Below are 56,487 nucleotides of genomic sequence, written 5' to 3'. Positions count from 1 at the left end.
ACCCTACCGCTGCTGCACCTGCTGGAGCACGGCACCGCTGAGCAGCGCCAGCTGGCGCGCGACGCCATCGTGCAGGGCGGCACCGAGCATTTCGACGCGGTCTTTGCCGCCATCCACGCCAGCGGCGCGCTCGAGGTCACCTTCGAAGCCGCACGGCGCGAGGCCGAAGCCGCCGAGCAGGCGGCCCGGCAGTTCCCGCCGTCGGAGCTGAAGGAAACCCTGATCCAGCTCTGCGCGTTCTCGCTGCAGCGGCAGTCCTGAACCGGGACGCGCGGCGTTTGCCTCCGCCCTCTTCCATTCCAAAAAAAACACTGCTAAACTTACGTTCTTTGCTGCTGACGCTAAAACGTCTGCCGGCAGACCAAATCGGGGTGTAGCTTAGCCTGGTAGAGCGCTACGTTCGGGACGTAGAGGCCGGAGGTTCGAATCCTCTCACCCCGACCAGATTTAAAAAGGCCGAACTCAGTGAGTTCGGCCTTTTGCCATTCTGGCTCCGCGGAATTCCGCGCCCCATGCGCCGCGACGCTTGCGGACGGTCCGAAGCCCCAAACCCTGTCATTTATCAGCGCCATTTCTCCCCGCGCAAGTAGGGTTGCGCCCGTGTCGCGCAAACGCCAATACCCGGCCGTCATCGCCTTTACAAAAAGTGACCCCAGCGTCAAACTGCCCCGAGCCGGGGACGTGGGTACGTCCGCCCTTGCCTGCATGCCTTACCGCCTAACTGCATCGCGCACCTGCCATGACACTCGGACTTGCCCTGGCCCAGAGCCGGCGTATCGCGCCCGCACTGCTTGCTCAGCTGGAGCAGGCCGCGCGTGAAAAGCAATCGCAGCTGATCGATGAAATCGTCGCCAGCGGCACCATGAGCGCGCACGACCTGGCGCTGTTCGCTGCGGACAAGTACCAGCTGCCGCTGCTGGACCTGGCCCAGTACAACCTCGCCAAGGTGCCGCCGGCACTGGCCGGCAACCGTGAGTTCCATGCCCACCGGCTGCTGCCGCTGGGCCGGCGCGAGAACCGCCTGGTGCTAGCGATCTCCGATCCGTCCAACCAGGCCGGCCTGGACGCGATCCGCGACAAGTACAAGCTGCCGGTCGAAGCGGTGGTGGTCGAGCACGACAAGCTGATGAAGCATGTGCGTGCCGCCGGCGAGGCGCTGGGCACGCTCAAGAACATCTCGCCGGTGCAGGCCGCGCGCAAGATGATCGAATACGATCCGGTGGCCGCCGCCGGCAACCAGCGCAACCGCACCACGGCCGACAACATCGACGACGCCCCGGTGGTGCGCTTCCTGCAGAAGCTGCTGACCGAAGCCTTCCACCGCGGCGCGTCGGACCTGCACTTCGAGCCGTTCGAAACCTTCTACCGCGTCCGCTTCCGCGTCGATGGCGTGCTGCAGGAGGTCGCGCGCCCGCCGCTGGACATCCGCGACAAGATCGCAACGCGCATCAAGGTGCTGTCGCGGTTGGACATTTCTGAAAAGCGCGTGCCGCAGGACGGCCGCATGAAGCTGCTGATTGCGCTGCCCAAGGACAAGGATGCCAAGGAAACCGTCGAGAAGGCGGTGGACTTCCGCGTGTCGACGCTGCCGACGCTGTTCGGCGAGAAGATCGTGATGCGAATCCTGGAATCGTCGTCCGACAAGCTCGATATCGACCAGCTCGGCTATGAGCCGGAGCAGAAAGCGCTGCTGCTGGACGTGATCAAGCGCCCCTACGGCATGGTGCTGGTGACCGGCCCCACCGGCAGCGGCAAGACCGTGTCGCTGTACACCTTCCTGAACCTGCTGAACCAGGGCGACATCAATATCTCCACGGCCGAGGACCCGGCCGAAATCCAGCTGCCGGGCATCAACCAGGTCAATGTCAACGACAAGGCCGGGCTGACCTTTGCGGCCGCGCTGCGATCGTTCCTGCGCCAGGATCCGGACATCATCATGGTCGGCGAAATCCGGGACCTGGAAACCGCCGACATTTCGATCAAGGCCGCGCAGACCGGCCACCTGGTGTTGTCGACGCTGCACACCAATGACGCCCCGACCACGCTGACCCGCCTGATGAACATGGGCGTGGCAGCTTTCAACATTGCCTCGAGCGTGCTGATGATCACCGCGCAGCGGCTGGCGCGGCGGCTGTGCACCTGCAAGCGCGCGGGCGAGATCCCGCGCGAGGCCCTGCTGGAAGCGGGCTTTCGCGAGCACGACCTGGACGGCAGCTGGCAGCCCTACCACCCGGTCGGCTGCGAGCGCTGCAACGGCACCGGCTACAAGGGCCGCTGCGGCATCTATCAGGTGATGCCGATCACCGAGGCCATGCAGGAGATCATCCTGGCGCACGGCACCGCGTTGCAGATTGCCGAGCAGGCGCGCAAAGACGGCGTGCTATCGTTGCGCGAAGCTGGGCTGCTGAAGGTGAAGCAGGGCGTCACGTCACTCGAAGAAGTGCTGGCGACCACTAATACGTAGGGAAGCACCACACAACGTAAAGACAAGACGCAGAACAAGCGTCATTTGCATCGGGGGTCAATACCATGGCGACGCGCGCACCAGCAGGAGGCGCCCGGACAGGGGCACCGTCACGGGCCAAATCAGGGAAGGGACGCAAAGCCCCGACCCAGTACATCTTCGAGTGGGAAGGCAAGGACCGCAAAGGCAAGACCTTTACCGGCGAACTGCGCGCCGAGAACCCGGCCGAAGTCACCGCCACGCTGCGCAAGCAGGGCCTGACCATCGTCAGGCTGAAGAAGCGCAAGGCCGCGCGCGGGCGCAAGATCACCGAGAAGGACATCGCCTACTTCACCCGCCAGCTGTCGACCATGCTCAAGGCCGGCATCCCGCTGCTGCAGTCGATCGACATCATCGCGCGCGGGCACGTGAATCCCAACTTTACCCAGCTGCTGTCCGACATCCGCTTCGACATCGAGGCTGGCAGCAGCATGGCCGCGGCGTTCCGGCGCCACCCGAAGTACTTCGACACGCTGTACTGCAACCTGATCGACGCCGGCGAACAGGGTGGCATCCTGGATTCGCTGCTGGAGCGCCTGTCGCTCTACATGGAGAAGACCATCGCGCTGAAGAGCCAGATCAAGTCGGCGATGATCTATCCGATCGCGGTGCTGACCGTGGCCTTTGCCGTCACGGTGATCCTGATGCTGTTCGTGATCCCGGCGTTCAAGGGGGTGTTCTCCAGCTTCGGCGCCAACCTGCCGGCGCCGACGCTGCTGGTGATCGCGATCTCGGATTTCTTCGTCCAGTACTGGTACCTGGTGATCGGCGCGCCGGTGGCCGCCATCAGCTTCTACCTGCGCGCGCTAAAGAAATCCGAGAAGGTGCAGCGCGCCACCGACCGCACGCTGCTGAAGCTGCCGATCTTCGGCAACCTGTTCCGCAAGGCCGTGATCGCTCGCTGGACCCGCACCCTGGCGACGATGTTCGCGGCCGGCACGCCGCTGGTGGAGTCGATGGAGTCGGTCGCCGGCGCGGCCGGCAACTGGGTCTACTACGATGCCACCCGCGAGATCGAGCAATCGGTGCGCATCGGCACCAGCCTGACCAACGCGATGCAGGCGACCCATGTGTTTGACAACATGGTGCTGCAGATGACGCAGATCGGCGAAGAATCCGGCGCGCTGGACAACATGCTGCTGAAGGTGGCGGAGTTCTATGAACGTGAGGTGGACGATGCCGTCGCCGCCATCTCCAGCCTGATCGAGCCGCTGATCATCGTGGTGCTGGGCGTGCTGATCGGCGGCATGGTGGTGGCGATGTACCTGCCGATCTTCAAGCTGGGACAGGTGGTGTAAGCCATGCAGCCAGTGTGGTCCGCATCCCCCTATCCGACCGGCACCGCGCCGCTGCTGCACGCGCTGGCGGCGCTGCCGCCCGCCTTCCTGGTGGCGGCAGCGGCGCTGCTCGGGCTGGTGGTCGGCAGTTTCCTCAACGTGGTGATCCACCGCGTGCCGCGCATGATGGAGCGCGACGAGGCCAACTATATTGCCGAGCTGCGCGGTGATCCGCTGCCCTACCCCGGCCGCTACAACCTGATGGTGCCACGCTCGGCCTGCCCGAATTGCGGCCATGCCATCGCCCCGTGGGAAAACGTGCCGGTGCTGAGCTATCTGTTGCTGCGTGGTCGCTGCTCGGCATGCAAGGCGCCGATCAGCGTGCGCTATCCGCTGGTGGAGCTGGCCTGCGGCGGGCTGAGCGCGCTGGTGGCTTGGCGCTTCGGCCCGGGCGCGCAGGCGCTGGCCGCGCTGGTGCTGGTATGGGGACTGCTGGCGTTGACCATGATCGATGCCGATACGCAATTGCTGCCGGACCAGATCACGCTGCCGGTGCTATGGCTTGGCCTGCTGCTCAACCTGGCCGGCCTGTTCGTGGCGCTGCCCGACGCGGTGATCGGCGCCGCCGCCGGCTACCTGGTGCTGTGGCTCGCCTACTGGCTGTTCCGGCTGCTGCGCGGCAAGGAAGGCATGGGATTCGGCGACTTCAAGCTGATGGCGGCGCTGGGTGCCTGGTTCGGCTGGCAGGCGCTGCCGGCGCTGGTGCTGCTGTCGTCGGTGGCCGGCGTGCTGTTCGGGCTGGCCAATATCGCGCTACGCCGCCAGGAGCGCGATACGCCGTTCCCCTTCGGGCCCTTCATTGCGCTGGCGGGCGTGGTGGTGCTGCTGTTCGGCCCCGGCGTGCTGCCATGGTTTGCCTGGTAACGGCCTGCCGCAGTACCCGGCGGCTTCGGCCATGATGGAATAGCGGTTGAAGCCGCCGAAGCTGGTATCGTTGCGGCAACCAACGCCTGACTGAACCCCACATGCTGGAAATCGGACTGACCGGCGGCATCGGCAGCGGCAAGACCCGCGTGGCCGACATGTTCGCCGCGCGCGGCGCCGCGCTCATCGATACCGACCTGCTCGCGCATGAAATCACCGCCCCCGGCGGGCGTGCCATCCCGGCGCTGGTCGAGGCCTTCGGCCCTGGCTGCCTGCGCCCGGACGGCGCCATGGACCGCGATGCGATGCGCGCGCTGGTGTTTGCCGATCCAGCCGCCAAGGCGCGGCTGGAAGCCATCACGCACCCGCTGATCCGCGCGCTGACCACCGAACGCGCGCAGTCGATCCGCGCCGGGGGCGCGCATCCCTACCTGATCTACGTGGTGCCGCTGCTGGTGGAATCGGGCTCGTGGCGCGAGCGCGTGGGCCGCGTGCTGGTGGTCGACTGCAGCGAAGCCACGCAGGTGGCCCGCGTGATGTCGCGCAACGGCTTCAGCCGCGAACAGGTACTGGCGATCATGGCCAGGCAGGCGACACGCAGCGCGCGCCTGGCATGTGCCGATGACGTCATCGACAACGACGGACCGGTCGACGCACTGGTGGCGCAGGTCGACCGGCTCGACCGTTACTACCGTGAACTGTCCGCCGCGGGCACGGTCCATCCATAACGCGCCGGCCCGGCGTGCTGGCGCACGGCATCATGCGCGCGACATTGTCCTCGGACCTTGTCTCGCATAGAATGCGCTGGAACATGCCGGGAAATCGCCGCATACTGCTGGTATCCATTCCCTATAAATCGCCCTGCCGGCATTTCCCGGGCCTCATTCTGCACCGGGCCGCCCCTGAAGCGCCCGACGCCCTGCACGGACACCGCACTTGATTCTGTACGAATACCCTTTCAACGAACGCATCAGGACACTCCTGCGCCTGGAGGACCTGTTCGATCGGCTGGAATACTTCCTCGGCCAGGATCATGCCCAGCAGCACCATGTCGCGCTGACCACGCTGTTCGAGATCATCGACGTCGCCGGACGCGCCGACCTCAAGACCGACCTGATCAAGGAGCTGGAGCGCCAGCGCCAGGCTCTGGCGCCGCTGCGCGCCAATCCGCAGATCGACCAGGACGCGCTCGACGCGGTCATCGGCGAGATCGAGCAGGGCATTGCCCTGCTCAACCAGACCGTGGGCAAGGCCGGCCAGCTGCTGACCGACAACGAGTGGCTGACCAGCATCCGCAGCCGCGCGATCATCCCCGGTGGCACCTGCGAGTTCGACCTGCCCGCCTACTATGCGTGGCAGCACCGCCCCGCCGAAGACCGTCGCGCCGACATCCTGAAATGGGCGCGTCCGCTGGTATCGCTGCGCATGGGCACCACCATCGTGCTGCGCCTGCTGCGCGAAGCGGGCCAGAGCGGCAAGGTGATCGCCACCGGCGGCAGCTACCAGCAGATGCTTTCGGGCCGCAGCTACCAGCTGATGCAGGTCTACCTGGACGATTCGCTGCTGGCCTTCATCCCCGAGATGAGTGCCAACAAGTACATGCTGTGGGTGCGCTTCACGCAGCAGGATGGCGACCTGCGTCCGCGCGCGGTCGATGCCGATATCCCGTTCCTGCTGAAACTCTGCAATTTCTGAAGCCTGCTGAACGCCATGCCTGCTGTCGTCAAATGCCCCACCTGCGGCACCGAGGTGGCCTGGGTGCCCGACAACAAATTCCGCCCGTTCTGTTCCGAGCGCTGCAAGCAGATCGATCTCGGCGCCTGGGCGTCGGAGAAATACGTGATCGGCGGCAAGCCGGGCGAGACCTCCGCCGACCAGCGTGAAGACGAGGACGACTGAAGGCGCGACGCAGGCGCCCTCGCCCTCAGTGCGCCGCCGCCAGCACGCGGCGGTAGAAGCCCACGCACACCAGCACGAACACCGCCAGGCCCAGCCACTGCGCGGTCGCTTCAAACCCGCCCCCGACCAGCGCCAGCGGCGCATCGCTGCCTGACAGGCCGATCACCGCGGCCAGCATCACGCCGATCAGGCTTTCGCCCACGATCAGGCCGGAGGCCAGCAGCGTGCCGCGCCGCTCGGCGTGCTCCAGCGCCAGCTTCACATCGTCGCCACGCGCGGTGGCACGCCGGCGCTCGGCGCGCAGCAGCAGCCACGACAGTACCGCGCCCACCACCAGCGCCGAGCTGATGGTCGGCGGCAGGTAGATGCCGATGCCCACCGCCAGCACCGGCAGCCGCGCCGGACCGCCACGGCGGCGCAGGACCTCGTCGATCGCGATCAGCACCACGCCCAGCCCGATGCCGATCAGGATCATGGTCCAGTTGAGCTGGTGGGTGAAGATGCCGGTAGCGATCGCGGTCATCAGCGTCGCCTGCGGCGCGGCCAGCGCCTGGTTGGGATCCATGCCCGCGCGCGGCAGCGCGCCGGCGAAGCCATAGGCACTGTAGAGCAACTCCAGCACCGGCGGGATCACCGCGGCGCCGACCACGCAGCCGATCAGCAGCGCCACCTGCTGGCGCCAAGGCGTGGCGCCGACCAGCCAGCCGGTCTTCAGGTCCTGCAGATTGTCATTGGCGATGGAAGCCACCGCCACCACCGCCGAGGTGGTGAAGATCGCCAGCGCGATCGCGAACTTGCCGCCTTCGGACGTGTCCAGCAGCCCGTCGGCCTTGCCCGCCAGCAGGATCAGCAGCGACACCAGGATCACCGCGATGATGCCGATGCCGGAAATCGGGCTGGCCGACGATCCCACCAGCCCGGCCATGTAGCCGCACGCCGCCGCCACCAGGAAGCCGAAGATGAACGCGAACACCACCGCGTAGACCACCAGCCGCCAGCGCGCCGCGCCCTCGAGCGGCGCCGGCGCGAGGAACCAGGCGAACACGGTCACCAGTACCGCCAGCAGCGCCAGCATCACCAGCCCGATCCACTTCGCCGGCATGTCCTGCTGGGTGCGCGGCATCTTGTCTTGCCCCGCCGGGCCGCCCTGCAGCGCGCCGAACGAGGCGCGGATGCCTTCCAGCATCGGCCTGGCCAGTGACACCAGCGTCCAGATCGCGGCGATGCCGATGGTGCCGGCGCCGATGAACCGTGCCTGCTGGCTCCATACCAGGGTGCCAAATGCCGACAGTGTGGCGCCGTCCGGACGCGGCGTGACGGCGGTCAGCCACGGCACCGCGATGCCCCAGGTCAGCACCAGCCCCAGCAGCATGGCCAGCCCGCCGACGATGCCGACCAGGTAGCCCGCGCCCACCAGCGCCAGCGAGAAGCCCATCGACAGCCGCACCACCGAGGCCCCCGCCGACAGCCACAAATTGGCGCCCTCGGCCAGCACCCGCAGCCCGCCGGCGGCGAAGCTGAACAGCCCCGCCACCAGGCCCCCGGCCATCAGGTCGGCGAGGCCGGTCGCCTGCGGCTTCTGGCCCGGCGTGGCCTGCGCCGGCGCGGCGCTGCCCACGCGCAGGATTTCCGCCGCGGTCACGCCCTCGGGGTATGGCAGCTCGCTCTTCACCACCATGGCATGGCGCAGCGGGATGCTGAACACCACGCCCAGCATGCCGCCGGCCGCGCAGATCGCCAGCGTCTGCCAGAAGGGAAAGCCTTGCCAGTGGCCCAGCATCACCAGGCCGGGCAGGATGAAGATGATCGACGACAGGGTGCCGGCGGCCGAGGCCTGCGTCTGCACCATGTTGTTTTCGAGGATGTTGGCACCGGGAAAGAGCCGCAGCACGGCCATCGAGATCACGGCCGCCGGGATTGCCGACGAGAAGGTCAGGCCGACCTTCAGGCCCAGGTAAATGTTGGAAGCGGTGAACACGACCGTGATCAGCGCACCGAGGACAATGCCGCGCAGGGTCAGTTCAGGCAGGGACACGTCGTCGGCGATACGTTCGACACGTAGCATGCAGGTTCCTTTCCTGTGGATCCGGGCCGGCCGGCCCGGGCGGCGCGCAAGCGGGCGCCGCGGCCGCTTGTCGGTGACGCCGACGGCAAGGTCAGCCGGGGCGCGCTTCCTCGGTCAGCCACACCACCACGGGAATGGTCGCCGGCAGCAGCGGCCCCACCGTCACCGGCGTGCCCTGCCACGAGAATGCCTGGCCTTCGCGGCCGACGGGTTCGCCCTGCCAGGCCGTCACCTTGCAGAAATGCAGCCGCACATAGGCGTGCGGGTAGTCATGTTCCAGGATGTGCCAGCGCTCGCTTTGCGTGACATCAAGACCCAGTTCTTCATGCAGCTCGCGCGCCAGCGCCGCCTCAACCGATTCGCCCGGCTCGAGCTTGCCGCCGGGGAATTCCCAGTAGCCCTCGTAGGGCTTGCCGGCCGGGCGCTGTGCCAGCAGGAAGCGGCCGTCGGGCTGCACCAGCACGCCGACCGCCACCTCGGTCACCTTGCGCGGCGGGTTGCCGCCCGTGGTTGCAGGGTTCTGCGTCGCCACGCTCATGCCTTGGCCTCGCCGGGAACTTCCGGGAGATACGGCTTGCCATGCTTGCCGCCCCAGTCGCGCGCGAACTGCCAGGCCACGCGGCCCGAGCGCGAGCCGCGCTCCAGCGCCCACACCAGCGCGTCGCCGCGCGCGGCGGCGATGTCTTCGTCGGTGCAGCCGAAGTGGCGGAGCCAGTGGCCGACGATGGCCAGGTACTCGTCCTGCTTGGGCGGATAGAACGACAGCCACAGCCCGAAGCGCTCGGACAGCGAGATCTTTTCTTCCACCACTTCGCCGGGGTGGATCTCGCCGTCGTCGGTGTGGCGGTAGGTCTCGTTGTCCTTCATGTACTCCGGCAGCAGGTGCCGGCGGTTGGACGTGGCGTAGATCAGCACGTTGTCCGACTGCGCCGCCACCGAGCCGTCCAGCGCTGACTTAAGCGATTTGTAGCCCGACTCGCCCTCCTCGAACGACAGGTCGTCGCAGAAGATCACGAAGCGCTCGGGCCGCTGCGAGACCAGTTCGACGATATCGCCGAGGTCGCCCAGGTCGTCCTTGTCGACCTCGACCAGGCGCAGCCCGTCCTTGACGAAGGCATTGAGACAGGCCTTGATCAGCGACGACTTGCCGGTGCCGCGCGCGCCGGTCAGCAGCACGTTGTTGGCGGGCAGGCGGTTCACGAACTGGCGCGTATTGCCGACGATGGCGTCCTTCTGGCGCTCGATGTTCTTCAGGTCGTCCAGGTGGATCGGCGGCAGCTGGCGTACCGGCTGCAGATAGCCGATATTGCCGAACAGGCTCTGGCGCTTGCGCCAGCGGAACGCTACCGCCTCCTGCCAGTCGGCGTCGCCCAGTTGCGGCGGCAGCCATTGTTCAAGTCGGGCGAGGAAATTGTCGAGGCGGGCGGCGAGATCGGACATGGCAGCGTGGCGGTGGCGACTGGCAGGGAAAATCGATGTCCTTCCCGCGAGCGCGGGAAGGACGGGCAGGCTCAGGAACGGTAGTCGGCGTTGATCGACACGTAGTCGTGCGACAGGTCGCAGGTCCAGACCGTCGCTTCGGCTTGGCCGCGGCCAAGCGCGATGCGCACGGTGATCTCGGCCTGCTTCATCACCCGCTGGCCGTCTTCCTCGCGGTAGTCGGGGTTGCGGCCGCCGTCGCGGGCGACCCAGACATCGTCCAGCCACAGGTTGACGCGGTCGACGTCCAGATCATCCACGCCGGCGTAGCCGACCGCGGCCAGGATGCGGCCCAGGTTGGGGTCCGAGGCATAGAACGCGGTCTTGACCAGCGGCGAGTGCGCCACCGCGTAGGCGATCTGGCGGCATTCCGCCACATCCTTGCCGCCTTCGACGCGGATGGTCATCAGCTTGGTCGCGCCTTCGCCGTCGCGCACGATCATCTGCGCCAGCTCCTGCGCCAGCGCGGTCACCGCATCGCGCAGCGCCTCGAACGCCGGGCCTTCGGCGCGGTCGACCACGGCGCCGGACTTGCCCGTCGCGATCAGCACGAACGAGTCATTGGTCGAGGTGTCGCCGTCGATGGTGATGCTGTTGAACGAGTGATCGGCGGCATGCGACACCAGCGCCTGCAGCACCGGCTGGGCCACGGCGGCATCCATGGCGATGAAGCCGAGCATGGTCGCCATGTTCGGGCGAATCATGCCGGCGCCCTTGCTGATGCCCGACAGCGTCACGGTCTTGCCGTCGATCTGCACCGTGCGCGACGCGGCCTTGGGCTGCGTATCGGTGGTCATGATGGCTTCGGCGGCGGCCAGCCAGTTGTCCGGCTTCGCGTTGGCGATGGCGGCGGGCAGGCCAGCCACCAGGCGGTCTACCGGCAGCGGTTCCAGGATTACGCCGGTCGAGAACGGCAGCACCTGTTCGGGGGCGATGCCCAGTTGCGCGGCCAGCGCGTCGCAGGCGGCGCGGGCATTGGCCAGCCCCGGCTCGCCGGTGCCGGCGTTGGCGTTGCCGGTATTGACCACCAGCGCGCGGATGCCCTTGCCAGCAGTCAGATGCTCACGGCAGACCTGCACCGGCGCGGCACAGAAGCGGTTGCTGGTAAAGACGCCGGCCACGGTGCTGCCTTCGGCCACGCGCACCACCAGCACGTCCTTACGGTTGGCCTTGCGGATGCCGGCTTCGGCCCAGCCCAGCTCCACGCCGGCGACGGGTTTCAGGTGCTCTGCCTGCGGCAGCGGAAGATTGACGGGCATGTGGAACTCCTCTGTTGGAAGCGCGCTTCTGTTGTTGCTTGTTTCAGACGAACATGCCCGCGAAGGCGGGCATGTTCGATTACCTCTTGCGTCGCTCCCGTGCTGCGGGGAGCAACGTCATACCGGATGCCCGGCCTCGCTCAGTTCAGCTGAGCTTGCCGTGGCACTGTTTGAACTTCTTGCCCGAGCCGCACGGGCACGGATCGTTGCGGCCGACCTTGGGCATGCCGGCCAGCGCCAGTTCGGCCGCGGCCATGGCGGTACCGGTGCGCGGCGACGGCGCTTCCTCCACCGGCTCGCGTCCTTCGGCGAACTCGTCGTGCTTGTACTGCACGTTCTCCAGGTGCGACAGGCCTTCCTCGATCTCCTCGGACGCCTGCTCCAGTTCTTCCGGCGACTGGATCTGCACGTTGAAGGTCACGCGCGTGACTTCGTTCTTGATCACGTCCAGCAGGCGCGCGAACAGCTCGAACGACTCGCGCTTGTATTCCTGCTTGGGGTCCTTCTGCGCGTAGCCGCGCAGGTGGATGCCCTGGCGCAGGTGGTCCAGCGCGGCCAGGTGCTCGCGCCAGTGGGTGTCGATGCTCTGCAGCATGACCGAGCGCTCGAAGCCGGCAAACGACTCGCGGCCGACCATTGCCACCTTGCTGTCGTAGCGCTCCGTCGCCGCCTTCATGATCAGGTTGAGCACCTCTTCGTCCTCGATGCTCTGCGCGCCCTCGATGGTCTGCGCCAGCGGCACTTCCAGGCCCCAGTCCTCGCGCAGGCGGGTTTCCAGGCCGGCGATGTTCCACTGCTCTTCCATGGTGTCGGCCGGCACGTGGTCGCGGAACAGCTCGACCAGCACGCTTTCGCGCAGGTTGGCCACCATCTCGCCGACGTCATTGGCTTCGAGCACGTCGTTGCGCAGCTTGTAGATTTCCTTGCGCTGGTCGTTGGCGACGTCGTCGTACTGCAGCAGCTGCTTGCGGATATCGAAGTTGCGGCCTTCCACCTTGCGCTGCGCCGATTCGATCGAGCGCGTGACGATGCCGGCCTCGATCGGCTCGCCCTCGGGCATCTTCAGGCGCTCCATGATGGCGCGCACGCGGTCGCCGGCGAAGATGCGCAGCAGCTGGTCGTCCAGCGACAGGTAGAAGCGCGACGAGCCCGGGTCGCCCTGGCGGCCGGCACGGCCGCGCAGCTGGTTGTCGATGCGGCGCGATTCATGGCGCTCGGTGCCGACGATATGCAGGCCGCCGGCGGCCTTGACCTGCTCGTGCAGCGACTGCCATTCGTCTTCGAGCTGCTTGATGCGCGCCGCCTTGTCGGCATCCGACAGGCTGGCGTCCGCCGCGATGAAGCCGGATTGCTTTTCCACATTGCCGCCCAGCACGATATCGGTGCCGCGGCCGGCCATGTTGGTGGCGATGGTGATCATCTTCGGGCGGCCGGCCTGGGCCACGATCTCGGCTTCGCGCGCGTGCTGCTTGGCGTTGAGCACCTGGTGCGGCAGCTTCTCGCGGTCGAGCAGGCCCGAGAGGTATTCCGAAGTCTCGATCGAGGTGGTGCCCACCAGCACCGGCTGGCCACGCTCATGGCAGTCGCGGATGTCGCGCACCACGGCGTCGTAGCGTTCCTTGCCGGTCTTGTAGATCTGGTCCTGCAGGTCCTTGCGCTGGGCCGGGCGGTTGGTGGGAATCACCACCACTTCCAGGCCGTAGATCTCCTGGAACTCATAGGCTTCCGTGTCGGCCGTGCCGGTCATGCCGGCCAGCTTCTCGTACATGCGGAAGTAGTTCTGGAAGGTGACGGTGGCCAGGGTCTGGTTTTCCTGCTGGACGCTGACGCCTTCCTTGGCCTCGACCGCCTGGTGCAGGCCGTCCGACCAGCGCCGTCCGGTCATCAGGCGGCCCGTGAATTCATCGACGATCACCACCTCGTCGTTCTGCACCACATAGTGCTGGTCGCGATGGAACAGGCTGTGCGCGCGCAGCGCCGCATACAGGTGGTGCATCAGGGTGATGTTCTGCGGCGCGTAGAGCGACTCGCCCTCGCCGATCAGCCCTTGCTGGACCAGTATTTCCTCGGCCTTTTCGTGGCCGGCCTCGGTCAGGTAGACCTGGTGGCCCTTTTCGTCCACGTAGTAATCGCCCGGCTTCTCGACGCCGGTGCCGTCGGCCTTTTCCTCGCCGATCTGGCGCTCGAGCAGCTTGGGGATGCCGTTCATGCGCTGGTAGAGGTCGGTCTGGTTCTCGGCCTGGCCGGAGATGATCAGCGGCGTGCGGGCCTCGTCGATCAGGATCGAGTCCACTTCGTCGACGATGGCGTAGTTCAGCGGCCGCTGCACGCGCTGCGACGGGTCGTAGACCATGTTGTCGCGCAGGTAGTCGAAGCCGAACTCGTTATTGGTGCCGTAGGTGATGTCGGCGTTGTAGGCGGCCTGCTTTTCATCGTGCGCCATCTGCGACAGGTTGACACCCACCGACAGGCCCAGGAAGTTGTACAGCTTGCCCATCCACTCGGCGTCGCGCTGGGCCAGGTAGTCGTTGACGGTGACCACGTGCACGCCCTTGCCAGTGATGGCATTCAGGTACACGGCCAGCGTCGCGGTCAGGGTCTTGCCTTCGCCGGTGCGCATTTCGGCGATCTTGTTGTCGTTCAGCACCATGCCGCCGATCAGCTGCACGTCGAAGTGGCGCATCTTCATGACGCGCTTGCTGGCCTCGCGGCAGACGGCAAAAGCCTCGGGCAGCAGCGCCTCGAGCGATTCGCCGCCGGCGTGGCGCTGCCGGAAGGCCTCGGTCATGCCGCGCAGCTCGTCGTCCGAGAGCTGCTCGAACTTCGGCTCCAGCGCATTGATCTGCGCCACCGTGCGGCGATATTGCTTGATCAGCCGCTCATTGCGGCTGCCGAAGACTTTCTTGAGAAGGCCCGTGATCATCGATTGCTTTCACCTGCGCGGAACCGGGCTGGCATCCCCAGGGAAGGCGGGCTGCTCCGGCGGCCGGGCGCGGTAATGGATAGATTGGCGCAAAACGCCGAGTTTATCATGTGCCGGCGTCACGGCCGGCAGGGGTGGACGCTTGCGCTGGACCCGCCGCCCCCTTGCTAGAATGGGTGCATGCGCCGCTTCACCCATCACGCCCTGCAGACGCCCGCGGCCAAGCCGCTCAATGACTGGTTGGCCAAGGCCGGCCCGGTCTCCGGACTGCTGCAGACCGCGCGCCAGCTGTCGGTACTGGAGGCCGAAGTGCTGTCGCTGTTGCCCGCCGGCATGCGCGCTGGCCTTGCGGTGGCCGGGGTCAAGCGCGATGCGGCCGACCCCAACGGCCAGGTGCTGCTGTTGCTGGCCGCCCACGGCGCGGCCGCGGCACGGGTGCGCCAGATCGTGCCCACCTTGCTCGGGCGCCTGCAGCAGCGCGGCTCCCCGGTCACCTCGATCCGGGTGCGGGTGCAGCCGGAGGTGCAGCGCCATTCGGATTGGGAAGTCGAGCCGGTGGCACGGCCCCGCACCGGCGGCCGCATGACCGCCACAGGACTCGCCAACCTGGATCAGTTGGCGCGCAGCCTGCCCGATTCGCCGCTGCGCGATGCGCTCAATACGCTGCTGTCCCACCACCGCTGACATGACGGCCGGTGCCAAAACCAAAAAGCCGACCCTTGCAGGTCGGCTTTCTTGCCAGGCGCCGTGGCTCAGGCGAATGCCGGCTGGGCCTGCGGCAGGAACGCCGTCGGCGCTTCCTCGACGCGGTCGAAGGTGACCAGCTCGTAGGCCTCCTGGTCCGCCAGCAGCGCGCGCAGCAGCTGGTTGTTCAGGCCGTGTCCAGACTTGTTCGCCACATAGGCGCCAATCAGCGGATGGCCGACCACGTACAGGTCGCCGATCGCATCGAGGATCTTGTGGCGCACGAACTCGTCGCCGTAGCGCAGTTCTTCGTTGTTGAGCATGCGGTGCTCGTCCAGCACGATCGCGTTGTCCAGGCTGCCGCCGCGCGCCAGGCCCATCTCGCGCAAGGCTTCGACCTCATGCGCAAAGCCAAAGGTGCGGGCGCGCGCAATCTCGCGCACGTAGCTGGTGTCGGCAAAATCGATCGAGAAGGTCTGGCCGGTCTTGTCGACCGCCGGATGGCGGAAGTCGATGGTGAACGACAGCTTGAAGCCGAAGAACGGCTCCAGCCGCGCCAGCTTGTCGCCTTCGCGCACTTCCACCGGCTTCTTGACGCGGATGAAGGTCTTCGGTGCGTTCTGCTCTTCAATGCCGGCCGACTGCAGCAGGAACACGAAGGACGCGGCGCTGCCGTCCATGATCGGGATTTCCTCGGCGTCGACGTCGACATAGAGGTTGTCGATGCCCAGGCCAGCGCACGCGGACATCAGGTGCTCGACGGTGGAAACGCGCGCGCCATCCTTCTGCAGCACCGACGCCAGGCGCGTGTCGCCGATGGCCGACGCGGCCACGGGAATCTCGACGGCCTCGGGCAGGTCGACGCGGGTAAAGACAATACCGGTGCCGGCGGCCGCGGGACGCAGGGTCAGCGTGACCTTGCGGCCGGAGTGCAGGCCGATGCCAACCGTCTTCACCAAGGATTTGATCGTGCGCTGTTTGAGCATGACAGCCTCAACTATTATTAAAATCTATCGTGTTATCTTTTTGATTAAGGGATTTTACCACCACCCCAGGGGCGTTGCAGCCGGGTTTTGTTTCCGGCTGTTAACACACCCTTAACAAGTTGCGTATTATCCACGTTTACCCGAACCACTGTGTCAGCTACGCAACGCCGCCAGCACGGCCTCCGCGCTGCTGACGCGGAATTCGCCCGGGGCCTCCACGTCAAGCCGGGTCACGACGCCGTCGTCGATCACCATCGCGAAGCGCTTGGCACGCACGCCCATGCCGCGCGCGGTGAGGTCCTGATCCAGGCCCAGCGCGCGGGTCCACTCAGCGCTGCCGTCAGCCATCATCCGCACCGTGCCGGCCACCTGCTGCTCGCGCCCCCAGGCGCCCATCACAAAGGCGTCATTGACCGAGACGCACCAGACCTCGTCCACGCCGGCTTCGCGCAGTGCCGCGGCGTGCTGCACAAAACCGGGCACGTGCTTGGCCGAGCAGGTCGGTGTGAAGGCGCCGGGCAGGCCGAACACCACGATCTTGCGTCCGCGGACCAGGTCCGCCACCTTGAACGCATTGGGGCCCAGCGCGCAGCCGTTGCTTTCGGTTTCGAAAAATTCCTGCAACGTGGCGTCCGGGACGCGGGAACCGACAGTAATCATGGCTCTTGGTTTTCCTGGGGTGTCTGAAGGATAGGACGGATGCGCAGGCGCATGGGAATCGCGCCGGTGAGGGCAACCTAACGATCATAGGCGCACTGTCCGCGTTGCCAAAGCCGGATCACATCCGGTGACATTCGCATGGATTCCGATACACCTTGCGTGCGATGGCGGAGGGGCGAACCCATGTGAAAGCTTGCTTGCGGACGCACCTACAAAGACGTCCGCGCGGCGCACCTTTTGGGTGCGCCGCGCGGACGTCGATACATCCCGACCGGGGAAGGCGGGAAACCAGTCCGGGGAGGCGGCCAGCGGCACGCCCGACCCGGCGACGGGATGCGGGTGAAGCTCAGTCCGGCGCAGGCGCGGCGCCGCCAGCCGCCCGGCGGCTCACGTCAGTCCATGCAAGGCACGCGCGGATGGGGAGCGCGCGTGCATCGCTTACCAGGCGACGCGTTCCGTCAGGCGGCCGGTGGAGGCACCGATGCCGCGCCAGGCAGGCTTCAGTCTGCCTGCTTGCGCAGGAAGGCCGGGATATCGTACGTATCCACACCCTTTTCCTGCAGCGCCGCCACGTGGGCCGATGCCGACTCACGCGAGCTGCGCCACACTGCCGGCGTATCCAGGTTGCTGTAGTCCGGCGAGCTGTGCGTGGCCGCGGCCGCGCTCATGTTGGCCATCATCTGCACCGGCATGTTGTCGGTGCCGGTCTTCAGCAGCGTCATCGGCTGTTGCTTCTTGGCCGAGCGGCCCAGGCCAGTGGCCACCACGGTCACGCGCAGCGCGTCGCTCATCGAATCGTCGTACACCGTACCGAAGATCACGGTGGCATCTTCCGCGGCGTAGCTGCGGATGGTGTTCATGACTTCCTTGGTTTCCGACAGCTTCAGCGAACGGCTGGCGGTGATGTTGACCAGCACGCCGCGCGCGCCGGACAGGTCCACGCCTTCCAGCAGCGGGCTGGCCACGGCCTGCTCGGCCGCCAGGCGGGCGCGGTCCACGCCCGACACGGTGGCCGTCCCCATCATGGCCTTGCCCTGCTCGCCCATCACGGTCTTCACGTCTTCGAAGTCGACGTTCACCAGGCCGTCAACGTTGATGATCTCGGCAATGCCGGCCACCGCGTTGTGCAGCACGTCGTCGGCGCACTGGAAGCACTTGTCCATCTCCGCGTCGTCGCCCATGACTTCGAACAGCTTCTCGTTGAGCACCACGATCAGCGAGTCGACGCTCGATTCCAGCTCGCTGGAACCGTGCTCGGCCACCTTGGCGCGGCGTGCGCCTTCGAAGTCGAACGGCTTGCTGACCACGCCCACGGTCAGGATGCCCATCTCCTTGGCGACCTGCGCAACGATCGGCGCGGCGCCGGTGCCGGTGCCGCCGCCCATGCCGGCAGTGATGAAGACCATGTGCGCGCCACGCAGGGCGTCGGCAATCTGCTCGCGGGCCTGATCGGCGCAACCGCGGCCGACTTCCGGCTTGGCGCCGGCACCCAGGCCCGTATTGCCGAGTTGCAGCACGCGCGAAGCGGTCGAACGCTTGAGCGCCTGGGCGTCGGTATTCATGCAGATGAATTCGACGCCTTGTACGCCGCGGCTGATCATGTGCTGCACGGCATTGCCGCCCGCGCCGCCCACGCCAACCACCTTGATGATGGTGCCGTCCATCACTTCCGTTTCGATCATGTCAAAGTCCATCACTGCCTCCGAGAAAAATCAGTCCCCAGACGATGCGGCCTCCCCGCCGCAACCCCTGGTTTCTGAACAAGAAACCAAAAAAAGAAAACCTGAAAACTCTCACCTGACACGCAGGCCTGTCCGGTAGACCGTCCTGCCTGCGCACCGTTGCATCGTCAGCGCGTCAATTTCCGCATCGATCAGAAATTGCCGACAAACCATTCCTTCATGCGGGTCCACACCTGCTTGACCGATCCGCTCTGCACCGCCACCTTGCGCCCGCGCATGCGTTGCACGCGGCCTTCCAGCAGCAGGCCCATCACGGTCGCGTAGCGCGGGCTCTTCACCACCTCGTGCAAGTTGCCGCGGTACTCGGGCACGCCCACGCGCACGGGCTTGAGGAAGATGTCCTCGCCCAGCTCGACCATGCCCGGCATCATCGCGGTCCCACCGGTGATGACCACGCCGGACGACAACAGTTCTTCGTAACCCGACTCGCGCACCACCTGGTGCACCAGCGAGTACAGCTCTTCGATGCGCGGCTCGATCACCGCGGCCAGGGCCTGGCGGCTGAGCGTACGCGTGCCGCGGTCGCCCACGCCAGGCACTTCGATCATGTCTTCCGGATCGGCGATGGCCTGCTTGGCGATGCCGTACTGGATCTTGATGTCCTCGGCGTCGGGCGTCGGCGTGCGCAGCGCCATCGCGATATCGTTGGTGATCTGGTCGCCGGCGATGGGGATCACGGCCGTATGGCGGATCGCGCCTTCGCTGAAGATGGCGATGTCGGTGGTGCCGCCGCCAATGTCGACCAGCACCACGCCCAGTTCCTTCTCGTCCTCGGTCAGCACCGCCAGGCTCGACGCCAGCGGCTGCAGGATCAGGTCATGCACTTCCAGGCCGCAGCGGCGCACGCACTTGACGATGTTCTGCGCGGCGCTGACCGCACCGGTGACGATATGCACCTTCACTTCCAGCCGGATGCCGCTCATGCCGATGGGCTCGCGCACGTCTTCCTGGCCGTCGATGATGAATTCCTGCGTCAGGATGTGCAGGATCTGCTGGTCGGTCGGGATATTGACCGCCTTGGCGGTCTCGATCACGCGCGCCACGTCGGTCTGCGTGACCTCCTTGTCCTTGATCGCCACCATGCCGCTGGAGTTGAAGCTGCGGATATGGCTGCCGGCAATGCCGGTGAAGACCTCCGAAATCTTGCAGTCGGCCATCAGTTCGGCCTCTTCCAGCGCCTTCTGGATCGACTGCACGGTGGCCTCGATGTTGACCACGACCCCTTTCTTCAGACCCTTGGACTCAGACTGGCCCATCCCGATCACCTCGTAGCTGCCGTCGGGGCGCAGTTCCGCCACCACGGCCGCCACCTTCGAGGTGCCGATATCGAGACCGACCAACAGGTCCTTGTATTCCTTGCTCATCGGGTTTTCTCCGCGTTCTTGCTCTTCAGTCGCGTCGGATTGTTGTTGGAAGTACCTGAAACCGTTGCTGTCGCCGCCGCCCTGGGCGCGTTCGCGGCTTTCGCCTTCGCCGCTTTCTCGGCCTTCTCGGCCCGCACCGCCGCCGCGATCTGCGCCTCGGTCAGGAAGCGCGCGTTGGCGGCGCGGATGGCAAAGCCGTTGGGATAGCGCAGGTCCGCGTACTCGATCTGGCTGCCCCATTGCTGGGTGACCTGCGGCCAGGCCGCGACGAAGCGGCGCACGCGCTGGTCCATCGCCGTGCGGTCCTCGTCGTTCTGCTCGCGGCCCAGCTCGAGCTCCATGCCGTTGGACAAGCGCGCGCGCCAGGCGTAGCGCCCGGACAGCGCCACCGCCAGCGGCTCGGCCTTGAGCGGCTTGAACCACTGGCGCATCACCTCGAGCTTCTCGATCACGTCGCCTTCGCTGTCGGGCGGCCCGTCCAGTGCCAGCAGCTGCGCGTCTTCTTCCGCCTCGGCGGTGTTGGCGACAAAGATCTCGCCATAGGTATTGATCAGGCGGCCGCTGTCGGGCGAGCCCCAGGTGCCGAGCGCCTCGTGTTCCTCGACCTCGACCGCCAGGCCGTTGGGCCATTCGCGGCGCACGCTGGCGCGCCGCACCCACGGCACCGACTCGAAGGCCTGGCGCGCCGCGTTGAGGTCCAGCGTGAAGAAGTTGCCGGTCAGCTTGCCCAGCGCGCTGGCGCGCACGCTGGGCGCGTTCACGTGGCGCAGGCCGCCGCCGTCGATCGGCCCGATCTCGACGTGGGTGATGGCGAACACCGGCCGCTGCGCCAGCCACAGCAGGCCCGCCGCGAGCGCCATCAGCGCCACCACCGCATACAGCGTGGAGGCGATCAGGTTGAGCAGGCGTGCGTTATGCCACATGGTCCGGTGCGGTCCTGTCGGGTTGGGTTATTCGGGTTTCCAATGCTCGTTGGGATGAAGGTCCAGCGCGGCGGCGGCGACCACCTGCAGCACGAAGTCCTCGTAGCTGATGCCGACCGCGCGCGCCGCCATCGGCACCAGCGAATGGCCGGTCATGCCGGGCGAGGTATTCATCTCGAGCAGGAAAGGCGTGCCGTCGGCGCGCAGCATCACGTCGGCGCGCGCCCAGCCGCGGCAGCCCAGCACGCGGTAGGCCTGCACCGCCAGCGCCTGGACCTGCCGTTCGACTTCGGCATCCAGGCCCGACGGGCACAAGTACTGGGTATCGTCAGTAAAGTACTTATTTTGATAGTCGTAGTTAGCCTCGGGCGCGACGATGCGGATCACCGGCAGCGCTTCGGCGGTGTCGCCCTCCCCCACTACCGGGCAGGTCAGCTCGGCGCCGTCGATGAAAGTCTCGGCGATGACGTCGTTGTCCAGCGCCGCAGCCTTGTCGAAAGCTGCGCGCATCTGGTCCGCCGCGATGACCTTGGTCAGGCCGATCGACGAGCCTTCGCGCGCCGGCTTGACGATCAGCGGCAGGCCCAGCTCGGCCGCCACGGCGTCAAAGTCGGTGTCCGCATGCAGCATGGCGAAGCGCGGCGTGGCCAGCGCGTGCGTCATCCACAGGCGCTTGGTGGCCTGCTTGTCCATGGCCAGCGCCGATGCCAGTACGCCGCTGCCGGTGTACGGCACGCCCAGTTGCTCGAGCAGGCCCTGGATGGTGCCGTCCTCGCCGTAGCGGCCATGCAGCGCAATGAAGACGCGGTCGAAGCCGGCCGCGGCCAGCTCGGCCACGCCCTGCAGGCCGGGGTCGAAGCCGTGCGCGTCCACGCCGCGCGACTGCAGCGCGGCCAGCACGCCGTGGCCGGACATCAGCGAGATCTCGCGCTCGGCCGAGCGCCCGCCCAGCAGCACGCCAACCTTGCCCAGCGACCTGGGATCGATATTGGGATGGGCGACGAAGCTCATGCCTGGCTCCCTTGCAGCGGTTGCTGGTGCGACACCAGTTGCCCCGGCACGCCGCCGATCGAGCCCGCGCCCATGGTCACGACCACATCGCCGGGCCGTACGGCATTCAGGATGGCCTGCGGCATCTCTTCCATCTGCTCCACGAATACAGGTTCGACCTTGCCGGCCACGCGCAGCGCGCGCGTCAGCGCCCGGCCATCGGCGGCGACGATCGGCGCCTCGCCGGCGGCATAGACTTCGGCCAGCAGCAGGGCATCGACCGTGCCCAGCACCTTGACGAAGTCCTCAAAGCAATCGCGCGTGCGGGTAAAGCGGTGCGGCTGGAACGCCAGCACCAGCCGGCGGCCCGGGAACGCACCGCGTGCGGCGGCCAGCGTAGCGGCCATCTCCACCGGATGGTGGCCGTAGTCGTCCACCAGCGTGAAGGTGCCGGCGCCATCGGGCGTAGCCACTTCGCCGTAGCGCTGGAAGCGGCGGCCGACCCCGTGGAATTCGCGCAGCGCCTTGACGATGGCGGCGTCGGGCACTTCCAGCTCGGTAGCGATGGCGATCGCCGCCAGCGCGTTCTGCACGTTATGCAGGCCGGGCAGGTTCAGCACGATCTCCAGCGGCGGCTCGGCATGGTGGTTGAGCTGGCGCAGCACCGTGAAATGCATCTGGCCGTCGACCGCACGCGCATCCACGGCACGGATCTGCGCATCTTCGGCAAAGCCGTAGCGCACCACCGGCTTGGACACGAACGGCAGGATCTCGCGCACGTTGGGGTCATCGACGCACAGCACCGCGATGCCGTAGAACGGCAGCCGCTGGGTGAATTCGATGAACGCCTGCTTGAGCCGCGCAAAGTCGTGCCCGTAGGTGTCCATGTGGTCGGCATCGATATTGGTGATGACCTCGATGACCGGGAACAGGTTCAGGAACGAGGCGTCCGACTCGTCGGCCTCGGCCACGATGAAATCGCCGGTGCCCAGGCGCGCATTGGCGCCGGCCGAGTTCAGCCGGCCGCCGATGACGAAGGTGGGGTCGAGCCCGCCTTCGGCCAGCACCGATGCCACCAGGCTGGTGGTGGTGGTCTTGCCGTGCGTGCCGGCGATGGCCACGCCCTGCTTCAGCCGCATCAGCTCGGCCAGCATCACCGCGCGCGGCACCACCGGGATGCGCTGGCTGCGCGCGGCCAGCACTTCGGGGTTGTCGCCGCTGACCGCGGTCGACACCACCACCGCGTTGGCGCCGCGCACGTTGGCGGCGTCATGGCCGTGCATGACGGTGGCGCCCAGCGACGCCAGGCGCCGCGTGGCGGCGTTGTTGCCCACGTCCGAGCCCGAGACCTTGTATCCCAGGTTCAGCAGGACCTCGGCGATGCCGCTCATGCCGGCGCCGCCGATGCCCACGAAGTGGAGGTTCTTGACGATATGCTTCATGCGATTGCTGCTTGTATAGGCTTCAGTCCCTGGCCAGCTGACGGCAGATCTCGGCGACGCGCCGGGTTGCCTCAGGTTTGGCCAGTCCGCGCGCCAGGCGCGCCATGTCTTTCAGCTGCGGCCGGGTCAGGCTGGCAAGCGTGCGCGCCAGGCCCTCGGCCGTCAGGTCTTTTTGCTGCACGAGCAGGGCCGCGCCCTGGCTCGACAAAAACTGTGCGTTGGTGGTCTGGTGGTCGTCCACCGCGTGCGGGAACGGCACGAACAGCGCCGCCACCCCCGCCGCGGCCACTTCCGACACCGTCATCGCGCCGGCCCGGCAGATCACCAGGTCCGCGTCGGCATAGGCCTGGGCCATGTCGTCGATGAACGGCAACGTCTGCGCCGGCACCTGTGCCGCCGCGTAGTTGGCGCGCAGCGTATCGATCTGCTTCGCGCCCGCCTGGTGCGTCACCACCGGGCGCTCGGCCGCCGGCAATAGCGCGATGGCCTTGGGCACCACCTCATTGAGCGCGGCGGCGCCCAGGCTGCCGCCCACCACCAGGATGCGCAGCGGGCCGTCGCGCTGGTCGTAGCGCGCCTCCGGGGCGTCCAGTTGCGCCAGTTCCTCACGTACCGGGTTGCCGGTCCATTCGCTGCCGGGCAGCGCACCGGGAAACGCGCACAGCACGCGGTCAGCCACCTTGGCCAGCACCTTGTTGGCCAGGCCGGCGATCGAATTCTGCTCGTGCAGCACCAGCGGCCGCCCCAGCAGCGAGGCCATCATGCCGGCCGGGAAAGTGATATAGCCGCCCATGCCCAGCACCACGCTCGGGCGCACCCGGCGCAGCGCGGCGAGGCTCTGCCAGAATGCGCGCAGCAGGTTCAGCGGCAGCAGGAACTTGGTCACCAGCCCCTTGCCGCGCAGCCCGCCGAACTGGATGAACTCCATCGGGATATCGTGCTTCGGCACCAGCGTGGCTTCCATGCCGGTGCGGTTGCCCAGCCACACCACATTCCAGCCCTGCGCGCGCAGCGCCTGCGCGACCGCCAGCCCGGGGAATACATGTCCCCCGGTGCCACCGGCCATCACGAGCAGCGTGCGCGGCTGCGTCATACCTTCCCTCCGCGCATCAACACACGGTTTTCATAGTCAATGCGCAGCAGGATCGCCAGCGCCACGCAGTTCATCAGGATGCCCGAGCCGCCATAGCTGACCAGCGGCAGCGTCAGCCCCTTGGTCGGCAGCAGGCCCAGGTTCACGCCCATGTTGATAAAGGTCTGCCAGCCGATCCAGACGCCGATGCCCTTGGCCACCAGACCGGCAAAGGTGCGGTCCAGCTGCAGCGCGGTGCGGCCGATGTTGAAGGCTCGCCGCACCAGCCAGTAGAACAGTACGATCACCACCAGCACGCCGATAAAGCCGAATTCCTCGCCGATCACGGCGAGGATAAAGTCGGTATGCGCTTCGGGCAGGTAGTGCAGTTTTTCGATGCTGCCGCCCAGCCCCACGCCGGCCCATTCGCCGCGACCGAAGGCGATCAGCGAGTGCGTGAGCTGGTAGGCCTTGCCCAGCGCGTTGCTCTCTTCCCATGGGTTCAGATAGGCAAAGATGCGCTCGCGCCGCCACGGCGACGCCGTGATCAGCAGCGCGAACGCGCCGATCGCCACCCCGACCAGCCCGGCAAACAATTTGCCGTTGATGCCGCCCAGGAACAGGATGCCCATGGCCACCGCGGCGATCACCAGGAACGCGCCCATGTCAGGCTCCAGCAGCAGCAGCATGCCCACCACCACCACCGCCACGCCCATTGGCAGGAAGCCCTTGGACACGGTCTGCATCCACTCCTGCTTGCGCACGGTGTAGTTGGCGGCATACAGCACCACCGCCAGCTTCATCAGTTCGGACGGCTGGAAGTTCATCACGCCCAGCGGAATCCAGCGCCGCGCGCCGTTCACGCCCTTGCCGACGAACGGCACCAGCACGATCACCAGCAGGATCAGCGCGAAGATAAAGAGCTTGGGCGCGTACCGGTCCCATACCTTGACCGGCACCTGGAACGCGGCCAGGCCGACCGACAGCCCGATTCCCAGCGCGAACGCATGGCGCAGCAGGAAGTGGCTTTCGCGATAGTTGGCGTAGCGCGGCGAGTCCGGCAGCGCAATCGAGGCCGAGTAGACCATCACCAGGCCGAGCGCAAGCAGCACGATCGAGACCCACAGCATGGGCTGGTCGTACTCCATCATGCGCGAGCGGGTCGGCTTGACGCCCGACACCGCGTCGCGCAGGCCGCCCCAGGCATTGCCGATGGTGGCGCCGATAAAACCGCTGCGCTTGACCTGTGCGTCGTTCATGGCAGGATCCCCCGGGACAGGGCCAGTTCTTCCACCGCGCCGCGGAACACCTCGGCGCGGTGCACGTAGTTGCGGAACATGTCGAGGCTGGCGCACGCCGGCGACAGCAGCACCGCATCGCCCGCTTGCGCCAGCCCGGCGGCCTGCGTCACCGCCTGTTCCAGCGTGGCGGCGTCGACCAGGCTGGCGCCGCTGCCCTGCAGCGCCTCGCGCAGCTCAGCCGCGGCGCGGCCGATCAGCACCACCGCGCGCGCGTACTGCGCCACCGGCGCGGCCAGCGGCGAGAAATCCTGGCCCTTGCCCTCGCCCCCGGCGATCAGCACCACGCGCTTGTCCAAACCCGACAGCGCGGCCATGGTGGCGCCGACGTTGGTGCCCTTGCTGTCGTCGAAGTACTCGACGTCGTCGATGGTGGCGACCCACTCGACGCGGTGCGGCTCGCCGCGGTACTCGCGCAGGCCGTGCAGCAGCGCGTTCATCGGCAGGTCGATGGCGCGGCACAGCGCCAACGCGGCCATCGCGTTGGTGGCGTTGTGCATGCCGCGGATATGCAGCGCGTCGGCCGGCATCAGCCGCTTGTGGCGTACCGGCACCGCTTCCGGGGCGGCCTCGGCGGCCTTGCGGCGGCGCGGCTTGCCCTCCCCTTCCGCGTCGGGATCCGGCTCGGCCAGCACCAGCCAGGGCATGCCGCCCTCGCGCAGGATGCCAAAGCTGCCCGGCACTTCGGGCAGATCGATGCCGAAGGTCACGGGGCGCGAGCCGGGGCGTGCCATGTCCAGCGTCAGGCGGTCGTTGCGGTTCAGCACCTGCACGCAATCGTTGCCGGCCGGGCCGAAGATGCGCGCCTTGGACGCGGCATAGGCTTCCATCGAGCCGTGCCAGTCGAGGTGGTCCTGCGTCACGTTGAGCACGGTGGCGGCATGCGGCGCCAGCGTATGAGTGGTTTCCAGCTGGAAGCTCGACAGCTCGAGCACCCACACCTCAGGCAGCGACGCCGTGGCGATGCAGGCCGACAGCTTGTCCAGCGCCGACGGGCTGATATTGCCCGCCACTGCCACGCTCTTGCCGGCGCGCTCGACCAGGCGGCCGGTCAGCGCGGTGGTGGTGGTCTTGCCGTTGGTGCCCGTGATCGCCAGCAGCTTCGGCGCATAACCGGACTGGGCTTCGAGGTGACGCAGCGCGCGCACGAACAGCTCGATCTCGCCCCACACCGGGATTCCGCGCGCCTGCGCCGCGGCCAGTAGCGCAGCGGTGGCGGGTTCCAGCGGCGACAGGCCGGGGCTGATCGCCACCAGGCCGATGCCGTCGAGCAGGCTCTCGGCGAACGGGCCGCCGACGAATTCGGCCGAAGTCAGTTCGGCCTGCAGGAAGACAAGGTTGGCGGGCGCCTCGCGCGTGTCGGCCACGCGCAGCGCGCAGCCGTTCAGGCCACACCAGCGCGCCATGGCCAGCCCCGACTCACCGAGGCCCAGTACCAGCACATGAGGTTTTTGCAGCTCGCCGAACACTTCGATTTCCTGCCCTTGGTTCCTGTATCTCTATAAAGCGCGCCGCGGGTCTCACCCCCGGCGCAACCATCAACGCAGCTTCAGCGTCGACAACCCGATCAGCACCAGCAGCATGGTGACGATCCAGAAGCGCACCGTGACCTGCGTTTCCTTCCAGCCGCCCAGTTCAAAATGGTGATGCAGCGGCGCCATCCGGAACAGCCGCCGGCCTTCGCCATAGCGGCGCTTGGTGATCTTGAACCACGTGACCTGCGCCATCACCGACAGCGTTTCGACCACGAAGATGCCGCCCATCACGAACAGCACGATCTCCTGGCGCACGATCACCGCCACCGTGCCCAGCGCGCCGCCCAGCGCCAGCGCGCCGACATCGCCCATGAACACCTGCGCCGGGTGCGCGTTGAACCAGAGGAAGGCCAGCCCCGCCCCACCCAGCGCCGAGCAGAAGATCAGCAGCTCGCCCGCGCCCGGGATATGCGGGAACAGCAGGTATTTGCTGTAGACCGCGTTGCCCATCACATACGCGAACACGCCCAGCCCGCCGCCCACCAGCACCACCGGCATGATCACCAGGCCGTCCAGGCCGTCGGTCAGGTTGACGGCGTTGCTCGAGCCCACGATCACCAGGTAGGTCAGCACGATGAAGCCGGCCACGCCGAGCGGGTAGCTGATCTCCTTGAAGAAGGGCACGATCAGGTTGGACTTGTACGGCATGTCCAGCGACAGCCCGCCCTCGACCCAGTTCAGGAACAGTTCCCAGACCCGCACGTTGCTGCTCTCGGACACCGAGAACGCCAGGTAGACCGCGGCCACCAGGCCGATCAGCGTCTGCCAGAAGAACTTCTCGCGGCTCGACATGCCGCGCGGGTCGCGATACACCACCTTGCGGTAGTCGTCGACCCAGCCGATCGCGCCATAGCCGAACGTGACCAGCATCACCACCCAGATAAAGCGGTTGCCCCAGTCGCACCACAGCAGCGTCGACACCGCGATCGACACCAGCACCAGCACGCCGCCCATGGTGGGCGTGCCGGACTTGACCAGGTGCGTCTGCGGGCCGATGGTGCGCACCGCCTGGCCGACCTTCAGCTCGGTCAGCTTGCGGATCACCCACGGACCGAACGCCAGGCCGATCACCAGCGCGGTGACGTTGGCCATCACCGCGCGGAAAGTCAGGTAGTTGACGACCCGGAGGAAGCTGTAGTCGTTTTGCAGCCACTGGGCCAGAGCCAATAACATCGTGTTGTCTTATTTAGTGTGCGGAAGTGTCTGCGACCAGCGCCGCGACCATCCGTTCCATGCGCATGAAGCGCGATCCCTTCACCAGCACGGCGCCCGCTTGCGCCACCATGCCCCCGCTGTCTTCCTCCAGTGCCTTCACCAGGGCTTCGGCGCTGCCGAAATGCCGGGCGCCCGCACCGAACGCCTGCACCGCATGCACCGCCAGCGGGCCCGTGGCCCACAGCGTGTCGATGCCGCGCGCCCTGGCGTAGGTGCCGATCTCGTCGTGGAACGCCGGCCCCTGGTCGCCCACTTCGCCCATGTCGCCCAGCACCAGCACGCGCGGCGCGGCAAAGCCGGCCAGCACGTCGATGGCGGCGCGCATCGAATCGGGGTTGGCGTTATAGGTGTCGTCGATCACTATCGTGCCGGCCGGCGTGTACTTGACCTGCAGCCGGCCCTTCACCGCCTTGAAGCCGGCCAGGCCCGACTGGATCGCCGGCACATGCACGCCCGCGGCGAGCGCGCAGGCAATGGCCGCCAGCGCGTTGCGCACGTTGTGCTGGCCGAGCAGCGCCAGCCGCACCTCGAAGGCATGGCCCGGCGCGCGCACCTGCATCACCTGCACGCCATCGACCAGGTCCACGTTGGCATGCACCTCGGCCTGCTGTGAGGTGCCGAACGACAGCGCACGGCGCGTGCCCGCGGCCGCGCGCCACACCGGGGCGTAGGCGCCGCCGCTTTCCGCGTCGAGCGGGAACACTGCCACGCCGTCGGCCGGCAGCGCCGCGATCGCGGCGGCGTGCTCGTGCGCCACGGCTTCCACGCTGACCATGAACTCCTGGTGCTCGCGCTGCGCGTTGGTGATTACCGCCACGGTAGGCTGGGCGATGCCGGCCAGGTAGACCGTTTCGCCCGGATGGTTCATGCCGAGCTCCAGCACCGCCAGCTGGTGCGTCGCGCGCAGGCGCAGCACCGTCAGCGGCAGGCCGATATCGTTGTTCAGGTTGCCGCCGGTGGCCAGGCGCTGGTCTTCGCCCACCGCCGCGGCAAAGATCGCCGCGATCATTTCCTTGACCGTGGTCTTGCCATTGCTGCCGGTCACCGCCACCGCCGGCAGCGTGAACTGGCGGCGCCAGCCGGCGCCCAGCTCGCCCAGCGCGATACGCGTGTCCGGCGCGACGATGGCCGGCACCGCGGCATCGACCGCGCGGCTCACCAGCACCGCGGCGGCGCCGCGCGCCACCACGTCGGCGATGAAGTCGTGCGCGTCGAAACGCTCGCCTTGCAGGGCCACGAACAGGTCGCCGGGCTCGACGCTGCGGCTGTCGGTATGCACGCGCGCGAACGGCACGGCGCCGTCGCCGGAAATGCGCGCGCCGGCGATCCAGCCGGCGGCTTGCTGCAAGGTGGTCATGGGGGGCTGGCTCATGCCGATACTCCGCGCGTGGCCAGTGCCAGGCGTACGTGTTCGCGATCCGAGAACGGTCGCTTGCGGCCCTGGATCTCCTGGGTGGCCTCATGGCCCTTGCCCGCCACCAGCACCACGTCGGCCGGCGCCGCGTGCCGGATGGCATAGAGGATGGCGGCGGCGCGGTCTTCGATCTGGCGGCCGCGCGCGCGCTCGGCCATGCCGTCGGCAATCGCGTCCAGGATGTCCTGTGGGTCTTCGCTGCGCGGGTTGTCGCTGGTCAGCACGACCTCGTCGGCCAGGCGCTCGGCCACCGCGCCCATCAGCGGGCGCTTGATCGGGTCGCGGTCACCGCCGCAGCCGAACACGCACCACAGGCGGCCATTGCGTGCCTGCGCCACCGGGCGCAGCGCGGCCAGCGTCTGCGCCAGCGCGTCGGGCGTGTGCGCGTAGTCGACCACGGCCAAGGGCGCCTGCGCGGCGTCGTGGCCGCTGCCCGCGCCGAACAGTTCCATGCGCCCTTCCACCGGCGCCAGCCCGCGCAGCGCGGCAATCGCCGCGTCCCACGCCACGCCGTTGGCCAGCGCTGCGCCCAGCACGGCCAGCAGGTTGCTGACATTGAAGGCGCCGATCATCGGCGTGGCCATGTCGGCGCTACCGAAGCTGCCGTCGATATGGAAGGCCGTGCCGGTTGCCGTGGCGCGCACGTCGGTGGCACGCAGCCATTCGCCGCGCGGGCGGCGCACCGTGGCGGCGGCGGGGCCGTCGATGCCGTATTCGATCACGTGCGGCGCGGCGATGGCGGCGGCGTCGGCCGCCAGCAGGCGCTGGCCCATGGCGTCGTCGCGGTTGATCACCGCGGTGCGCAGGCCGTCCCAGCGGAACAAGCGCGCCTTGGCGGCCTCGTACTCGGCCATCGAGCCGTGGTAGTCGAGGTGGTCCTGGGTCAGGTTGGTCAGCACCGCCACCGAGAAATGGGTGCCGGCCACGCGCTCCTGCTCGAGGCCGTGCGAGGATACTTCCATCGCCACGGCGCGCGCGCCAGCGTCGTGCAGCGTGGCCAGGCTGGCCTGCAGCTGCACCGCGTCGGGCGTGGTGAAGCCGGTTGCCCGCAACGCGTCCGGGAAGCCGGTGCCGAGCGTGCCGATGGCCGCGCAGGGCGTGCCGGCGGCCTGCAGCACCCGCGCCAGCCACTGGCTGCACGAGGTCTTGCCGTTGGTGCCGGTGATGCCGGTCACGGCCAGGCCGCGCGCCGGGTTGCCGTGCCAGCCGGCGGCGATCGGGCCCGCCAGCTGGTGCAGGCGGCTTACGGCCAGGTGCGGCACGACGTCGCCGTAGGGCCAGTCGTAGCCATCGGCCTCATAGACCACGGCACCGGCGCCGGCAGCGATCGCCTGCGCGATATAAGGCCGGCCGTCGGTGGCCAGGCGCGCGTTGCCGAGCACGTAGGCGAAGAACACATCGCCGCGCGCCAGGCGCCGGGTATCGCCGCTGAGCTGCGCGGAAGGGGCCACGTTGGTACGCAGCCAGGCCAGCGCGTTGCTGGCCTGGGCGGTGACCTCGAGGGGGAGCAGGGGCTTGGCCGTCATCGGGTCGATCTCATTGGGTCGAGCTCCACGGTTCGCTTTCCTGCACCTTGTCGCTGACCACCAGCTGGCGGATCGGCGAATCGGGCTGGACGTTCAGGGCGCGCAGCGTGCCGCCGGTGATGGCCGCGAAGGCCGGGCCGGCCACCAGGCCGCCGTAGTGGCTGCCGGCAGTGGGCTCGTCCACGCTCACGGCGACGATGATGCGCGGGTTGGACATCGGCGCCAGGCCGATGAACGAGGCGCGGTACTTGCTGCGGTTATAGCCGCGCCCTTCATGCTTGTAGGCGGTGCCGGTCTTGCCGCCGACGCGGTAGCCCATCACCTGCGCCTCGGGCGCGGTGCCGCCGGGCGCGGTCACGGTTTCCATCATCGCGCGCACGTCGCGCGCCACCTGCGGCGACAGGATGCGCTCGCCGGTGGCGGGGCCGTTGGTGCGGAACATCGTGACCGGGATCAGCTCGCCGTCATGCGCGAAAATGGTGTAGGCATGCGCCATCTGGAATAGCGACACCGACAGGCCGTAGCCATACGACATGGTCGCCTGTTCGATCGGGCGCCAGCTCTTGTACGGGCGCACGCGCCCCGCCACCGCGCCCGGGAAGCCGATCTTGGGCGCCTGTCCCAGGCCGATGCTGGTGTACATGTCCCACAATTCCTGCGGCTTCATCAGCATCGCGATCTTGGTCGTGCCGATGTTGGACGACTTCTGGATCACGCCGCTCACCGTCAGGGCCCCGTAATTGTGGGTATCGCTGATGGTGGCGCCTTCGAAGTTGTACTTGCCGGTGGTGGTGATCACCGTCGACGGCGTCACCCGCTTGAGCTGCAGCGCGAGGCCGACGGTGATCGGCTTCATCATCGAACCCGGCTCGAAGGTGTCGGTCAGCACACGGTTGCGCAGCTGTTCGCCCGACAGCCGGGTACGGTCGTTGGGGTTGTAGGTGGGCCAGTTGGCCAGCGCCAGCACCTCGCCGGTCTGGGCGTCGAGCACCACCGCGCTGGCGGCCTTGGCCTTGTGCTTGTCGACCACGGCCTTGAGTTCGTTATAGGCCAGGTACTGGATCTTGGCGTCGATCGACAGCTGGATGTCCTCGCCGTCGCGTGGGGTCTTGAGCACGCCGACGTCCTCGACCACGCGGCCGAGCCGATCCTTGATCACCTGGCGCGCGCCGGCGCGGCCGGCCAGGCCGTTCTCGCGCGCCAGCTCGACGCCTTCCTGGCCACGGTCCTCCACGTTGGTGAAGCCGACGATATGCGCCATCGCCTCCCCTTCCGGGTAGAAGCGCTTGTATTCGCGGGTCTGGTGGATGCCTTCGATCTTCAGCGCGGCGATCTTGTCGGCGACGTCGGGCAGCACCTGGCGCTTCAGGTAGACAAAGCCCTTGTCCTCGGACAGCTTCTTGCCCAGGTCTTTCTCGGACATGCCGAGCAGCCTGGCCAGCTGGCGGATCTTGGCGGCCTCGACCTGGTTGGGCACGTCCTCGGGCACCGCCCAGATCGCCTTGACGGGCAGGCTGGTGGCCAGCACCAGGCCGTTGCGGTCGAGGATCTTGCCGCGCGTGGCCGGCAGTTCCAGCGTGCGCTGGAAGCGCTTCTTGCCCTCGGCCTCGTAGAACTGGTTGCCGGGCCCCTGGATCCAGGCCGCGCGTACCGCCAGCGCAACAAACGCGGCGAACATCAGGAACACCACCAGCTTGGAGCGCCACATCGGCAGGCGCAGGCCCAGCACCGGGCTGGCCGCGAACTGGCCGCTGCGCGGGCGCGAGGCGGTGCCGTTGCGGTCACGGCGGGGCGGGTTGGGGCGGGCCATGCTCATCAGCGCGCCTCCGCTGCGCTGGCCGGCGCGGACGGTGCCGGCGGCAGCACGATGCCGGACAGGTACTGGGTCTTGCCGGGATTGACCGGCGCCATCTTCAGCTGCGCGCGCGCCGCATCGGCGATGCGCGCGCTCTTGCCCAGCGCGCTCTGCTGGTATTGCAGGCGCGACCAGTCGATATCGAGTTGCTTTTCTTCCGCCTGCGCGCGCTCAAGCGCGACGAACAGCGTGCGCGCCTGGTGCTGCGCGCTCACCAGCGACAGCGCGCACAGGATCAGCGCGGCGAGCAGGAAGAAGGTCAGGCGGTTCATGCGCGCGCCCCTGCGCCGGCGGCCGGCGCGAGCTTCTCGGCCACGCGCATTACCGCCGAGCGCGCGCGCGGGTTGGCGGCCACCTCTGCGGCGCCCGGCTTGTAGCGGCCGAGCAGGCGCAGCGTCGGCTGCGGCAGGTCGGCCGCGCGCAGCGGCGCGCGGCGCAGCGCCGGGTCGGCATCCTGCTGGGGACGGGCGTGCGCCGCCATGAACCGCTTGACGATGCGGTCCTCCAGCGAGTGGAAGCTGATCACCACCAGGCGCCCTCCGACCTGCAGCAATTCATAAGCTGCCTTCAGCCCTCTTTCGAGGTCCTCAAGCTCTTGATTGATGTGAATCCGTAGAGCCTGAAAGGTGCGGGTCGCAGGGTCCTGACCCTTCTCGCGTGTTTTGACGGCTTTCGCCACGAGCGCGGCAAGGTCGGCAGTAGTGGCGATGGGTCCGCCATCGCCGGATTCGCTCCGGCGAGCAACAATCGCCTTTGCAATCTGTACAGCAAACCGTTCTTCCCCATAGTCTCGTATCACCCTGGCAATGTCCTGCTCTTCCGCCTGCGCCAGCCACTGGGCGGCAGTGATGCCGCGCGTGGTGTCCATGCGCATGTCCAGCGGGCCCTCGAAACGAAAGGAAAACCCCCTCGCCGCCTCATCGATCTGGGGCGAGCTGATCCCCAGGTCGAGCAGCACGCCGGCGACGTGGCCGCGCCCCGACAGGCGCTCGGCCATGGCCGCAAAGCTGACGTGCTCAATGGAGAAGCGGGCATCCTTGATGGTGCCCGCTTCTGCGATTGCTGCTGGGTCCTTGTCAAACGCAACCAGGGCCCCGTCTGGCCCCAGCCGGGCCAGCACCGCCCGGCTGTGCCCTCCCCTGCCGAAGGTGCCGTCGACATAGACCCCGTCGGGCCGCCAGACCAGAGCGTCGACGGCCTCGTCCAGCAGCACGGTGCGATGGTGCAGGGCGGGGGTTGCCGGGGTTCCGGTAGGACTCATGACCTCTTCAGAAAGAGAAATTCTTCAATGCTTCGGGCATGCCCTGCGCCATCGCCTGCTGTTCCTTGGCGGCGTAGGTTGCGGCATCCCACACTTCGAAATGGCTGCCCATGCCGAGCAGCATGACTTCCTTGTCGAGCATGGCGGCACTGCGCAGCTCCGGTGCGATCAGCACGCGGCCCGCGCCGTCCATTTCCACGTCGGCGGCGTTGCCCAGGAAGATGCGCTTCCACCAGTGCGCATCCATCGGCAGCGCTGCAATGCGCGTGCGGAAGGTTTCCCACTCGGGCCGGGGGAACAGCAGCAGGCAGCCATCCGGGTGCTTGGTCAGCGTCACCCGGCCTTCGGCCTGCTGTTGCAGCGCTTCGCGGTGCCGGGACGGAATGGACATCCGCCCCTTGGCATCCAGCGACAGCGCCGATGCTCCCTGAAACAAGCTCGCTCCCGGTCCACGCCGGCCTTGCGAATGATTCGCCGGTCGGCATGCGCGTGAATCCTTCCGTTCCGGCGATGGCAAGAATCATCCCATGGCCGGGGCCCAATTTCACACAAAAATACACTTCCTCACACTATTTCCCACTTTAGAGGAAGCGATATGGCCGGTCAAGGCTGCAGACAGGGCAGCAAACGAGATTTTTTTAATCAGAACAATGACTTAGCGCGCACACTTCACGCACCGGGAAAGTGAATCCTTAATGAAATGAAGATCTTAGGGAGGAAAGCAGAGAAACCACCTGAGAACCACTTGCGGAGGAACTGCCGACCGCGCGGGAAAGACCTGTCCCGGCGCGCGCCCAGAGGATACAACAATTGCCCGCCAGCCCCGCTGAATGCAGGGGCCGGCGGGAGTCCGCGCGCGCCGGCGGCGCGGCGTCAGATCCGGTAAGCGGCGGTGGTCATCACGCGGGAGGCGCCGCGCATGAGCGCGCGCACCGGGGCGGGCAACGGCATGCCGCCGGCCTCCCGCGCGGCATCGCCGTGGCGGATCTCGTCGTCGCGCATCTGCTCGAGGATGGCGCGCGAGCGGCCGTCGGCCTCGGGCAGGCGGTCCAGGTGTCCGCCCAGGTGGTGCTCGACCTGGCGCTCGGTCTCGGCAACGAAGCCAAGGCTGACGCGATCGCCGGCACGGCCCGCGACCCAGCCGATCGCGAAGGCGCCGGCGTACCAAAGGGGATTGAGCAGGCTGGGACGCGAACCCAGTTCGCGCAGGCGCTCGGCGCACCAGGCCAGGTGGTCTTCCTCTTCGCGCGCGGCGGCGTCCATCTGCGCGCGCACGGCGCCGTTGCGCGCGGTCAGCTTCTGCGCTTGGTACAGGGCCTGCGCGCAGACTTCGCCGACATGGTTGATGCGCATCAGGCCGGCCACATGGCGGCGCTCGTCGGCGCTCATCTGTTCAGTGTCCGGCGCCAGCCGGTCAGCCGGGTTAGCGCGCGCCGAACGCGTGGCGCCGGCAATGGCGCGCAGGGCCACGTCGAATTCTTTGATCAGGGTGTCCATGTCGCAGAGGCGGTTGGTCTCGGTGCCCGGCAGCCCCTGCCATGGGGGGCTGCGCGGCCGCGGTGGGGCGCGCCGGGGCGCCATCGGGATTACCCGTATTGTAGCTTGCCTCTAATCGCCGCCAGCCCGCATCCCGCCTTGCCTTGTTACGCCTGGCTACTCAGAAACCCTGAGTTGTTAAAACAAGACAAGGGGTTGGGCCCCAATGGTGAACGAAAAGTTGTTTGTTACAGTACTTCGCAACTTCCAAGGAAGTTTGACGCGCGGGGGATGGAGACCATCAGGAGGTTCTTCCGCGCCGTCACCAATAATTCTTACAGTGGAGATCAACGAGCATGAAGAAATCGCTTCTGGCGCTGGCAGCGCTTGGCGCATTTGCTGGGGCGGCGCAGGCCCAATCGAGCGTGACCCTGTACGGTGTGGTGGATGCCAACATCGAATACGTGAGCAACATGTCCAGCGTCACGCCGTCGGCCGCCAACGGCCTGGCAACCGGCCCGGCGGAAAACGTCTTCCGGCTGACCTCCGGCGGCCTGTCCGGTTCGCGTTGGGGTCTGCGCGGCGTGGAAGACCTGGGCAGCGGCATGAAGGCGCTGTTCGTGCTCGAAAGCGGTTTCGGTCTCGATGATGGCCGCTCGCAGCAAGGCGGCCGACTGTTCGGTCGTCAGGCTTACGTCGGCCTGGAAAGTGACCGCGTTGGCCGCTTCACCTTTGGTCGCCAGTACACCACGCTGTTCGACATGATGGCCAACTTCTCGCCGACCGGCTACGCCACCCAGTATGAGCCGGTGGTGGCGCAGCTGGGCCTGAACTTCCGCTCGGACAATACCGCCAAGTACACCGGCAAGTTCGGTCCGGTGACGGCAATCGCCCACTGGTCGTTCGGCAACGGCGTTGCCGGCGGCGGCGAGGTCCCGGGCCAGTTCCGCCGCGACACCGGCTACGGTGCGGGCTTGGCCTGGGCAGCAGGTCCGTTCGGCATTTCGGCGGCCTACGACCAGTACAACCCGACCCTGAACGCCGCCGGTGGCACCGGCGACTTCAAGAAGGCTGCCGTTGCCGCAAGCTACGCCTTCGGCCCGGCCAAGCTGATGGCCGGCTATCGCTGGGGCATGAACAAGGCCGCCAACGACAACAACATCCTGAAAGACAACTACTACTGGGTCGGCGCCAACTACCAGGTCACCCCGGCGCTGGGCCTGACGCTCGCCTACTTCTACGACGACGTCAAGAACCTGAACCTGGCCGCCAACGGCGCCACCAACAATATCAAGAACCCCTGGCAGATCTCGTTCGTCGCGGACTACAACCTGTCCAAGCGCACCGACGTCTACCTGACCACCGCCTACGCGAAGAACGCCGGCGTCAACTTCGACACCTCGGCCATCAGCTTCGCCAACGGCTACTTCCTGGGCACCGGCAAGGACAACATGGTCGGCGTTGCGCTGGGTATCCGCCACAAGTTCTGATCGCCTCCCCAGGCCGATCCTGCAAGGCACCTTCGGGTGCCTTTTTCTTTGGCGGCATCCGTCCTGCACGCCATAGGGCATCACCTCATCGGCGCGGCGGCGGGTGCCCACTAGAATGCATTGACCATCGCACCGTGGTGCAATCCAGCGGGCCACACCAGGAGACCAACATGCAACCCACTCGCCGGCGCGTCGTTGCGCTGCTGCTGTCCGCCAGCCTTGGCGCGCTTGCCGGCCAGCCGGCGCTGGCCGCCGACCCGTATCCGGCCAAGCCGATCCGGCTGGTGGTGCCCTTTGCCGCGGGCGGCACCACCGACATCCTGGCGCGTGCCGTGGCCGCCGAACTGGCCAAGCTGCCCGGCTGGAACGTGGTGGTCGACAACAAGCCCGGCGCCGGCGGCAATATCGGCGCCGACATCGTCGCCAAGGCCGCGCCCGACGGCTACACGCTGCTGATGGGCACGGTCGGCACCCACGGCATCAACCAGTCGCTGTATGGCAAGCTGCCGTTCGACCCGATCAAGGACTTCGCGCCGATCACCGAGGTGGCGGCGGTGCCCAACGTGCTGGTGCTCAATCCGGCGTTTGCCCAGCAGAACAAGATCGACAGCGTCAAGGACCTGATCGCCTATGCGCGCGCCAACCCCGGCAAGATCAACATGGCCTCGAGCGGCAACGGCACCTCGATCCACCTGGCCGGCGAGCTGTTCAAGACGCAGACCCGGACCTTCATGGTGCACTTTCCGTACAAGGGCAGCGGTCCCGCGCTGACCGACCTGGCGGGCGGCACCGTACAGGTGATGTTCGATAACCTGCCGTCGTCGATGGCGTTGATCAAGAGCGGCAAGCTCAAGGCGCTGGCAGTGACCAGCGCCAAGCCGTCGCCGGCGCTGCCGGGCGTGCCAACCATCGCCCAGGCCGCGGGCCTGCCGCAGTACGAGGCCAGCTCCTGGTTCGGCATGCTGGCGCCGGCCGGCACGCCGCCCGACATCATCCATCGCATCCAGCAGGAAGTGGCCAAGGCCCTGGGCGCCCCGGCGGTGCGTGAACGGCTGCAGGCACAGGGGGCCGAGCCGGTCGGCAACACGCCGGAACAGTTCGCCGCGTTCATCCGCGCCGAAACCACCAAATGGGCCAGGGTGGTAAAGGATTCCGGCGCCAAGGTGGATTGACGCCGCTTTGATCGCCGGCAGGGCCGCGGCGCCCATCGCGCATATACTTGAGGCATCAAATGTCAGCCGCCCGCAGCGCGGGTGGCCCCTGGCGGCTCTTGCCGCACACCGCGCACCGCTGCACTGAAGATGCCCAACCTGTCCCCCGCCGCCGGCGCCGAGAGCGCCCCCGTCGACTTGGAAACGCGAGCCGATCACACCGAGCACGAGACCCTGCGCCTGTGGCTGCGGCTGCTGACCTGCACCAACCTGATCGAGGCCGATATCCGCTCGCGGCTGCGCCAGGACTTTGCTTGCACCCTGCCCCGCTTCGACCTGATGGCCCAGCTCGACCGCCATCCCGAAGGACTCAAGATGGGCGAGCTGTCGCGCCGCATGATGGTGACCGGCGGCAACGTCACGGGCATTACCGACCAGCTGCAGCAGGAAGGGCTGGTCTCGCGCGAGGCATTACCCACCGATCGGCGCGCCTATCTGATCCGCCTGACGCCGGCCGGGCGCGCCGCGTTCTCGCGCATGGCGCGCGCGCATGAGGACTGGATCGGGCAACTGTTCTCGGGCCTGGCCGAGACTGACCGGCGCGCCCTGTTCCGACTGCTTGGCCGGCTCAAAGCCGGCCTGATCTCGCCATGAAACCGCTTGCCATCCTTACGCTGAGTGGCGTGCTGCTGCTGGCCGCCTGCAGCAGCACGCCGCAGCCACCGCAGGTTACCCCGGTGAATGCCACCATCAAGCTCGGCCGCGTCACCGAAAAGGTGTTCCTGACCCGCCTCGACGTAGCCCAGGTGCCGCCCTACTACGGCGGCGGCACCAGCGTCGGCGTGGGTGCCGCGAGCGGCGGCCATGGCGGCGGCGGCGTAGGCGTGGGCTTTGCCTTCGACCTGAGCCGGCTGTTCAGCAAGCCGGCGCCGGTGCAGCAGGTAGACCTGTTCCAGTACAAGGTGCGCACCCAGGACGGCGCGATGGTGTCGGCCAACGCGCCGGCGGTGCCGGGGCTGGAACCAGGTGCCTGCGTGCGGGTGATCTACCCCGACGGCGGCCAGGAAGCGCGGCTGGCGCCATCGAACGAATGCTGACTGGACGGCCCGAATGCACAACGGCCTCCGCGGAGGCCGTTGTCGTATCCCGTGGCGGGACCGGGCGTTCAGGCTGCCTGGCGGCTGTCGCGCAGTTCGCGGCGCAGTATCTTGCCGACGTTGGTCTTCGGCAGTTCGGTGCGGAACTCGACATACTTGGGCCGCTTGTAGCCGGTCAGGCGCTCCTTGCAGAATTCGATCACGTCGGCCTCGGTCAGCGCCGGATCCTTCTTCACCACGAACAGCTTGACCACCTCGCCCGAGTGCGTGTCCGGCACGCCGACCGCCGCCACTTCCAGCACGCCCGGACACTCCGCAACCACGCCTTCGACTTCGTTTGGATAAACGTTGAAGCCCGACACCAGGATCATGTCCTTCTTGCGGTCGACGATCTTGGTATAGCCACGCTCGTCCATCACGCCGATATCGCCGGTCTTGAAGAAGCCGTCCGGGGTCATGACCTTGGCGGTCTCGTCCGGGCGGTTCCAGTAGCCCGCCATCACCTGCGGGCCGCGGATGCAGATCTCGCCCGGCTGGCCCAGCGGCACGTCATTGCCGTCATCGTCGCGGATCACCACTTCGGTCGACGGCAGCGGCATGCCGATGGTCCCGGAGAACGCGTCGGTATCGGTGGGGTTGCAGGTGGCCGAGGGCGAGGTCTCGGACAGGCCATAGCCCTCGATGATCGGGCAACCGGTCTTGGCCAGCCATTGCTTGGCCACCGCCTCCTGCACTGCCATGCCGCCGCCGTTGGCCACGCGCAGGCCAGAGAAATCGACCTTGCTGATCTCCGGATTGTTCAGCAGCGCGTTGTACAGCGTGTTGACCGCCGGGAACATGTTGAACTTGTACTTCTGCAGTTCCTTGATGAAGCCCGGGATGTCGCGCGGATTCGGGATCAGCACGCTGGTGCCGCCGCTGCGCATGCCCAGCAGGCAGCAGACCGTCAGCGCGAAGATGTGGTACAGCGGCAGCGCGGTGATCGTGATCGGCTGGTCGATATGGCCCCCCTTGTTCAGCGCCGGCTGCATCCATGCCTCGGACTGCAGCACGTTTGCCACCACGTTACGATGCAGCAGCACCGCGCCCTTGGACACGCCGGTGGTGCCGCCCGTGTACTGCAGGAAGGCGATGTCGTCGGGGCCGGTGGTGACCGGCTGCAGCGTGAGCTTGCGGCCTTCGGCCAGCACGTTGTTGAAGCGCACGCAGTGCGGCAGCTCCCACGCCGGCACCATCTTCTTGACGTTGCGCACGACGAAATTGACGATGGCGCCCTTCAGCCCGCCCAGCATGTCGCCCATGCTGGCCACGACCACGTGCTTGACCGGGGACCTGGCCAGCACCTGCTGCAGCGTGGAGGCAAAGTTCTCCAGGATCACGATGGCTTCGGCGCCGCTGTCCTTGAGCTGGTGCTCGAGCTCGCGCGGGGTGTAGAGCGGGTTGACGTTGACCACCACGAAGCCCGCGCGCAGCACCGCCGCCAGCACCACCGGGTATTGCAGCACGTTCGGCATCATGATGGCCACGCGGGCGCCGGGACGCAGCCCGCGCGACTGCAGCCATGCCGCGAAATGGGTCGAGAGCCGGTCCAGTTCGCCGTAGGTAATGGCCTTGTCCATGCAGATGAAGGCCTTGCGGTCGGCATAGCTATGGAAAGACGCCTCGAGCAGCGCGGCGAGCGAGCGGAACTGGCTGGCATCGATCTCGGCAGGGACGCCGGCCGGGTAGTGTTTCAGCCAGATTCTTTCCATAGCACGGTCTCCTGATTTTCTGAATGGTCGTTCGATTTTGCCGAGATGCTAAACGTGCGCCCCGGTTAAAACAACAACTTAGACGAAGTCCTCAGGGTCGTTCGCCCCTTCTTGCGCTCCTGGCGAGCATTATGCGCCACCGATCGGACATAAGCAGCGGGATAACCACTAGTTACCCCGGACTACGCTTACCCGCCGGTGGGCAGCACCAGCTTCATCATGCTGGCCGCAAGTTCCTGCGCCAGGGTTTCAGGGTCGGTGCGCCCGGGTTCGTGCCAGGTGTACAGAAACCCGACCACGCTGCCGATCGCATGCGCGGTCACGCGTGCGTCGCCAAAGGCGAACACGCCATCGCGCTGGCCTTCGTCCAGCAGGGCATAGAGGTCGCGGTAAAAGTCCCGCGCCATGCTGTCGAGCCAGGCCACCGTGTCCGGGCGCAGGTACTGCCGATCGCGAAAGCTCAGCGTGGCCGGCACGTGGCAAGCGATGCAGCGCCGGGCCATCTCGAGCAGGCAGGCTTGCAGGCGGGTCTTGACGGGCTGCGCTGGATCCGCGGTTTCGCGGATCACGGGCAGGCAGGTCTGCGCCGACTCCCGGCACAGGATGTCGAAGATCTCGTACTTGTCGGTAAAGTAGTAGTAGACCGCTGGCTTGGTCACGCCCAGCGCGCGGCACAGGTCGTTCATGGTCATGCCGGGGTAGCCCTTGCTGTAGAAGAGCTGCGCGGCGGTATCGAGGATCTGCCGGCGGCGCGCCTCCTGGCGCTCGGCGATATGCGGGCGGGCCGGGTGGGTCTCCGTCGGCGCGCTCGACGGCGGAGCCAGCGGTTCGGATCTGGGAGCAGTCGACATGACGGCATTCTCGCATGGGCGCATCGGCGCGACACCGTGGTTGCCCGCTGCAAGCCCGCCTGGGCCTAGTTGGTCGCTGCCTTGCCGCCCGCGGTGAGCGTGTCGGTGCGGGTGGCCGGCGGCGCCAGCCGGCGCAATGCCGCCTCGCGCTCGGCGGCAGGCAGCGCGCCGAGGCGGCGCGCCTCGGCGTAAAAGCGCTGCCAGTCGCCGTCGCAGCGCGCCAGCAGCGCGGTGAAGGCCGGCACCCATTGCTGGTACGTCGCCACCGCGGCCAGGTGGGCGTTGCTGAGCGGCTGGTCGAACCAGCGGTCATAGCCGCTGTAGCCGCCCCACTCGGTACGCAGCCGCGCATAGCCGGCGCGCAGGTCGGCAAAGATCTTCGCCTTGCCCTCGCGCTTGGCCGCGTCGTCGAGCGGCGTCTGGTACAGCGCCACCAACCGGTCGCGCGTGCCCAGCAGCAGCGCGCGGAACTGCTGGCGCCGGGCATCGTACTGGCGATAGCTGGTACGCGCATCCTCTGATGCGTCCTGGTCCAGCCAGCGCTCCACGCCGGCCGCTTCCACCGCGGTGGCAAAGGATTCGTTGAAGGCGGTGTCGTTGCGCACGTACACCACCTGATGCGCCAGCTCATGGAAGATCAGCCGCGCCAGCTCGCCCTCGGGCAGGTAGACGAAGGTATTGAGCAGCGGGTCATCGAAATAGCCCAGTGTCGAATAGGCGGGGACGCCTGCCACATAGGCCTCGAGCCCGTCGCGGCGCAAGCCTTGCGCATACTGCTCCGCGTCGGACTGGGCGTAGTAACCGCGGTAGCTGATGCAGCCGACGATGGGAAAGCACCACTTGCGCAGCTCTATCGACAGTTCCGGCGTGGCGAACACGCTCCACACCACATAGGGCCGGTGCAGGTTGGCGTAGCGCCGGTAGCTGCCGTTGTCGGGCAGCTTCAGCTCGAGCGAGGCAAAGTCGCGCATGCGGCCCGCCAGCGCCAGCCGCTGCGCCAGGCGCGCATCGTTGGCGTCGCGCGCGCTGGCGATCGCGTCGGTCAGCGGCTGGGCCTGGGACATGACGCCGAGATGCCCGCCGATCGACTGCGCGTAGTAGCCCACCGCCTCGCATCCTGCCGTCAGCAGGAGCACGCCCGACAGCGCCGCCGCCGCCAGCAGCGCGGCCCAGCCGCGGCGGACTCGCTGCGCCGTCATGCTGTCTCGACTGCCCCTTGCGCGCAGGCTGCGACCTGCACCAGGCAGTCGTAGAACACCGGCGCGCGGCCCAGGTCGGTCAGGCGCTGGCTGGTCAGCTCGTTGGCGTTCTTGCCATCGGGCGCGAGCTTCTTCCACCAGATCGACAGTCCCACCACCAGGCCGCGCCGGGCGCGATCGGTGACGCGCGCACGTGCCACCATGCTGCCGCGGTCATTGAAGGCGCGCACCAGCGCGCCATGCACGATGCCGCGCTCGGCGGCGTCGGCCGGATGGATATCCAGGTGCGGCTCGCCCTCGGTGGCGCGCAGGCTATCGACGTTGACGAACGAGCTATTGAGGAAATTGCGCGCCGGCGGCGAGATCATCGCCAGCGGATAGCGCGCCGCCAGTTCGGGCGCGCTCTGCGGAGCTTCATACGGTGGCACGTAGTCGGGCAGCGGGTCGAAGCCGTCGCGTGCCATCGGCTCCGAATAGAACTGGCATTTGCCCGATGCGGTCGGGAAGCCGCCTTCGGCGAACGGCGCCGCCGGCAGCGCCAGCTTCTGCCACCCTTGCACTTTCAGCGACGCCCAGCTGATGCCGGCCGCGCGCGCGTCGTCTGGAATGATGGCCTGCGCGGCGATGGCTTCGTCGCTGTCGGCAAAGCAGGCGTCGGTAAAGCCCATGCGCTGCGCCAGGCGGCGGAAGATCTCGGTATTGGGCAAGGCCTCGCCCAGCGGCGCGATGGCGGCGTTGTTGGCCAGGAAATAGGTGTGGCCGTAGGCCTTGTGCACGTCGGTGTGCTCGAGCTGCGTGGTCGCCGGCAGGATGATGTCGGCATAGTCGGCGGTATCGGTGCGGAAATGCTCCAGCACCACCGTGAACAGGTCCTCGCGCGCGAAGCCCGCGGCGACCTTGCCGGATTCCGGCGCCACCGCCACCGGATTGCTGTTGTAGACCACCACCGCCTCGATGCGCGGCGCGCCAGGAGCCGGCTCGGCCAGCAAGGCATCGCCGATGGTGCTCATGTTGACGACGCGCGGCAGCTGCTGCGGCCACCCAGGCAGCAGGTCCGGGCGCTGCAGCGCGGCCTCGTTGACCGGGAAGAAACCCGAGGTCGACAACTGCAGCCCGCCCGCGGGATGGCGCCAGGCACCGACCAGCGACGGCAGGCATGCCACCGCGCGCACCGCCTGGCCGCCGCCGTGCACGCGCTGCATGCCGTAGTTCAGCCGGATCGCCACCGGCTGGCGCTCGCGCACCGCCAGCTGGCCGTAGAGTCCCGCCAGCCATTCGATGTCTTCGACCGGGATGCCGCAGATCGCCGCCGCGCGCGCCGGCGGATAGGCCTGCGCGCGCTCGCGCAGGGCCTCGAAGCCGACGGTATGGCGTTCGATGTAGTCGTGGTCGAGCAGGCCGTCGCGGATCAGCACGTGCATCAGCGCCAGCGCCAGCGCGCCGTCGGTGCCGGGCATCGGCGCGAGATGGCGGTGGCACTTTTCGGCGCTCAGCGAGCGGTACGGGTCGATCGCCACCAGCGTGGCGCCGCGCCGCTTGGCCTCCTGCGCGCGGGTCCAGAAGTGCAGGTTGGAGGCAATCGGGTTGCCGCCCCAGATGATCACGAGCTTGGCATCGACCACGTGCTCCATGTCCATGCCCACGCTGGCGCCGTAGGTGTAGCGCAGCGCGGTGGCGCCGGCGCTGGCGCAGATGGTGCGGTCCAGCCGCGACGCGCCCAGCTTGTTGAAGAAGCGCGCCGCCATGCTCTCGCCCTGCACCAGCCCCATGGTGCCGGCATAGCTGTACGGCACGATCGCCTGCGGATCGCGCGCGGCGATGGCCTGCAGGCGCGTGGCGATGGTGTCGAGCGCCTCGTCCCAGGAAATCGGGGCGAACTTGCCTTCACCCTTCTTGCCGATACGCTTCATCGGCGTGAGCAGGCGGTCCGGGTGATAAGTGCGCTCGGTGTAGCGCGATACCTTGGTGCACAGCACGCCCTGCGTGCCGGGATGGTCAGGGTCGCCCGCCACCTTGACCGCGCGTCCGTCCTCGACGGTGACGAGCAGGGCACAAGTGTCGGGACAGTCATGCGGACAGGCGGCGCGGACGGTGCGGGAAGCCATGGGGTCTCCGGGCGGGGATGTGTTGTTTTTCGTTCGGTCGTACGGAACTGGAGATGCCGGCGCAGGCGGCGGTAGCGGCGCCCGCGCCGCGCCGGCTGGCGGCGCATGCCCCGGGCGTACGGGGTGATGGCGGGGGTATCTCGACCCGATTGTATTCGATTATGATGTGCCGGCACGCTCGCGGCACAGACCGGGACGCGCACCATGCCGCACGCATCCGAGCAGCGCCGGCGACAGACCGGCCAACGCGGCGAACGGGTAACCGAACCATCATTCGCGGGGGTTTATGTCTTTCAAATCCGGGGTCAATGGCCGGCTTGCCGGCCTGCTGGTGGCGTTCGCCATCGGTTCGGGCGGCGCATCTGGCGCGGCCTTCGCAGCCAACACCACGGCCAGCGCCGCCACCTCCGAGCACGGCGTCACCGCCGACACCATCCTGCTGGGCCAGTCCGCCGCGCTGACGGGCCCGACCGCGGTGCTGGGCAAGCAGATGAACTCGGGTGCGCGGCTGTATTTCGACCATATCAACCAGCAGGGCGGCATCCACGGGCGCAAGATCCGGCTGGAGGCGCTGGACGACTACTACGAGCCCGAGCCCGCCGCCAAAAACACAAAAAAACTGATCGAAGAAGACCGCGTCTTCGCGTTATTCGGCTATGTCGGCACGCCCACCAGCCAGGCCGCGCTGCCGCTGGCGATCCAGGCCCAGGTGCCGTTTTTCGGCCCGTACACCGGCGCGCAGTCGCTGCGCGAGCCGCGCAGCCGCTACGTGTTCCATGTGCGCGCCGGGTACAACGAGGAAACCGCGGCCATCCTGCGCCAGATCCAGACCACCGGCCTCAAGCGCGTGGCAGTGGTCTACAACGAGGATGCCTACGGCAAGGCCGGGCTGGACGGACTTGAACGCGCGCTCAAGGCAGCGCCCGGCAGCGGCGTGCAGATCGTTGCGCGCGAGCCCGTGGTCCGCAACACCACAGAGATCGGCGACGCCATGCAGGGCTCGATGAAGGCGAAGCCCGACGCCGTGGTCATGATCAGCGCCTACCGCACCGCCGGCGCCTTCGTGAAGGAAGCGCTGCGCCGCGGCTACAACGGCCAGTTCTACAACGTGTCGTTCGTCGGCACCCAGGCATTGGCCAACGTGGTCGGCGCGCAAGGCAGCGGCGTGATCATCTCGCAAGTGATGCCGCACCCGGGCAACGCCACGCTGCCGATCGTGCGCGAATACCTGCGGCTGCTGCAGGCGGCGGGCAAGCCCAGCGAATTCGACTACGCCAGTATCGAAGGCTTCATCGCCGCAAAGACCTTCACCGAAGGCCTGCGTCGCGCCGGCAAGGACCTGACGCGCGAGAAGCTGGTGACCGCACTGGAATCGATGCGCAACTACGACCTGGGCGGGTTTATCGTCAACTTCACGCCGGAGAACCACGTGGGTTCGAAGTTCGTGGAGATGACGATCATCAATTCGAAGGGCCAGGTGATCCGCTGACGCGCTCAGCGTGAGGCGCTCTATTCCATGTCGTTCAGGTGACACGCCGAGAACCGCAGCGGCGCAATCTCCTTCAGCAGCGGCTGCTCTTCCCGGCAACGCGGCATCGCATGCGGGCAGCGCGGATGGAAATGGCAGCCGCTCGGGGGGTTCAGCGGCGACGGGATCTCGCCGCGGATCGCCACGTAGGTCTTGCGCGCCACCTCCAGCTTCGGCGCCTCCGCCAGCAGCGCTTGCGTATAGGGATGGTTGGGCGCGGCGAACACGTCCTCGGTCGGAGCAGACTCCACTACCCGCCCCAGGTACATGATCACCACGCGATCGCTGATGTGCTTGACCACGCCGAGGTCGTGGCTGATGAACAGGTAAGTCAGGTTCAGCTCTTCGCGCAGGCGCATGAACAGGTTCAGCACCTGGGCCTGGATCGATACATCGAGCGCCGCGACTGACTCGTCGCAAACCAGGAACTCGGGTTTCACCGCCAGCGCACGCGCAATGCCGATGCGCGCGCGCTGGCCGCCGGAGAACTGGTGCGGGAAGCGGCGCAGCACGGTCGGGTCCATGCCCACGCGCACCAGCATGTCTTCCACATAGCCCTTCTGCGCGCCACGCCCGACCATGCCGTGCACCACCGGCGCCTCGCCGACGATATCGAGCACGCGCAGCCGCGGGTTCAGCGAGGCATACGGGTCCTGGAAGATCATCTGGATCGCCAACTGCTTCTTGCGCCGCTGGTCGGGCTGGAGGTGGTCCAGGTTGATGCCGCGCCACAGCCGCTCGCCCTCGGTCAGCGAGTGCAGGCCGACGGCCATGCGCCCGAGCGTGGACTTGCCGCAGCCGGACTCGCCCACCAGGCCCACCACCTCGCCGGCGCGGATGCTCAGGTCAACGCGGTCGACCGCGTGCACCACCTCTTCATGCGCATGGGCGCCAAACAGGTTGGCGATGCGCGCGGCCGCGTCGAGCGACTTGACGAAGCGCTTGGACACGCCGCGCAACTCCAGGATCGGCGCGCCAGGCGTGGCGCCTTCTTCAGCGACAGGATTCGTCATCGGCCGGGATTGCAGTGCAGTGGCGCTCATGCCGCCTCCTGGTTGGCCAGCACCGGATGGAAGCAGCGCAGGCGACGCCCGTCGGCGGCGGTTTCGAGCGGCGGCTCGGTCTTGCAGGCCGCGGTGGCGTACGGGCAGCGCTCGCGGAACGCGCAGCCGCCCGGCAGGTTCAGCAGCGATGGCGTCATGCCCGGGATCTGCCGTAGCGGCGTGCCGCGCGGATTGCGCGACGGCGCCGAACGGATCAGGCCGTGGGTATAGGGATGCTCGGGACGTTCCAGCACCTGGCGCACATCGCCGGCTTCGACGATCTTGCCGGCATACATCACGCACACGGTATCGGCCAGCCCCGCCACCACCGACAGGTCATGCGTGATCCAGATCAGCGCCGTGCCCGACTCGCGGCACAGCGTCTGCATCTCGTACAGGATCTGGCCCTGGATGGTGACGTCGAGCGCCGTGGTCGGTTCGTCGGCGATGATCAGGTCGGGCTTGTTCAGCAACGCGATGGCAATCGCCACGCGCTGGCGCATGCCGCCCGAGAACTGGTGCGGGTACGCCAGCAGGCGCTCGTCCGGCGACGGGATCCCGACCCGCGCCAGCGCATTGCGCGCGCGCTCGCGCGCCACCGCCTTGCCGACGTTCTCGTGCGCCAGCACCGCCTCGATCATCTGCGTATCGATGCGTAGCACCGGGTTGAGCGTCATCATCGGATCCTGGAAGATCATCGCGATGCGGTTGCCGCGCACGTCGCGCTGCTGCGCCGGCGTGAGCGCGCGCAGGTCGCGCGTGACACCGTCGCGGCTGGTCAGCGCGATGCGCCCGTCGACGATCTTCCCCGGCGGGTCGATCAGGCCCATGATCGAATAGCCGGTCATGGACTTGCCCGAGCCGGACTCGCCCACCAGCCCCATGATCTCGCCGCGGCCCACGGTGAAGGACACGTCGTCGACGGCCCGGGCGATGCCGCCGCGCGTGTAGAAATGCGTTTTCAGGTGTTCGACCACCAATGTCGGTTGTGCCATGTCGCGCTCCCGGTTATTGCGTCTGCAGGCGCGGGTTCAGCACATCGCGCAGCTGGTCGGCCACCAGGTTCATCGCCACGATGGTGACCACCAGCGCGATGCCCGGGAAAAAACTGATCCAGTACTTGCCCGACAGCATGTACTGCTGGCCGTTCGAGATCAGCGAACCGAGCGACGGCTCGGTGACCGGCACGCCCAGCCCGAGGAACGACAACGTCGCTTCCAGCGTGATCGCCGAAGCCACCTGCAGCGCTGCGATCACGATCAGCGGCGGCAGGCAGTTGGGCAGCAGGTGCCGGAACATGATGCGCGCGGGCGGCAGGCCCAGGCAGGTGGCGGCCTCGATATATTCCTTGCGGCGTTCGACCAGCGCGGCGCTGCGCGTGGTGCGCGCATAGTAGGCCCACTGCACCGCCACCAGCGCGATCACGATATTGCCCAGCCCCGGGCGCAGGAAGGCCAGCAGGATCAGCGCCAGCAGGATCGGCGGGAACGACAGCTGCAGGTCGGCCACGCGCATGATGAGCGCCTCGGTGCGCCCGCCCAGGAAGCCGGCCAGCAGGCCGAGCGTCGCGCCCAGCAGCAGCGCGATGATGGTGCTGACCACGCCCACGCCGATGCTGATGCGCAGCCCGTACATCACCGCCGACAGGATGTCGCGGCCCTGCTCGTCCGAGCCCAGCAGGAAGGTCATGCCGTTGCCGGCCTGCTCGCCCGGCGCCAGGCGCGCATCGAGCACGTCCAGCGTGGCCAGGTCATACGGGTTCTGCGGCGCCAGCCACGGCGCAAAGATGGCGATCAGGATGATGGTCACCAGCGTCGCCAGCCCGGCCACGGCGATCTTGCTGGCGAAGAACTCCGCGGCAAAGCGCCGCCACGGGGATTGCTCACGCGCCGCGGCGGGCGGCGGCGTCTTGTCTTCGGGTTCGACAGTCACGGCGGTCATGGCTCAGCCCTTGTTGTCGGCAATGCGCACGCGCGGATCGAGCATGCTGTAGAGGATGTCCACCACCAGGTTGATCAGGATAAACAATGTCACGATCACCATCAGGTAGGCGACGATCACCGGCCGGTCCAGCAACTGGATCGAATCGATGATGAGCTTGCCCATCCCGGGCCAGGCAAAGATCGATTCCGTCACGATCGCGAAGGCGATGATCGAGCCGAACTGCAGCGCAATCACGGTCACGATGGGGATCAGGATGTTCTTCAGCACATGCACGCCGACGATGCGGGTGTTGGACAACCCCTTGGCGCGCGCGAACTTGACGTAGTCCTGCAGCATCGCCTCCTGCGTGCCGGCGCGCGTGAGCCGGATCACCATGGCGATGTTCAGCAGCGACAGCGTCACCGCCGGCAGGACCAGATGGCGGATGCCGTCGACGGTCAGGAAGCTGAGCGGGATGCCCAGCACGCGCACGGTCTCGCCGCGGCCGTTCGAGGGCAACCAGCCCAGCTGCACGGCAAACACCATGATCAGCATCAGGCCGACCCAAAAAGTGGGCAGCGAGAAGCCCAGGATCGACACCGTCATGATCGACTTGCCGGCAATGCCCTTGGGCCGCAGCCCGGCCCACAGGCCCAGCGGGATGCCCAGCACGATCGCCAGCAGGATCGCGCAGATGGCCAGTTCCATGGTCGCGGGCATGCGCTCGAAGATCAGCTTGAGCGCCGGCGTGCCATGGGCGAACGACGTGCCCAGGTTACCCTGCAGCGCGTTTTGCAGGAACACCCAGTATTGCTCCCAAAGCGGCTTGTCCAGGCCCAGCGCCGCGATGGTGCGCTTGATGTCCTCCTGGTCGGCCTGCGGGTTGATCAGGATGTCGACGGGGTTGCCGATGGCAAAGACGCCGAGGAAAACCAGCAGCGACATGACGAAGAGCACGACCACGCTCTGCATCAGGCGCCGGATAATAAAGACCAGCATATTCAACCACTATCCTTTCGCGCGCGAATGCGCACGCCGCCCGGGAGCGCGATACGCTTCCAGGCGGCGCGGCAGCCATGCGCGGCACCGCGAACTCGGCAGCAGGCAGCCTGCTTACTGGGGCTTGAAGTTATGCGCGTACGTGCGCTCGTCGGTGCGCGGCACGTAGACGATGCCCTTCTGCGTGGCCCAGGTGGTCACCTGCTGGTGGATCGGGATGATACCGCCATCGTTGATCGCGATCGCGGTGGCCTCCTGCAGCAGCTTGGAGCGTTCGGTGTCATCCACGGTCGACAGTGCCTTCTCCAGCACCACGTCCATCTTCGGGTTGCAGTACTCGCCCCAGTTGGTGGTGCCGAAGCCCTTCTTGCTGTCTTCGCACGCCAGCAGCGCGCGCAGCGGCGAACTGACCTCTCCGGTCTGCGCGCCCCAGCCGAGCAGCCCGAACGACCACTCATGCTTGATGCCCTTGGACGAATACGTGGCCATCGGCATGCCTTCGACCTTGGTGGCGATGCCGATGCGGGTCAGGTTCTGCGCGATGGTCTGCGCGATCTTCTCGTCGTTGACGTAGCGGTTGTTGGGCGTATGCAGCGTCACCCCGAAGCCGTTCGGAAAGCCCGCCTCGGCCAGCAGTTTCTTGGCGCCCTCGGGGTCGTACTTGACCGTCTTCAGGTTGGGGTTGTAGCCGAACAGCGTGGGCGGCACCAGGTTGTTGGTCGGCTCGGACAGGCCTTCCATCAGGCGGTCCTTGATGCCCTGCCGGTTGATCGCCATGCTGATGGCATTGCGCACCCGCGCGTCCTTCAGCGGGTTCTTGTCCATCGGCGCGCCTTCCTTGGTGGTGACGTACGGCGACTTGTCCCGCTTGGCATCGAAGTACAGGTAGATCACACGGTGCGAGATCTTGGAGAAGAACGACAGCTTGGGGTCCTTGCGCACCTTGGGCAGGTCAGGCGTGGGCACGTTCTCGATCGCCTGCACATCGCCCGACAGCAGCGCCGCCAGGCGCGTTGCCGGGTTCGGGATAAAGCGCAGCGTGACCTTGTCCCAGGCCGGCTTGTTGCCCCAGTAATCGTTGTTGCGCACCAGCTCGACCCGGTCGTCGCGCGCATAGCTGACGAACTTGAACGGGCCGGTACCGACCATGCCCTTGCCCTGCGCGAAGTCATCGGAGCTCAAGCCCTGCGTGGCCTTCTTCTGCACGATGAAGATCGAGGTCAGGTCATTCAGCATCAGCGGATACGGCTGGCTGGTGGTCAGCTGGATGGTGTACTTGTCGACGATCTTCTTGTTGACGATCGCCTTGGTGTAGACGTCGAACTTGCCCGGGCTGTTCTGGATGGTGGCCGGGCGGTCCAGCGACCAGATCACGTCATCTGCCGTCAGCTCGGTACCGTCGTGGAACTTCACGCCCTTGCGGACCTTGAATTCCCACGTGAGGTTGTTGACCAGCTTCCACGACTCGGCCAGGCCCGGGATGATGCGGCTGTCCGGGTCCATCTTGGTCAGCGAGTCGAAGACATGTTCGGAAACGTTGATGTTGGAGAACAGGTTGTAGAAGTGCGGATCCATCGAGGTAGGCGGCGAACTCATGGCCAGTTTGAGGTCCGCGGCCTGGGCGGTGCCGGCCAGCGCGAGGCCAAGGGCCCCCGCCACCGACACCACGCCAATTGCCTTCTTGAAAGTGCGAAGGGACATCGCGCAATTCTCCCTGTAGGAAGTGAAGCAGACGTTTTGGGATCGGCAATGCGCGCGCGCAGCGGGTCACGAGCGGCGCTGCTTTTTGGTGCGATGGGGCATCATAAAGCCACGGTATTGCCGGCCGGGCACTTCAAGCATGAACTGTTCCAGCAGTGCACATGCCACGGCAATGCGGGGAAACCCACCCGCGCTGGCATATTGCATTGCGCCAACCGGGCAATCGCGCAGGAAATCGCCGCCTTTTGGCGCTTTCGCAGGAGGCATCGTATGATCGGGGTATCCCATCGCTAACGCCTTCGATCCCAAGGCCGCCCGGCATCATGAAGCTCATCCCCGAAATCCTGCAGGCACAAGCCGAAATCCGCGCGATCCGGCGCGATATCCACGCCCACCCTGAACTCTGCTTCGAAGAACAGCGCACCGCCGACGTGGTGGCGCGCAACCTGGAATCGTGGGGCATTGAAGTCCATCGCGGCCTGGGCACCACTGGCCTGGTCGGCGTGATCCGCAACGGCAGCAGCCCGCGCACCATCGGCCTGCGCGCCGACATGGACGCGCTGCCGCTGCAGGAAGCCAACACCTTCGACCACCGCTCGCAGCACACCGGCAAGATGCACGCGTGCGGCCACGACGGCCACACCGCCATGCTGCTCGGCGCGGCGCGCTACCTGGCGCAGCACAAGCCATTCGACGGCACCGTGCACCTGATCTTCCAGCCGGCCGAGGAAGGCGGCGGCGGCGCGCGCGAGATGATCAAGGACCGCCTGTTCGAGCGCTTTCCGTGCGACGCGGTGTTCGGCGTGCACAACTGGCCGGGCATGCCGGTGGGCGCCTTCGGCACGCGCGCGGGCCCGCTGATGGCCTCGAGCAACGAGTTCCGCATCGTCGTGCGCGGCAAGGGCGCCCACGCCGCGATGCCCAACAACGGCAACGACCCGGTGTTCACCGCGGCGCAGATCGTATCGGCGCTGCAGGGCATCATCACGCGCAACAAGCGCCCGATCGATACCGCCGTGATCTCGGTGACGCAATTCCATGCCGGCGATGCCACCAACATCGTGCCGGACCAGGCGTGGATCGGCGGCACGGTGCGCACGTTCACGGTGCCGGTGCTTGACCTGATCGAGCGGCGCATGGAAGAAGTGGCGCGCGCGGTGGCCGCGGCATTCGACTGCACCATCGAATACGAATTCCACCGCAACTATCCGCCCACCATCAACAGCGAAGCCGAGACCGGCTTTGCCGCCACGGTCGCCGCCGAACTGGTCGGCGCCGACAACGTCGACAGCAATGTCGAGCCCACCATGGGCGCCGAGGATTTTTCGTTCATGCTGCAGCACAAGCCAGGCTGCTACCTCTTCCTCGGCAACGGCGACGGGGGCCATCGCGACGCGGGCCACGGCATCGGGCCGTGCATGCTGCACAACCCGAGCTACGATTTCAACGATGAACTGCTGCCGGTGGGCTCGACTTTCTTCGTGCGGCTGGTGGAGAAGTGGCTGGCACCTGCCTGACGGCATACACCAGAGCGTGCCCAAGCACGCCTGCCTCTGACAGGGCACAACGATTACGACAGGGGAGCTTCGGCGATGGGGCGTTCGGCGCTGGATCGCGAGACTGCGCGCAGCTTCGCGCGCGTGGCGCTGGAGAATATCCAGCGCCGTTATCCGTACAAGCTTGACCACATGATGGCGGCCGCCGGCGACCTGGCCGGCCCCGCCGCCTGGCATCCGGTCTTTTGCGGCAGCTATGACTGGCACTCCAGCGTCCATATGCACTGGCTGCTGGCGCGGCTGCTGGCGCTGTATCCGGATCTGGCGGAAGCGCCACGCATGCGCGCCCTGCTGGATGCCCAGTTGCGCCCGGATGCCATGGCCGCCGAACTGGCCTACTTCCAACGGCCCGATTCACGCACCTTCGAGCGCCCCTACGGCTGGGGCTGGATGCTGAAGCTGCAGGCCGAGTTGCTGGCGCTGGCGCGGCATGACCCGCACGCCTCCGCCTGGGCTGAAGCGTGCGCGCCGCTGGCCTCGCACCTGTCGCAGCAACTGGCGGGCTTCCTCGATGCGGCGGCATTCCCGGTGCGCACCGGAACCCATTACAACAGCGCCTTCGCGCTGGTCATGGCGCTGGCCTATGCGCGCGCGCATCAGGACCTGGCGCTGCGGCGCGCCATCGTGCGGCGTGCCCATCGCTGGTTCGGCCACGACCAGAAGTATCCGGCGCGCTACGAGCCGGGGGGCGACGAGTTCCTGTCCGGCGGACTGACCGAAGCCGTGCTGATGCACGCCGTCATGGAAGGCTGCGCGTTTTCGGAATGGTGGGAATTGTTCGTGCCGGGCCAGGCCGAGCTGGCCAATTGGCTGACACCGGTGGTGGTAACCAACCGCAGCGACCCCAAGACCTCGCACCTGGATGGACTGAACCTGTCGCGCGCCTGGTGCTGGCGCATGCTGGAGCCTGCCCTGCCCGACCCGCTGCAGCCCCTGGCGATCCGCGCATGGTCGGACCATATCGAGGCGTCGCTGCCGCAGGCGGCGGAAGGCGAGTATGTGTCAACGCACTGGCTGGCCTCGTTCGCGGTACTGGCGCTGGCCGAGCCCATCGGCGGCTGAGGCGCCGCCGCTGCGCTTCAATCCAGAGCGATGTCGCCGTACCAGGCTTCGGCCTTGCTCCGGGTATTGTCGGTATCCGTCATGATGCCGACGGCGATGACGCGGCCGGGGTCGGCGCCAAACGCCTTGCGGTAGTCGGCCCGCAAGTCGCGCTCGTGGCAACGCCATTCATTGGCATGCTTCGTGCCGCTATCCACCACGATCATGCGCACGCGGTCGGTGTGCGGATTCTTCACCACGGCCCCTTCCGCGCGCTGCCCGCCCCAGATATACATCAGCGTCGCGTAAGGCATTTCGCGTCCGGTGGTCAGCCGCGCCATCTCGTACATCAACTGGTCCTTGAGCGGGAGCGCGCCCTTGTCGCCATCGAAGGCCACGAACAGGCGCAGCGGCGAATCCTCGCGCGGGCCATCGCTGTTGTCGGCGTTGCGGATGATGCCGCTGGTCTTCCACGTCCAGCGCACCATGCCGGGATCGCGCTCGCGCAGCGGCACATAGAGTCCCGACGCGGAGCTGTCGGCCTTGGCATGCACCACGACGCGCTGGTCGACCTCGGCCATCGAATAGCTGGTCGGGATCTTGTTGCGGTTGATGGTCCAGGGCTGCCAGCCGACCGGCAACTGGCCGCGGCGCGGGGAAATCGAGAACAGTGGCAGCGTCGCGAGCGTCGGCGGGGAGGCATCGGCGGGCTCGCCATCGTCCTCCGCTTCGGCCTGCCCGGCGGGAATGCTGGCGGCGGCTAACGAGTCTGACCCGGTCACCGCGGCACCGGCCTGTGCGGTCGCATGCGCGGCCATGCGCGCTGTGAAGGCCTGGCAATCGATCGCGGAGGTGGTGGCAAGGGGAGCGGCGGCGGCATCCCCTGGCGGTATGGAAAGTTCAGGGAGCGTGGCAGCGCAACCTGCCAGCAACAGCGCGCCAGCGGCGCCAGTCAAAACCAGCCGAGACTTCTTGGCCGTCATGTAACCCCTCGAAACCCGAAAACGCGGACCCGCTCTGTCGGCTATGGCCCGATCTATTGCTCACTGCTTGCTGCAAACACCTGTTGCAACCGCCTTCGTGCCCCCGGTGGGCACTTGAGGGTCGACCATAGCAGAAGGCGAACGGTGTCGGAATGCGCGACGTCCCGCGTTGAGCGCGAAAACAACGGTTGGGGGTGTCCGAAACGGGCGCAGCACGAACGCCCGCGCCAAAGCAAAAACCCCTCGCAGCGAATGCTGTCGAGGGGTTTTGCACAATAAGAGCCTGGCGATGACCTA

At 67.2% G+C, this 56,487-nt stretch carries 49 protein-coding genes and 1 tRNA gene (1 of these 50 only partly in view); 16 read left to right on the top strand and 34 right to left on the bottom strand.

Annotated features, from left to right (window positions below; genetic code table 11):
• The 8 genes from ispB to E5S69_RS27735 form a co-directional block, all read left to right on the top strand.
• Positions 1-261, top strand: partial view of an octaprenyl diphosphate synthase gene (gene ispB / locus E5S69_RS27770; protein ID WP_171517670.1) — the 3' end only. It extends 669 nt beyond the left edge of the window; 261 of the gene's 930 nt are visible here — the last part of the coding sequence; its start codon lies beyond the left edge, outside the window; it ends in the stop codon at positions 259-261.
• 106 nt (positions 262-367) lie between these two features.
• A tRNA-Pro gene (locus tag E5S69_RS27765) sits at positions 368-444 on the top strand.
• 295 nt (positions 445-739) lie between these two features.
• Complete coding sequence (gene pilB / locus E5S69_RS27760; protein WP_171517669.1) at positions 740-2,464, top strand: type IV-A pilus assembly ATPase PilB; 1,725 nt, start codon at positions 740-742, stop codon at positions 2,462-2,464.
• A gap of 65 nt (positions 2,465-2,529) precedes the next feature.
• A complete protein-coding gene (locus E5S69_RS27755) occupies positions 2,530-3,801 on the top strand; it encodes a type II secretion system F family protein (protein ID WP_171517668.1) in 1,272 nt (423 codons plus the stop codon).
• Positions 3,802-3,804: 3 nt separating this feature from the next.
• Positions 3,805-4,704 (top strand): prepilin peptidase, encoded by a 900-nt coding sequence (locus E5S69_RS27750; RefSeq protein WP_171517667.1) that lies wholly within the window; start codon positions 3,805-3,807, stop codon positions 4,702-4,704.
• Between the two features lie 101 nt (positions 4,705-4,805).
• Positions 4,806-5,432, top strand: coding sequence for a dephospho-CoA kinase (gene coaE / locus E5S69_RS27745; RefSeq protein ID WP_171517666.1), 627 nt, complete (start codon positions 4,806-4,808; stop codon positions 5,430-5,432).
• Positions 5,433-5,640: 208 nt separating this feature from the next.
• Positions 5,641-6,399: a cell division protein ZapD gene (gene zapD / locus E5S69_RS27740; RefSeq protein ID WP_171517665.1), complete on the top strand. Its 759-nt coding sequence runs from the start codon at positions 5,641-5,643 to the stop codon at positions 6,397-6,399.
• 15 nt (positions 6,400-6,414) lie between these two features.
• Positions 6,415-6,603, top strand: a complete 189-nt coding sequence (locus E5S69_RS27735; RefSeq protein ID WP_171517664.1) for a DNA gyrase inhibitor YacG — start codon at positions 6,415-6,417, stop codon at positions 6,601-6,603.
• Positions 6,604-6,628: 25 nt separating this feature from the next.
• Here E5S69_RS27735 and E5S69_RS27730 read toward each other — a convergent pair whose 3' ends face one another.
• From E5S69_RS27730 to secA, 5 genes are all read right to left on the bottom strand, one after another.
• Positions 6,629-8,668, bottom strand: coding sequence for an OPT family oligopeptide transporter (locus E5S69_RS27730; RefSeq protein ID WP_171517663.1), 2,040 nt, complete (start codon positions 8,666-8,668; stop codon positions 6,629-6,631).
• A gap of 91 nt (positions 8,669-8,759) precedes the next feature.
• Positions 8,760-9,206 carry an NUDIX domain-containing protein gene (locus E5S69_RS27725; protein WP_171517662.1) on the bottom strand — a complete coding sequence of 149 codons (447 nt, stop codon included), beginning with the start codon at positions 9,204-9,206 and terminating at the stop codon, positions 8,760-8,762.
• Positions 9,203-10,108, bottom strand: a complete 906-nt coding sequence (locus tag E5S69_RS27720; RefSeq protein ID WP_171517661.1) for an ATP-binding protein — start codon at positions 10,106-10,108, stop codon at positions 9,203-9,205. The genes E5S69_RS27725 and E5S69_RS27720 overlap by 4 nt, the downstream gene beginning before the upstream one ends.
• Before the next feature lie 71 nt (positions 10,109-10,179).
• Positions 10,180-11,406: a bifunctional glutamate N-acetyltransferase/amino-acid acetyltransferase ArgJ gene (argJ, locus tag E5S69_RS27715; RefSeq protein ID WP_171517660.1), complete on the bottom strand. Its 1,227-nt coding sequence runs from the start codon at positions 11,404-11,406 to the stop codon at positions 10,180-10,182.
• Positions 11,407-11,551: 145 nt separating this feature from the next.
• Positions 11,552-14,329, bottom strand: a complete 2,778-nt coding sequence (gene secA, locus E5S69_RS27710) for a preprotein translocase subunit SecA (RefSeq protein ID WP_171517659.1) — start codon at positions 14,327-14,329, stop codon at positions 11,552-11,554.
• A gap of 180 nt (positions 14,330-14,509) precedes the next feature.
• Here secA and E5S69_RS27705 point away from each other — a divergent pair, with 180 nt between their 5' ends.
• On the top strand, positions 14,510-15,013 hold the full coding sequence (locus tag E5S69_RS27705; RefSeq protein WP_171517658.1) for a DciA family protein: 504 nt from the start codon (positions 14,510-14,512) through the stop codon (positions 15,011-15,013).
• 68 nt (positions 15,014-15,081) lie between these two features.
• Here the strand turns inward: E5S69_RS27705 and lpxC are convergent, their stop codons facing one another.
• The 18 genes from lpxC to coq7 all read right to left on the bottom strand — a co-directional run bounded on the left by lpxC (position 15,082) and on the right by coq7 (position 35,793).
• A complete protein-coding gene (gene lpxC / locus E5S69_RS27700) occupies positions 15,082-15,999 on the bottom strand; it encodes a UDP-3-O-acyl-N-acetylglucosamine deacetylase (RefSeq protein ID WP_171517657.1) in 918 nt (305 codons plus the stop codon).
• A 153-nt stretch (positions 16,000-16,152) separates the two neighbouring features.
• A complete protein-coding gene (locus E5S69_RS27695) occupies positions 16,153-16,659 on the bottom strand; it encodes a peroxiredoxin (RefSeq protein ID WP_171517656.1) in 507 nt (168 codons plus the stop codon).
• Between the two features lie 500 nt (positions 16,660-17,159).
• On the bottom strand, positions 17,160-18,353 hold the full coding sequence (gene ftsZ / locus E5S69_RS27690; protein ID WP_018310619.1) for a cell division protein FtsZ: 1,194 nt from the start codon (positions 18,351-18,353) through the stop codon (positions 17,160-17,162).
• A gap of 179 nt (positions 18,354-18,532) precedes the next feature.
• Positions 18,533-19,765, bottom strand: coding sequence for a cell division protein FtsA (ftsA, locus tag E5S69_RS27685; protein WP_012353950.1), 1,233 nt, complete (start codon positions 19,763-19,765; stop codon positions 18,533-18,535).
• On the bottom strand, positions 19,762-20,688 hold the full coding sequence (locus E5S69_RS27680) for a cell division protein FtsQ/DivIB (RefSeq protein ID WP_171517655.1): 927 nt from the start codon (positions 20,686-20,688) through the stop codon (positions 19,762-19,764). The genes ftsA and E5S69_RS27680 overlap by 4 nt, the downstream gene beginning before the upstream one ends.
• A 27-nt stretch (positions 20,689-20,715) precedes the next feature.
• Positions 20,716-21,699, bottom strand: a complete 984-nt coding sequence (locus E5S69_RS27675; protein ID WP_171517654.1) for a D-alanine--D-alanine ligase — start codon at positions 21,697-21,699, stop codon at positions 20,716-20,718.
• Positions 21,696-23,120 carry a UDP-N-acetylmuramate--L-alanine ligase gene (murC, locus tag E5S69_RS27670; protein ID WP_171517653.1) on the bottom strand — a complete coding sequence of 475 codons (1,425 nt, stop codon included), beginning with the start codon at positions 23,118-23,120 and terminating at the stop codon, positions 21,696-21,698. Before murC ends, E5S69_RS27675 begins: the two co-directional genes overlap by 4 nt.
• A 22-nt stretch (positions 23,121-23,142) precedes the next feature.
• A complete protein-coding gene (gene murG / locus E5S69_RS27665; protein ID WP_171517652.1) occupies positions 23,143-24,213 on the bottom strand; it encodes an undecaprenyldiphospho-muramoylpentapeptide beta-N-acetylglucosaminyltransferase in 1,071 nt (356 codons plus the stop codon).
• Complete coding sequence (ftsW, locus tag E5S69_RS27660) at positions 24,210-25,451, bottom strand: putative lipid II flippase FtsW (protein WP_171517651.1); 1,242 nt, start codon at positions 25,449-25,451, stop codon at positions 24,210-24,212. The genes murG and ftsW overlap by 4 nt, the downstream gene beginning before the upstream one ends.
• The gene (gene murD / locus E5S69_RS27655; protein WP_171517650.1) at positions 25,448-26,959 is read right to left on the bottom strand and encodes a UDP-N-acetylmuramoyl-L-alanine--D-glutamate ligase; all 1,512 of its coding nucleotides are present in this window, start codon (positions 26,957-26,959) and stop codon (positions 25,448-25,450) included. The genes ftsW and murD overlap by 4 nt, the downstream gene beginning before the upstream one ends.
• Before the next feature lie 69 nt (positions 26,960-27,028).
• Entirely contained in the window at positions 27,029-28,198 is a 1,170-nt protein-coding gene (gene mraY / locus E5S69_RS27650) for a phospho-N-acetylmuramoyl-pentapeptide-transferase (RefSeq protein WP_018006233.1), read from the bottom strand.
• Positions 28,199-28,211: 13 nt separating this feature from the next.
• Complete coding sequence (locus tag E5S69_RS27645; protein ID WP_171517649.1) at positions 28,212-29,612, bottom strand: UDP-N-acetylmuramoyl-tripeptide--D-alanyl-D-alanine ligase; 1,401 nt, start codon at positions 29,610-29,612, stop codon at positions 28,212-28,214.
• Positions 29,609-31,180, bottom strand: coding sequence for a UDP-N-acetylmuramoyl-L-alanyl-D-glutamate--2,6-diaminopimelate ligase (locus E5S69_RS27640; RefSeq protein ID WP_171517648.1), 1,572 nt, complete (start codon positions 31,178-31,180; stop codon positions 29,609-29,611). Before E5S69_RS27640 ends, E5S69_RS27645 begins: the two co-directional genes overlap by 4 nt.
• Before the next feature lie 10 nt (positions 31,181-31,190).
• Entirely contained in the window at positions 31,191-32,996 is a 1,806-nt protein-coding gene (locus tag E5S69_RS27635; protein ID WP_171517647.1) for a peptidoglycan D,D-transpeptidase FtsI family protein, read from the bottom strand.
• Positions 32,996-33,307, bottom strand: coding sequence for a cell division protein FtsL (gene ftsL, locus E5S69_RS27630; protein WP_092306196.1), 312 nt, complete (start codon positions 33,305-33,307; stop codon positions 32,996-32,998). The genes E5S69_RS27635 and ftsL overlap by 1 nt, the downstream gene beginning before the upstream one ends.
• Positions 33,304-34,296, bottom strand: coding sequence for a 16S rRNA (cytosine(1402)-N(4))-methyltransferase RsmH (rsmH, locus tag E5S69_RS27625; protein ID WP_171517646.1), 993 nt, complete (start codon positions 34,294-34,296; stop codon positions 33,304-33,306). The genes ftsL and rsmH overlap by 4 nt, the downstream gene beginning before the upstream one ends.
• 7 nt (positions 34,297-34,303) lie before the next feature.
• Positions 34,304-34,732, bottom strand: a complete 429-nt coding sequence (gene mraZ / locus E5S69_RS27620) for a division/cell wall cluster transcriptional repressor MraZ (RefSeq protein WP_010814778.1) — start codon at positions 34,730-34,732, stop codon at positions 34,304-34,306.
• Positions 34,733-35,169: 437 nt separating this feature from the next.
• Positions 35,170-35,793, bottom strand: a complete 624-nt coding sequence (gene coq7, locus E5S69_RS27615; RefSeq protein ID WP_078198637.1) for a 2-polyprenyl-3-methyl-6-methoxy-1,4-benzoquinone monooxygenase — start codon at positions 35,791-35,793, stop codon at positions 35,170-35,172.
• Positions 35,794-36,128: 335 nt separating this feature from the next.
• Here coq7 and E5S69_RS27610 point away from each other — a divergent pair, with 335 nt between their 5' ends.
• The 4 genes from E5S69_RS27610 to E5S69_RS27595 all read left to right on the top strand — a co-directional run bounded on the left by E5S69_RS27610 (position 36,129) and on the right by E5S69_RS27595 (position 39,510).
• Complete coding sequence (locus E5S69_RS27610; RefSeq protein ID WP_171517645.1) at positions 36,129-37,262, top strand: porin; 1,134 nt, start codon at positions 36,129-36,131, stop codon at positions 37,260-37,262.
• A 170-nt stretch (positions 37,263-37,432) separates the two neighbouring features.
• Positions 37,433-38,434: a Bug family tripartite tricarboxylate transporter substrate binding protein gene (locus E5S69_RS27605; RefSeq protein ID WP_171517644.1), complete on the top strand. Its 1,002-nt coding sequence runs from the start codon at positions 37,433-37,435 to the stop codon at positions 38,432-38,434.
• A 129-nt stretch (positions 38,435-38,563) separates the two neighbouring features.
• Positions 38,564-39,067, top strand: a complete 504-nt coding sequence (locus E5S69_RS27600) for a MarR family winged helix-turn-helix transcriptional regulator (protein ID WP_171517643.1) — start codon at positions 38,564-38,566, stop codon at positions 39,065-39,067.
• Positions 39,064-39,510, top strand: coding sequence for a hypothetical protein (locus tag E5S69_RS27595; protein WP_171517642.1), 447 nt, complete (start codon positions 39,064-39,066; stop codon positions 39,508-39,510). The genes E5S69_RS27600 and E5S69_RS27595 overlap by 4 nt, the downstream gene beginning before the upstream one ends.
• Before the next feature lie 68 nt (positions 39,511-39,578).
• On the opposite strand, the gene E5S69_RS27590 is transcribed toward E5S69_RS27595, so the two are convergent.
• The 4 genes from E5S69_RS27590 to E5S69_RS27575 all read right to left on the bottom strand — a co-directional run bounded on the left by E5S69_RS27590 (position 39,579) and on the right by E5S69_RS27575 (position 45,416).
• A complete protein-coding gene (locus E5S69_RS27590) occupies positions 39,579-41,261 on the bottom strand; it encodes a long-chain fatty acid--CoA ligase (protein ID WP_171517641.1) in 1,683 nt (560 codons plus the stop codon).
• Between the two features lie 188 nt (positions 41,262-41,449).
• The gene (locus tag E5S69_RS27585) at positions 41,450-42,112 is read right to left on the bottom strand and encodes a TetR/AcrR family transcriptional regulator (protein ID WP_171517640.1); all 663 of its coding nucleotides are present in this window, start codon (positions 42,110-42,112) and stop codon (positions 41,450-41,452) included.
• Positions 42,113-42,177: 65 nt separating this feature from the next.
• The gene (locus E5S69_RS27580; protein ID WP_171517639.1) at positions 42,178-43,311 is read right to left on the bottom strand and encodes an aminopeptidase; all 1,134 of its coding nucleotides are present in this window, start codon (positions 43,309-43,311) and stop codon (positions 42,178-42,180) included.
• Complete coding sequence (locus tag E5S69_RS27575) at positions 43,308-45,416, bottom strand: molybdopterin-containing oxidoreductase family protein (RefSeq protein WP_171517638.1); 2,109 nt, start codon at positions 45,414-45,416, stop codon at positions 43,308-43,310. Before E5S69_RS27575 ends, E5S69_RS27580 begins: the two co-directional genes overlap by 4 nt.
• Positions 45,417-45,702: 286 nt before the next feature.
• Between E5S69_RS27575 and E5S69_RS27570 the strand changes: the two genes are divergently transcribed.
• Positions 45,703-46,905: an ABC transporter substrate-binding protein gene (locus E5S69_RS27570; RefSeq protein WP_171517637.1), complete on the top strand. Its 1,203-nt coding sequence runs from the start codon at positions 45,703-45,705 to the stop codon at positions 46,903-46,905.
• A 20-nt stretch (positions 46,906-46,925) separates the two neighbouring features.
• On the opposite strand, the gene E5S69_RS27565 is transcribed toward E5S69_RS27570, so the two are convergent.
• The 6 genes from E5S69_RS27565 to E5S69_RS27540 all read right to left on the bottom strand — a co-directional run bounded on the left by E5S69_RS27565 (position 46,926) and on the right by E5S69_RS27540 (position 52,898).
• Positions 46,926-47,987 carry an ABC transporter ATP-binding protein gene (locus E5S69_RS27565; protein WP_272871741.1) on the bottom strand — a complete coding sequence of 354 codons (1,062 nt, stop codon included), beginning with the start codon at positions 47,985-47,987 and terminating at the stop codon, positions 46,926-46,928.
• Positions 47,984-48,982 (bottom strand): ABC transporter ATP-binding protein, encoded by a 999-nt coding sequence (locus tag E5S69_RS27560; protein ID WP_171517636.1) that lies wholly within the window; start codon positions 48,980-48,982, stop codon positions 47,984-47,986. The genes E5S69_RS27565 and E5S69_RS27560 overlap by 4 nt, the downstream gene beginning before the upstream one ends.
• Before the next feature lie 13 nt (positions 48,983-48,995).
• Positions 48,996-49,928 carry an ABC transporter permease gene (locus E5S69_RS27555; RefSeq protein WP_171517635.1) on the bottom strand — a complete coding sequence of 311 codons (933 nt, stop codon included), beginning with the start codon at positions 49,926-49,928 and terminating at the stop codon, positions 48,996-48,998.
• 3 nt (positions 49,929-49,931) lie between these two features.
• A complete protein-coding gene (locus E5S69_RS27550) occupies positions 49,932-50,909 on the bottom strand; it encodes an ABC transporter permease (RefSeq protein WP_171517634.1) in 978 nt (325 codons plus the stop codon).
• Positions 50,910-51,023: 114 nt separating this feature from the next.
• Positions 51,024-52,610 carry an ABC transporter substrate-binding protein gene (locus E5S69_RS27545; RefSeq protein WP_171517633.1) on the bottom strand — a complete coding sequence of 529 codons (1,587 nt, stop codon included), beginning with the start codon at positions 52,608-52,610 and terminating at the stop codon, positions 51,024-51,026.
• A gap of 66 nt (positions 52,611-52,676) precedes the next feature.
• Positions 52,677-52,898, bottom strand: coding sequence for a hypothetical protein (locus E5S69_RS27540; RefSeq protein WP_171517632.1), 222 nt, complete (start codon positions 52,896-52,898; stop codon positions 52,677-52,679).
• A 35-nt stretch (positions 52,899-52,933) separates the two neighbouring features.
• Here E5S69_RS27540 and E5S69_RS27535 point away from each other — a divergent pair, with 35 nt between their 5' ends.
• The gene (locus E5S69_RS27535; protein WP_171517631.1) at positions 52,934-54,127 is read left to right on the top strand and encodes a M20 aminoacylase family protein; all 1,194 of its coding nucleotides are present in this window, start codon (positions 52,934-52,936) and stop codon (positions 54,125-54,127) included.
• Positions 54,128-54,202: 75 nt separating this feature from the next.
• Positions 54,203-55,228, top strand: a complete 1,026-nt coding sequence (locus E5S69_RS27530; RefSeq protein WP_171517630.1) for a DUF2891 domain-containing protein — start codon at positions 54,203-54,205, stop codon at positions 55,226-55,228.
• Between the two features lie 17 nt (positions 55,229-55,245).
• Here the strand turns inward: E5S69_RS27530 and E5S69_RS27525 are convergent, their stop codons facing one another.
• Positions 55,246-56,190, bottom strand: a complete 945-nt coding sequence (locus E5S69_RS27525) for a DUF3047 domain-containing protein (RefSeq protein ID WP_171517629.1) — start codon at positions 56,188-56,190, stop codon at positions 55,246-55,248.
• Positions 56,191-56,487: the final 297 nt, after the last annotated feature.

The organism is Cupriavidus necator (genome assembly GCF_013141915.1).
Classification (GTDB): domain Bacteria; phylum Pseudomonadota; class Gammaproteobacteria; order Burkholderiales; family Burkholderiaceae; genus Cupriavidus; species Cupriavidus necator_B.
The sequence above is the reverse complement of the archived record's forward strand: the minus strand, read 5'-3'. Positions and strand labels throughout refer to the sequence as shown.

What these genes read in the sequence shown, in the direction of transcription:
- E5S69_RS27575 (WP_171517638.1), bottom strand. Translation starts at nt 45,416, where the DNA reads ATGGCTTCCCGCACCGTCCGCGCCGCCTGTCCGCATGACTGTCCCGAC.
- E5S69_RS27600 (WP_171517643.1), top strand. Translation starts at nt 38,564, where the DNA reads ATGCCCAACCTGTCCCCCGCCGCCGGCGCCGAGAGCGCCCCCGTCGAC.
- E5S69_RS27720 (WP_171517661.1), bottom strand. Translation starts at nt 10,108, where the DNA reads ATGTCCGATCTCGCCGCCCGCCTCGACAATTTCCTCGCCCGACTTGAA.
- argJ (WP_171517660.1), bottom strand. Translation starts at nt 11,406, where the DNA reads ATGCCCGTCAATCTTCCGCTGCCGCAGGCAGAGCACCTGAAACCCGTC.
- E5S69_RS27705 (WP_171517658.1), top strand. Translation starts at nt 14,510, where the DNA reads ATGCGCCGCTTCACCCATCACGCCCTGCAGACGCCCGCGGCCAAGCCG.
- E5S69_RS27560 (WP_171517636.1), bottom strand. Translation starts at nt 48,982, where the DNA reads ATGGCACAACCGACATTGGTGGTCGAACACCTGAAAACGCATTTCTAC.
- E5S69_RS27675 (WP_171517654.1), bottom strand. Translation starts at nt 21,699, where the DNA reads ATGAGCTTCGTCGCCCATCCCAATATCGATCCCAGGTCGCTGGGCAAG.
- murG (WP_171517652.1), bottom strand. Translation starts at nt 24,213, where the DNA reads ATGACGCAGCCGCGCACGCTGCTCGTGATGGCCGGTGGCACCGGGGGA.
- ftsZ (WP_018310619.1), bottom strand. Translation starts at nt 18,353, where the DNA reads ATGGACTTTGACATGATCGAAACGGAAGTGATGGACGGCACCATCATC.
- coq7 (WP_078198637.1), bottom strand. Translation starts at nt 35,793, where the DNA reads ATGGACACCCTGATCAAAGAATTCGACGTGGCCCTGCGCGCCATTGCC.
- E5S69_RS27645 (WP_171517649.1), bottom strand. Translation starts at nt 29,612, where the DNA reads ATGAGCCAGCCCCCCATGACCACCTTGCAGCAAGCCGCCGGCTGGATC.
- E5S69_RS27725 (WP_171517662.1), bottom strand. Translation starts at nt 9,206, where the DNA reads ATGAGCGTGGCGACGCAGAACCCTGCAACCACGGGCGGCAACCCGCCG.
- E5S69_RS27570 (WP_171517637.1), top strand. Translation starts at nt 45,703, where the DNA reads ATGTCTTTCAAATCCGGGGTCAATGGCCGGCTTGCCGGCCTGCTGGTG.
- rsmH (WP_171517646.1), bottom strand. Translation starts at nt 34,296, where the DNA reads ATGAGTCCTACCGGAACCCCGGCAACCCCCGCCCTGCACCATCGCACC.
- lpxC (WP_171517657.1), bottom strand. Translation starts at nt 15,999, where the DNA reads ATGCTCAAACAGCGCACGATCAAATCCTTGGTGAAGACGGTTGGCATC.
- E5S69_RS27595 (WP_171517642.1), top strand. Translation starts at nt 39,064, where the DNA reads ATGAAACCGCTTGCCATCCTTACGCTGAGTGGCGTGCTGCTGCTGGCC.
- ftsA (WP_012353950.1), bottom strand. Translation starts at nt 19,765, where the DNA reads ATGAGCAAGGAATACAAGGACCTGTTGGTCGGTCTCGATATCGGCACC.
- pilB (WP_171517669.1), top strand. Translation starts at nt 740, where the DNA reads ATGACACTCGGACTTGCCCTGGCCCAGAGCCGGCGTATCGCGCCCGCA.
- E5S69_RS27605 (WP_171517644.1), top strand. Translation starts at nt 37,433, where the DNA reads ATGCAACCCACTCGCCGGCGCGTCGTTGCGCTGCTGCTGTCCGCCAGC.
- E5S69_RS27635 (WP_171517647.1), bottom strand. Translation starts at nt 32,996, where the DNA reads ATGAGCATGGCCCGCCCCAACCCGCCCCGCCGTGACCGCAACGGCACC.
- E5S69_RS27640 (WP_171517648.1), bottom strand. Translation starts at nt 31,180, where the DNA reads ATGACGGCCAAGCCCCTGCTCCCCCTCGAGGTCACCGCCCAGGCCAGC.
- ftsW (WP_171517651.1), bottom strand. Translation starts at nt 25,451, where the DNA reads ATGAACGACGCACAGGTCAAGCGCAGCGGTTTTATCGGCGCCACCATC.
- E5S69_RS27590 (WP_171517641.1), bottom strand. Translation starts at nt 41,261, where the DNA reads ATGGAAAGAATCTGGCTGAAACACTACCCGGCCGGCGTCCCTGCCGAG.
- E5S69_RS27610 (WP_171517645.1), top strand. Translation starts at nt 36,129, where the DNA reads ATGAAGAAATCGCTTCTGGCGCTGGCAGCGCTTGGCGCATTTGCTGGG.
- E5S69_RS27540 (WP_171517632.1), bottom strand. Translation starts at nt 52,898, where the DNA reads ATGGGATACCCCGATCATACGATGCCTCCTGCGAAAGCGCCAAAAGGC.
- E5S69_RS27750 (WP_171517667.1), top strand. Translation starts at nt 3,805, where the DNA reads ATGCAGCCAGTGTGGTCCGCATCCCCCTATCCGACCGGCACCGCGCCG.
- E5S69_RS27545 (WP_171517633.1), bottom strand. Translation starts at nt 52,610, where the DNA reads ATGTCCCTTCGCACTTTCAAGAAGGCAATTGGCGTGGTGTCGGTGGCG.
- secA (WP_171517659.1), bottom strand. Translation starts at nt 14,329, where the DNA reads ATGATCACGGGCCTTCTCAAGAAAGTCTTCGGCAGCCGCAATGAGCGG.
- murC (WP_171517653.1), bottom strand. Translation starts at nt 23,120, where the DNA reads ATGAAGCATATCGTCAAGAACCTCCACTTCGTGGGCATCGGCGGCGCC.
- mraY (WP_018006233.1), bottom strand. Translation starts at nt 28,198, where the DNA reads ATGTTATTGGCTCTGGCCCAGTGGCTGCAAAACGACTACAGCTTCCTC.
- E5S69_RS27530 (WP_171517630.1), top strand. Translation starts at nt 54,203, where the DNA reads ATGGGGCGTTCGGCGCTGGATCGCGAGACTGCGCGCAGCTTCGCGCGC.
- E5S69_RS27735 (WP_171517664.1), top strand. Translation starts at nt 6,415, where the DNA reads ATGCCTGCTGTCGTCAAATGCCCCACCTGCGGCACCGAGGTGGCCTGG.
- E5S69_RS27755 (WP_171517668.1), top strand. Translation starts at nt 2,530, where the DNA reads ATGGCGACGCGCGCACCAGCAGGAGGCGCCCGGACAGGGGCACCGTCA.
- E5S69_RS27730 (WP_171517663.1), bottom strand. Translation starts at nt 8,668, where the DNA reads ATGCTACGTGTCGAACGTATCGCCGACGACGTGTCCCTGCCTGAACTG.
- E5S69_RS27565 (WP_272871741.1), bottom strand. Translation starts at nt 47,987, where the DNA reads ATGAGCGCCACTGCACTGCAATCCCGGCCGATGACGAATCCTGTCGCT.
- E5S69_RS27585 (WP_171517640.1), bottom strand. Translation starts at nt 42,112, where the DNA reads ATGTCGACTGCTCCCAGATCCGAACCGCTGGCTCCGCCGTCGAGCGCG.
- ftsL (WP_092306196.1), bottom strand. Translation starts at nt 33,307, where the DNA reads ATGAACCGCCTGACCTTCTTCCTGCTCGCCGCGCTGATCCTGTGCGCG.
- E5S69_RS27695 (WP_171517656.1), bottom strand. Translation starts at nt 16,659, where the DNA reads ATGATTACTGTCGGTTCCCGCGTCCCGGACGCCACGTTGCAGGAATTT.
- coaE (WP_171517666.1), top strand. Translation starts at nt 4,806, where the DNA reads ATGCTGGAAATCGGACTGACCGGCGGCATCGGCAGCGGCAAGACCCGC.
- E5S69_RS27580 (WP_171517639.1), bottom strand. Translation starts at nt 43,311, where the DNA reads ATGACGGCGCAGCGAGTCCGCCGCGGCTGGGCCGCGCTGCTGGCGGCG.
- E5S69_RS27680 (WP_171517655.1), bottom strand. Translation starts at nt 20,688, where the DNA reads ATGTGGCATAACGCACGCCTGCTCAACCTGATCGCCTCCACGCTGTAT.
- E5S69_RS27535 (WP_171517631.1), top strand. Translation starts at nt 52,934, where the DNA reads ATGAAGCTCATCCCCGAAATCCTGCAGGCACAAGCCGAAATCCGCGCG.
- E5S69_RS27525 (WP_171517629.1), bottom strand. Translation starts at nt 56,190, where the DNA reads ATGACGGCCAAGAAGTCTCGGCTGGTTTTGACTGGCGCCGCTGGCGCG.
- E5S69_RS27555 (WP_171517635.1), bottom strand. Translation starts at nt 49,928, where the DNA reads ATGACCGCCGTGACTGTCGAACCCGAAGACAAGACGCCGCCGCCCGCC.
- E5S69_RS27550 (WP_171517634.1), bottom strand. Translation starts at nt 50,909, where the DNA reads ATGCTGGTCTTTATTATCCGGCGCCTGATGCAGAGCGTGGTCGTGCTC.